The following is a 55,141-nucleotide window of genomic DNA, read 5'->3' as shown; positions in this document are numbered from 1 at the left end:
CGACCGACGCCCGTCTCCACGTGCGCGAGGAGCTGCCGTTCTACACGGGCCGCTCGATGTCGGTGGCCGAGCTGACCGAGCTCTGGCCCTGATCTGCCTCAGTCGGTGAGGACGGGCCGTGCTTCGCGGATGCGGTGGTGGCGGGTCCGGGTGCTGTGATGGTGGTGCCGAGGTTCTGCCAGGCGCCGCCGTCGACGCGGTAGGCGACCGCGTAGGTGACGTCGACGCGTGGTGCGACCTGTCCGGGTCGGCGGTAGCGGTGAATGACGTCGAGTGCGGGGTAGGGGCGGCCGGGCCTGGTGGTGGTCTGGGTGGTGTCGTCGCCGTGGTGCCAGGTGTAGGTGGCCGGGGTGGCGCGCAGGTCGACGGCGGATCCCAGGATCGGCACGCTGCGCTCGAACGGTGCAGCGGTGGTGTGGAAGATGGTCTCGAGGTTGACCAGGGTGGAGCCGGCGGGTTGCACCGCGACGTTCAACCTCGGTAGTCCGACGCGCCGGACTGCCTCGACGACGTCACCTGGTGTGACCTCGGGTTGGTCGGGGTCGGCCGTTTCGGCCGGCTCGCCCGGCTCCGGTGGCGGCAGGCACTCTTCCTGCGGGAACGGTGCCTCGGGTCGGCAGTAGAACGGCTCCGGCTCTGCGTCTGGGTTTGGGACCGGGCCGGTTACCTGGTCCTTGGCCCAATCCGGTGATGGTGACTTCGGTGAAGTCGTCGTTTCGTCCCAGATGATTACGTCACCTTGGTGGAACGGGTCCTCACCCACGTCTGGGTCGCTGAGGGTCAACGGTCCGAAGACCAGCATGGCTAGAGTGAGAAACCCTCGGATCATGTTGGGTCACCCTGGAAGATGCGGCTTATTCTGCGATCAGCTCCCGTGCCTTTCACCCCGAAGGTCAATCGCATCTCGGAAGCTGCGATGCGCACCTTTTCCGAGGCTGGTGTGGCTTGACGAGTTCCGGAGCCGATTTTCACGTTGATCGTGAGGAGGCTCTCGCCCCCTGAGCCCGAGTACCGGACTCTGGCGCCGGAGAAAGTGCGTGTGCCCCCGGTGATCGTTCCGCCGTCCTTCGCGAGCTCGTCGATGGCAGATACATACGACTGGCATGCACTGCAAGAGAGATCGGATAGGCGGCCAAGTTCTTCTGTATTCCCCGTGAGGTGCGCGTAGGAGAGGACCTTCAGGTAGTACGAGACGAAGTCGGTGACGCCCTGCGGGGAATCAGCCGTCATGCCGGCAGGCCGCGCGGGCGGTGGCGAGCTGGGTGGTCTCACCGTCGCTTCCGACGAGGCATCAGGTCGCTCGCGAGGTTCGTCCTCGCTGCATGCCGCGAGGCTCAACGCGAGCGACGCGACGACGGCAGTGGCCAGAGTCCGCATGTGTTCCCCCCCCAAGGCCCGGCGCTGGGACGCCGAGTTACGGGAACCCTAGCGAGCGCCTGACCGGCGGGGGAGTCTCGTCTCATGCCTGTGGAGAACGATGAGGCGGGTGTGTTCGCAGCGGCTGACGCGACCGGTCAGTCGGTGAGGACGGGCCGTGCTTCGCGGATGCGCAGCGTGGTGGCGGGTCCGGGTGCTGTGATGGTGGTGCCGAGGTTCTGCCAGGCGCCGCCGTCGACGCGGTAGGCGACCGCGTAGGTGACGTCGACGCGTGGTGCGACCTGTCCGGGTCGGCGGTAGCGGTGGATGACGTCGAGTGCGGGGTAGGGGCGGCCGGGCCTGGTGGTGGTCTGGGTGGTGTCGTCGCCGTGGTGCCAGGTGTAGGTGGCCGGGGTGGCGCGCAGGTCGACGGTGGATCCCAGGATCGGCACGCTGCGCTCGAACGGTGCAGCGGTGGTGTGGAAGATCGTCTCGAGGTTCACGAGGGTGGAGCCGGCGGGTTGCACCGCGACGTTCAACCTCGGTAGCCCGACGCGGCGGACTGCCTCGACGACGTCACCTGGTGTGACCTCGGGTTGGTCCGGATCGGCGGGCTCTGCCGGCTCGCCCGGTTCCGGGGGTGGCAGGCAGTCGTCCTGCGGGAAGGGTGCCTCGGGCCGGCAGTAGAACGGGTCCGGCTCTGTGATCGGTACCGCTCCGGGATCGCTCGGCTGGCCCGGGTTCCTGGTTCGAATCGGCTCGCCGCCTCGTGGAGGCTTCTCCACTGTTTTCTTGATCATCAGCTCGGGGTCGCGGGCGTCTTCCTCGACCCTCGTTTCGGAGCTCAGGGAGTGCGGCATGAAGGCAAGTACGGCGACGAGGAGAACCGCGACCTTCATCAGAGGTCGCCCTTCAGGATCTCTGCGATCTGTCGAGGATCGCTTGGCGTGACTTCAAACGTCAAGACCGATTCCTTTGCCCCGGTTTCAGTCTCCGGCGCGCCGTCAGTTAACTTCTGCTCGCCGGGTGCGATCCGGACGATTGCCGTCACGTAACCCGGTTCCTTGGCTGTGGTGAATCGCACCTTGGCGCCATCGAAGCTCCAGGCCCCTCCTCTGAAGTGACCCCCGTCTTCGTAGGTCTTTCTGAAGAGATCGATGTAGTTCATGCAGGATTCGCAGGCGGGGCCGGAAAGCGTCTCCATTTCTCGAACATCGCCAGTAAGCGCAGAGTAATTGAGCACGGCGACGTAATGGTGAACGAACTTGGTCACCCCGCCTGGCGTCGCGTCCCTCGCCCCTGCTGGCATGGGCGGCAGCGTGGCGTCCGGGTTCGCAGGAGTCGTCGCGGCGGAGGTGGGGTCGGCAGGGCGAGGGTCGTCCTCGCTGCAGGCGCCGAGGCTCAACGCGAGCGACGCGACGACGGCGGTGGCCAGAATCCGCATGTGTTCCCCCCAAGGCCCGGCGCTGGGACGCCGAGTTGCAGGAACCCTAGCGACCCGGGCGGATGACAGGGAGCCCTCGTCTCACAGCTGTGGACGAAGGCCGGTACAGATGCGTAGCGGTGAGCACCTTTCTCGCACGGAGAAGGTACTCACCGCTACACATCTCGCGCGCGGCGGCGCGAGACGGGGTCAGTCAGCCTGGAGGTCCAGGGCGATCCCGTTGATGCAGTAGCGCAGGTCGGTGGGGGTGGCGAAGCCCTCGCCCTGGAACACGTGCCCCAGGTGCGAGCCGCAGTTCGCGCAGCGCACCTCGGTGCGCTTCATCCCCAGGGCCGTGTCCTCGATGTACTCGACACGGTCCTCGGCCAGCGGGGAGTAGAACGACGGCCAGCCGCACTGGGCGTCGAACTTGGTCTCGCTGCGGAACAGCTCGGCGCCGCAGCCACGGCAGCGGTAGACGCCGACCGTCGGGTCGTGCTCGTAGTCGCTGCTGAAGGGTCGCTCCGTGCCGGCCTGGCGCAGGACGTGGTACTCCGCGGCGCTCAGCTCCTCGCGCCATTCGTCGTCGGGACGATCGACCGCGTAGGTCTTGTCAGTCTTGTCGCTCACATCTCCGCCTGTTCGTCGAAACTCAGGTGTTCCAACAGGTGCAACGTCGGGACGTCCAGTTTTCTTCTCGCCCGGGACGTCCAATCGAGGTGAAGGAACTCACGCACCACGTGCGACTCGGTCAAGATGATGACCTCGTCGCAGGACTGCTCCTTGACCAGGTCGGAGAGGGCGTCGATCGGGTCGTACTCCACGAGCTTGGTCGTGACCGTCTGGCCACGCTCGGTGAGCAGCGCCGCGGAGGCGTCCAGCTCCTCCTGGGCTTCCTGGCGCATCTCGTCCTCGATCCGGTCGTACGCGGCCGGCTCCTCCATCGGGACGAACTGCGCCCCGCCGAAGGCGGTCATCGAGATGCTGAGCGCCGCCGGCGAGCTGTCGACCGGCAGGATCATGTGATAGGTCACCTGGTCGTCCACCCCCTCGTGCAGGGCGAGGATCTGGTCGGCGTCGATGTCGATGAGCTTGCGTTCCACCAGCAGGGCCACGTTGTACATGAGCCCAGACTAGGCCGATCGGCGGTCGCGGACCCACCGCGTGAGCAGGACCCCGTCCTCGTCGATGGCGTGACCCAGCCGCATCGGGCGCTCGACGGCCTGTGCGCCCACCGTCATGCGCTTGGCCGGCCCGCCCACGAGGTGGGGCGAGATCGTCAGGCACGTCTCGTCCACGAGGTCGAGATCGACCAGGGTGCCGTTCAGGTCGGGGCCGCCCTCGCACAGGACGCGGTTGAGGCCGCGTGCGGCGAAGGCATCGAGCACGGCGGCCCAGTCGATCTCGGTCTCGCCCGCGACGACGACCTCGACCGTGCGCGAGAGCTCCTGGCGCCTCTCGACCGAGGACGAAGCCGGCGTGATGACCACGAGACCGGGGGCGACGACCTGCTCGGGCAGTACCAGGCTGCGGCTGATGACCGCCAGGACGGGGACGCGCGAGCGGCCCTCACGCAGCGACTCGTGGATGGAGTCGGCCGAGATCGGGTGGTAACCCTCGGCCCGGACGGTGCCGGCGCCGACCACGACCACGTCGCTCAGACTGCGCAGCACCTTGAAGAGCCTGGCATCCGGCTCGCCGCCGAGGTTGCCGGACAAGCCCTCGGGATTCTGGACGGCGCCGTCGACCGATGCGACGAAGTTGGTCCTCAGCCACGGCTTGTGGGATTCGGGGTAGGCGTACAGGTCAGCGAGTTCCTTCAGATCCGGCATGGAGCCACGGTAGGGGAACCTGGGGCATACTGCCGATCATGACGGATCTGCGATCCACGCTGGCGACCAGCGGCCCCATCGACCTCTCCACGCGAGCCTCGGACGAGACCCCGGGGTTCGAGGGAAAGAAGAAGGACGCGAAGCGAAGGCTGCCGCAGATCGGCGAGGAGTTGATGGACGCCCAGGAGCTGCTGTTCGCCAACGGCATCGCCGGCACGACCGACCGCAAGGTGCTGATCCTGCTGCAGGGGATGGACACGTCGGGCAAGGGCGGCACGCTGCGTCACGCCGCCGGCCTGGTCGATCCCCAGGGCTTGGCCATCACCGCGTTCAAGGCGCCCACCGACGAGGAGCGCGAGCACGACTTCCTGTGGCGGATCGAGAAACACCTGCCGGCGCCGGGCATGATCGGCGTCTTCGACCGGTCGCACTATGAGGACGTCCTCGTCGGGCGCGTCCGTGCGTTGGCGTCGGCCGAGGAGATCGAGCGGCGCTACGGCGCCATCAACGACTTCGAGGAGCGGTTCGTCGACGGCGGGGGCGTCCTGCTGAAGTGCTTCCTGCACATCAGCCCCGACGACCAGGAGGAGCGGCTCGCGGCCCGGCTCGACGACCCGACCAAGTACTGGAAGTACAACCCCGGCGACCTCGACGACCGTCAGCTGTGGCCGGAGTACCAGGCGGCGTACGAGACGGTGCTCGAGCGATGCTCGACCGACCACGCCCCGTGGCACGTCGTCCCGTCCGGTCGCAAGTGGTACCGCAACTGGGCGGTCGCCACCATGCTGGGCGAGACACTGACCGATCTGGGACTCGACTGGCCCCGCGCCGACTTCGACGTCGCGGAACAGAGGAGGCGCCTGGCCACGATGTGACCAGGCGCCTCGTCCGGTGGTCGACTCAGACGTCCGCGAAGAGCGCGTCCATCGGCACGAGGTCGACGGCGCCCACGGCGTAGCGGGCCAGGATGACCTCGGCCACCTCGTCGGCGACGCCCAGCGGCTCGGCGACCGCCACGGCGCCGGCCTCGAGAGCGAGCTCCGTGACCCGATCGGGCAGGACGCCCGGGGCCAGGAACAGCATGCCCACGGCGATGTGCCGGCGGCCGTCGGCGCGGTGCGCGCGCACGGCCTCGCTGGCCGCCGGGGGAGCGGTGGACGCGAACGCGGCGATCGTCGGCAGCTTGTGATGGGCACCCCAGGCGCGAGCGGCCCGGGCGATCATCGCATTGGCCAGCGAGTCCGACGAGCCGGCGCCCGCGAGCACCAGGGCGTCGAGCTCGCGCACCCGGTTCTTGGCCAGCGCCTCGCGCAGCCGGCGGTCCAGGACGTTGAGGAACGTACCCTCGATGCCCAGGACCTTCGTGACCTCGATGCGGACGTCGTGCGTCGCGGCGGCCGCCTGCGCGGCCTGCGGCACGTCGACCTTCGCGTGGTAGGCGTCGGTCAGCAGTAGCGGCACGACGACGATCTCGCCGAAGCCCTCGGCGGCGAGGCGCTCGACGACCTCGTCGAGGCTCGGGCCGCACAGGTCGAGGTAGGCGGTCTCGACACGCAGGTCGGGACGCATGCAGGCCACCACCTCCGTGAGGGCGTTGATCGTGTCGGCCGATCGCGGATCGCGGCTGCCATGAGCCAGGGCGATCAATGCGGGTGCGGTCATCGTGCGTTCCTCCCTTCCTGCGGTGCTGTGGTGGTGTCGGTGTGGCGGGCCAGATGGCCCAGGAACTTGAGGCGGAAGGCTCGCAGACAGCTGCGGCACTCCCACTCGCCGTGCGTCTCGCCGTGCGGACGGAGGTTCTCGTCGGCGCAGTACGGGCACGAGTAGGGGACCAGGCGCTCACTCATCGCAGCAGCTCCTCGTCGGCGCGGGCGACCCAGCGAGCGAAGGACTCGCCCTGGTCGCGGTTGGCCAGGTACGTGCGCGACAGCTTCTCGACGTAGTCCGGCAGCTGGTCGCCGGTGACCTTGTGGGCCCGGAGCTTGCGGCCGAAGCCGGCATCCATGCCCAGAGCGCCACCGAGGTGGACCTGGAACCCCTCGACCTGGCGGCCGTCGTCGTCCAGGACGAGCTGGCCCTTCAGTCCGATGTCGGCGGTCTGGATGCGCGCGCACGAGTTGGGGCAGCCGTTCACGTTCACCGTGATCGGCGTGTCCAGCTCGGGCACGCGCTGCTCGAGCTCGTCGATGAGCTGGGCCGCGCGGTCCTTGGTGTTGACGATCGCGAGCTTGCAGTACTCGATGCCGGTGCAGGCCATCGTGTGCTGGCGCCAGGCCGAGGGCCGCGCATGCAGGCCGAGGTCGGCCAGGGCGGCCACGAGCGACTCGACCTGGGCCTCCTCGACGTCGAGCACGATGATCTTCTGCATCGGTGTCAGCGCGATCCGGGCCGAGCCATGCGCCTCGACGACATCGGCGAGCTGCTGGAGCATCGGTCCGGAGATCCGGCCCACCGTGGTGGCCGCGCCGACGTAGTAACGGCCGTCGACCTGACGGTGCACACCCACGTGGTCGACGGGGGTGTCGGGAACCGGGGGAGCGTCGAGGTCGATGAGCGCGCGCTCGAGGTACTCGGTCTCGAGGACCTCGCGGAACTTCTCGATGCCCCAGTCCTGGACGAGGAACTTCAGGCGGGCACGCGACCGCAGGCGGCGGTAGCCGTAGTCGCGGAAGATGCTGATGATGCCCTCCCAGACGGCGGGCACCTCGTCGAGGGGGACCCAGGCGCCCAGCCGCTTGGCCAGGTGGGGGTTCGTCGAGAGGCCGCCCCCGACCCACACGTCGAAGCCGGCGCCGTGCTCGGGGTGGATCGCACCGATGAAGGCCACGTCGTTGATCTGCGGGACGACGTCATGCCCCGGGTGGCCGCTGATGGCCGACTTGAACTTGCGCGGCAGGTTCGAGAAGGCTTGGTCACCGATGTAGCGGCTCTCGATCGCGTCGATCGCGGGGCGCCCGTCGATGATCTCGTCGGTGGAGACACCGGCGACAGGGCTGCCCAGGATGACGCGCGGGCAATCGCCGCAAGCCTCCTGCGTGGACAGCCCGACCGACTCGAGGCGCTGCCAGATCGTCGGCACGTCGCGGACGTCGATCCAGTGGAACTGGATGTTCTGCCGGTCGGTGACGTCGGCGGTGCCGCGGCCGAAGTCGACGGAGACGTCGGCGATCGCGCGCAGCTGCTCCAGCGAGAGCTGTCCGCCGTCGATGCGCACGCGCATCATGAAGCGGTCGGCATCCAACTCTTCGGGCTCGAGCGTGGCGGTCCTGCCGCCGTCGATGCCGGCCTTGCGCTGGGTGTAGAGGCCCCACCAGCGGAACCGGCCGCGCAGGTCGCCGCCGTCGATGCTCTCGAAGCCGCGGTGCGCGTAGATGTTCTCGATGCGGGCGCGCACGTTGAGCGGGTTGTCGTCCTTCTTGGACTGCTCGTTGGCGTTGAGCGGCTCGCGGTAGCCCAGGGCCCACTGGCCCTCGCCCTTACGGCGGCGGGGACGAGCAGGTGCGGCTGAAGTGGAGGTCATGGTGCTCTCTGTCGCGTGGCTGGTGCGCGGGCGTTGTCGCCTCGGCGCGGGGACTGCGGGCAGGCAGGATCAACGACACATCATCGAGCGCGCACGACCGAGGTCGACGTGGAGTCGTTCCACGAGCCATACGGTCTGTGCGGCGAGCATGCAGACAGTCTGTCCACTGAGACGTCTGTCCACCAAGCGGACGTCTCGAATGCCGAGACAGTTGTCCGCACTGCAAGACGAACGGAGAGCTTCTCGCGGGATTCCAGCGAAAATTCACACGGCCGGTTGGGCCCTCTCGACGATCGCCTCCAGATCGAGTCCGCGGGGCAGGGTGCCGAAGGTGCCTGCCCACTGGCCGCCGAGCCGTGAGGCGCAGAACGCGTCGGCCGCCGCAGGGGTGGAGTAACGGATCATCAACGCCCCCTGCAAGATGGCTGCCATCCGCGACGCCAGCCAGCGCGCCGAGGCCGCGGCGTCGTGGGGGTCGGCGAGCCGCTGGAGGACCTCGGACGCGGCGGCGTCGAGCCGGGCGTCCTCGCCGCGGACCGTGCCGACCTCGGTGCGCCAGGCCTCGAGGGCGCCGTCCTCGCGCGAGAGCGCCCGCAGGACGTCGAGGGCGTTCACGTTGCCGCTGCCCTCCCAGATCGAGTTCAGGGGCGACTCGCGGAACAGCAGTGGCATGCCCGACTCCTCGGCATAGCCGTTGCCGCCGAGGCACTCCAGTGCCTCGCCGACCATCATCGGCGTGCGCTTGCAGACCCAGTACTTCTCCAGGGCCAGTCCGATGCGCCGCAGGTTGCGCTCGTGCTCGTCGTCGGGGCGGTCCATGGCGGCGGCGAGTCGCAGTCCCGCGAGCATGCCGGCCTCGGACTCGAGCGCCAGGTCGGCCAGCACGCCGACCATGGCGGGCTGGTCGATCAGGCGGGCGCCGAAGGCCGACCGGTGTCGAGCGTGCCAGGCCGCCTCGGCGAACGCCTTGCGCATGATCGAGGCCGATCCGAGGATGCAGTCCATCCGCGTGGCCGAGACCATCTCGAGGATCGTGCGGATCCCACGACCCTCCTCGCCCAGGCGCACGGCCCACGTGTCCTCGAACTCCAGCTCGCTGGAGGCGTTCGACTTGTTGCCCAGCTTGTCCTTGAGGCGCACGATCGTCAGCGGATTGCGCGAGCCGTCGGGCAGCACGCGCGGGACGACGAAGCACGTGGAGCCGGCGTCGGTCTGGGCCAGGACGAGGAACACGTCGTTCATCGCCGCCGAGGTGAACCACTTGTGGCCCGTGAGTCGGTACTCGCCCCGGACGTCCGTGGCCTTGGCCAGGGTGCTGTTGATGCGCAGGTCCGAGCCGCCCTGCTTCTCGGTCATGCCCATGCCGGCGAGGAGGCCCGCCTTGTCCTGCGGAGCGCGCAGGCCGAAGTCGTAGGTGGTGGAGGCCAGGCCGGGGGTCCACTGCGCCGCGAGCTCGGGGTCGGTGCGCAGGGCGGGGACGACCGCGTACGTCATCGTGATCGGGCACATGTGTCCCTGTTCGACCTGGCCCCAGGTGTAGAAGCCCGCAGCGCGGCGCAGGTGGGCTGCCGGCCGGTCGGACGTCCACGGCTCGGCGGTGAGGCCGAAGCCGACGCCGCGCTCCATCAGCCAGTGCCACGAGGGGTGGAAGCGGATCTCGTCGATCCGCCGGCCGAACCGGTCGACCGGCTCGTGGACCGGGGGATAGGCATTGGCCAGGTGCCAGTGTTCCCGTGCCTCGGCGGTGCCGGCCAGTGCGCCGATGGGCTCGAGGTAGGTACGGATCTGGCCCGCCTGGTCAGCGCCGAGGGCGCGAACCGCATCCATCAGGGGGAGGTCCGCCGTCGCGATGTTGACGTCGTCGAAGGGCACGGCCTGGTTCTCGGGGATGCGCTGCACGGGATCCATGGGCCCACCGTAGAACGTGATGCGGACAACAGGTCGACCATTGCACGCGTGCTATGGACATGCATAGCACGCATGCGATACCGTCCCGGCATGCGAGGACCGATCGAGCACGACCACTTCTACGAGGGCATCGCCCAGCAGGTGGTCGAGCAGCGCACGCTGCGTCGACTCTCGCAGCGTGAGCTGGCCGACCTGTGCGGCACGACCCAGTCGGCCATCGCCCGATTCGAGTCCGGCTCACGCCCGCCGAAACTCGACACCCTGCTGCGCATCGCCGCTGCACTCGACTGCGAGCTGAACGTGACGTTCCGCCCTCGCACCCGACCCGTGAAGGAGTCCTGATGAGCACCCGAGTCGACACCGAGGAGATCGCGACCACACGCAGCGAACGCGTGCTGGCGGTCGTCCTCGCGCTGTTCCTGTTGGTGGGAACCGTCTGGTTCTACGTCCAGGTGCCCGAGTGGGTCGACGACGCGCTGGGCGACACCTCCTCGCTGAACGCCGCGGAGTCGATCGAGAACGAGAAGGACGAGGCACGCTGGGCCGCCGAGTCGGCCCGGGACGACGCCCAGGCGGCGCTCAACCTGGAGCGTGAGGAGTACAAGGTGGCGCTGCAGGAGGGCAGCGGCGTCGCCGAGGCGCGAGCCGACTACGACGAGGCGAAGGTGGAGTACAACCGTCGTCAGGCCGAGCTGAAGCAGGCGAACGCCGAGTGGGACGCGGCGTCGCAGAAGGCGGATGAGGCGCGTGCGCACCAGGAGCGCGCGAGCCGCTCCGGGTCGAGCGCATGGCTGGTGGCCGGCATCCGGCTGGTCTTCATCGCCGGCTGGATGGTCGGTGCCTATCAGCTGCTCGCATGGTTGCGCCGGCGCGAATCGCGCTACGTCACGCTCGTGTACTCCGGTGCGATCGTCGGCGCGGTCATGGCGCTGGTCTTCGCCGTCGACTACATCACCGACTACATCGACCCGCTGGACCTCGGCCCGTTCGTGCTCTCGGCGATCGGCGTCGTCGCGACCGTCATCGCGTTCCGTGTCCTGCAGCGCTACCTGGCCGCGAGGTTGCCAGGACGCCGGGTGCGCAAGGGGGAGTGCCCGTTCTGTGGCTTCCCGCTGCGCGAGGCGGGGCTGGCGGACGGTCCTCACTGCGGCGGGTGTGGGCGCGACGTCGTGGCGCCGTGCTCGACGTGTCATGCGCCGCGACGCGTGGGCTCGTCGTTCTGCGCCCGCTGCGGCACGGCGTGACGGCCGTCAGGCGCGGGTGAAGCGCTCCGACAGGTCCGAGTTCTGCAGGACCTGGTCGCGCAGGAACCGGCTGCCCTCGTTGTTGGGGTGAATGCCGTCCGGGGCCTGCTCGAGGTTCAGCGGGCTGGTCTTCACCCACGTGAACCCGTACCGCTCGGCGGCGTCGCGCACGATCGGCCGGATGATGCGGCCCTTGCGTGCCTTGGACGTTCCCCAGGGGCTCATGACGTAGACGTCGGCGCGCGGGTGGTCCAGCTGGTCCCACACCTCGGCGAGATCGGCGAAGAATGCGTCGGCGGCCGACTCGATCTGCGTGCGGGTGGCCTCGACCAGGCGACCGTCGGCGGTGCAGCGGCGCCAGTCGTTGCGACCACCTTCGACCACCATGATGCGCGGACGGGCCGTGGCCACGGTGTCGAGCCGGGCGCGGTAGCGGGTGCGATCACAGGCGACGCCGCGGGACAGGAACCCGGTGCCCCCTTCGGCCACCACCTGCGGCTCGAGCCCGAGATCCTGGGCCACCATCGCCCACCAGCCGGGATAACGGCTGCGCCGGTCGCCGTAGTACGAGGAGTAGGAGTCGCCGACCACCAGCATCGTGGCCCGCTCGGCCGCGGCGGTCGGGGTGATCGTGGCCGGTGCAGCCGCCGGGGACCCGGGGGCCGCGGCGCCGGCGCTGGTGACCAGGGCCGCCAGGGTGGAGGCGATGCTGAGGACGACGAATCCGGCACGACGGCGGGGCCAGTGGGCACGGGACGTCACGCCAGATCCTCCAATGGGTTGTACCGATGAGTGGGGCGACGACAACGACCCGAGTCGCGGTCACCGGCGAGTCATGATCATACGCCGTGCCGCGCCGAGGTCCATGCAGGTGCATCCGTGAGGAGTGAGGTGCCCGAGGCCGCGCCTCGGCAGTCGGGGAATCATGCAAGAAGGCGCCGGAATCTGTGGATTCCGACGCCTTCGTCTTGTGGGCGATACTGGGTTTGAACCAGTGACCTCTTCCGTGTCAGGGAAGCGCGCTACCGCTGCGCCAATCGCCCGTGGTTATTCATTTTTTCCTGCGAGGTGGGTACGGGATTTGAACCCGTGTAAACGGATTTGCAGTCCGTTGCCTCGCCTCTCGGCCAACCCACCGATGGATCATGGGCCTGCCGAGACCCTCTCCGAGCGGATGACGGGATTCGAACCCGCGACCCTCACCTTGGCAAGGTGATGCTCTACCACTGAGCCACATCCGCGCTGGCCGTTTTACCGGCCGAGAGAAAACATTAACCGATGTCTTCCGAGCATCCAAAACCGGGTCGGCATATGGTCGATCCATGAAGGCTTGGGTGGATGGGCGCTTGCTGGAATCCCCGCGTGAACGAGCGATCAGCGTGCTCGATCACGGACTCGTCGTGGGCGACGGCGTGTTCGAGACGGCGGCGGTGATCGACGGCGAGCCGTTCGCCCTGACGCGTCATCTGGACCGGTTGGTGAGATCCGCCGAGGGCCTGGGGTTGGCCCGACCCGATGTCGACGCCGTGCGCGAGGGGGTCGCCGCGACGATGGCCGGTCAGGAGCTCCCGTTCGGCCGCATCCGCATCACGGTGACGTCCGGGCCCGGGCCCTTGGGGTCACCGCGGGGCGACGCAGGGCTGACGCACGTTGTGGTCACCGAGCCCGCCGAGCGGCCCGGACCGGTCAGCTCGATCGTCACGGTGCCGTGGACGCGCAACGAGCGTGGCGCACTGGCTGGCCTGAAGACGACCTCCTACGCCGAGAACGCCAAGATGGTCGAGTACGCCCACGCTCGAGGTGCCTCCGAGGCCGTCATGGCCAACACGCGCGGCCAGCTGTGCGAGGGGACCGGCTCGAACATCATGTACGTCCGCGACGGGCGACTCGTGACGCCGACGCTCGAGTCCGGCTGCCTGGCCGGCATCACGCGTGCACTGGCCATCGAGTGGCTGGCGGGCGAGATCGACGTCGTCGAGGAGGACGCCCCGTTGGAGGTGCTCTTCGAGGCCGAGGAGGTGATCCTCGTCGGGACCACGCGGACGGTCCAGGCGATCAGTCGTGTCGACGACCGCGAGCTGTCCGCGCCCGGCCCGATCACCCGGCGGGCCCAGGAGATCTGGCGGCTCAAGGAGGCCGAGTCGACCGACCCGTGACAGTGGCCCGCGTCGGTGTCAGACGTCGTCCCTAGTGTCGTGTCCATGACCTCGACGACCGCCCCGGGCGACACGGTGATCGCGCTGATGCGCGACGCCGCGCACGCCGTGCGGTCGGTCACCGCCACCAAGGCGGACGAGCTCCGGGCCTTGGTGGCGGCACGCGATGCGATCAATGCGGCGATCAGCGAGGGCCTGCTCGAGATGGATGAGACCGCGGCCCACCGCGACGAGGACGCCGCGACGATCCAGACCTGGGCACGGCGCGAACTGCGGTTCGACGGCGCCGAGACGCGCGCCCGGCTGCGCTCGGCCCGCACCATGCGCCGGCTCCCGGACGTGGCCGAGCACCACCGTCACGGCCGTGTCTCGGCTGCGCACGTCCGGGTGTTCGACTTCTCGGTTCGGCATGTGGGCGAGTCCGAGACGCGCGAGCTCGAAGGCGCGCTCCTCGAGGTCGCCCGCTCTGCTGAGCCTGCCGAGCTCAAGCAGGTGGTGCGCCGCTTCAAGGCCGTCGTCCATCCCGAGGCCTTGGACGACGCGTGGCTGCGCGGCATGGACCGGCGTGATCTGCAGGTGCACCAGGTCGAGGACGGGTGGCACGTCCACGGGTTCCTACCCATCCAGACCGGCGCGCGCCTCCACGCGGTCCTCGCCTCGGCGTCGGTGCCCACCGAGGCCTACGACGACCGCACGGCCGCCCAGCGCCGTGTGGACGCGCTCGACGACCTCCTGGCGCGCGTGCTGGCCGAGGGCCTGCCCACCGACGGCACCCTGACGCCGCAACTGCACGTCATCGTCGAGGCCGGCACGCTGCGCGAGGCGCTGGCGCCCGGTGCCCAGTCCTCGTTCGCGGCGGGGGAGCCGGCCACGCTCGTCGGCTTCGGCATGATCGGCGCGAACCTGCTGCGCCATCTGGCCTGCGGGGCGACCCTCACGCCGGTGCTCGTCGAGAAGATCGAACCGAACCTGCAGATCCTCGACATCGGCCGCGCCGAGCGGTTCGCGACCCGCCGCCAACGTCACGCGATCTGGCTCCGCCAGGGTGGCGAGTGCGCCACCGAGGGGTGCCGCAACTCGATCGACCACATCCACCACGAGATCCCCTGGTCCCTGGGAGGGCCGACCGATCTCGGCGCGATGACCGGCCGCTGCGCCGTGTGCCACACGCACGTCCACGCCCGCGACGGCACCATCCGACGCGTCGCCTGAGCGGCGGCCGGGATCGAAGTCATGCCCCCCATTCGTGTGGGGCGGGGGGAGTGCGTTAGGCTGGTCGTCGCACTCGGGCGATTGGCGCAGTGGTAGCGCGCTTCGTTCACACCGAAGAGGTCACTGGTTCGAACCCAGTATCGCCCACCCGAGAAAGCCCTGGAATCGCAACGGTTCCGGGGTTTTCGTCTTTGCGAGGGCTGTTCCGAAGCCGCCGGGACTCCGCGAGCCGCCCCGGGACGGTCGGAACCTATGATCATGGCGTGAGCGCGCATCTCGTGGCGAAGGACCTCGCGGGCGGGCACGCGCACCGTGTCCTGTTCGAATCCCTCGACCTGACCGTCGCCCCGGGCGACGTGGTGGGCGTGGTCGGTGTCAACGGTGCCGGCAAGACCACGCTGCTGCGGATCCTCGCCGGTGACCTGGATCCGATCGACGGCTCGGTGTCGACGGCACCCAGCGACGCCTTCGTCGGATGGCTGCCGCAAGAGCACGAGCGGATCGAGGGCGAGACCGTCGCCCAGTACGTGGCTCGCCGCACGGGTGCCGCCGCCGCCAGCGCCGCGATGGAGCGGGCGGCCGAGGCGTTCGGGGAGGACGACCCGGAGGGGCTCATCGGGGACGCCTACGCACGTAGCCTCGACCACTGGCTGGCCAGCGGCGCCCCGGACCTGGACGATCGACTGCCGCCGATGCTCGCCGATCTGGGTCTGGACGTGGGCCCTGACGCGCTGATGACCTCGCTGTCCGGTGGGCAGGCGGCCCGAGCCGCGCTGGCCGCGCTGCTGCTCAGCCGCTTCGACATCGTCCTGTTGGACGAGCCCACCAACGATCTCGACCTCGCAGGCCTGGAGCGACTCGAGGACTTCGTGCGAGGGGCCCGCGCCGGCATCGTGCTGGTCTCGCACGACCGCGAGTTCCTCTCCCGGGTGGTGACGCGCGTCGTCGAGCTCGACCTGGCCCAGCAGCAGGTGGCGGTCTACGACGGCGGCTACGACGCGTTCCTGGAGGAGAGGGCGATCGCACGTCGGCACGCCCGGGAGACGTACGAGGAGTTCGCCGACACGAAGGCCGACCTGGTCCGTCGCGCGCGCACCCAGCGCGAGTGGAGCTCGCAAGGGGTCCGCAACGCCATCAGGAAGGCGCCCGACAACGACAAGATCCGCCGCAAGGCCAGCGCCGAGTCCTCGGAGAAGCAGGCCCAGAAGGTCCGCCAGATGGAGTCGCGGATCGCGCGGTTGGACGAGGTGGCCGAGCCCCGGAAGGAGTGGCAGCTGCAGTTCTCGATCGGCAGCGCCCCACGTCCCAGCTCGGTGCTCGCGACCCTCGATGAGGCCAGCGCGACCCTCGGCCGGTTCACCTTCGGCCCGGCGTCACTCCAGGTCAATGCCGGGGACCGGATCGGTGTCACCGGTCCCAACGGCGCCGGCAAGACGACCCTGCTGCGGCTTCTCCTCGGCCGGATCGCGCCCACCAGCGGACGGGCGAGCCTGGGTGCCACGGTCGCCATCGGCGAGATCGATCAGGCCCGCACAGGACTGGCCGAGGACCTCCCGCTGGGCACCGCGTTCGAGACGGTCGTTCCACAGATGGCTCCCGCCGACGTCCGGACGCTGCTGGCGAAGTTCGGTCTGCGGGCCGAGCAGGTCACGAGCCTGATGGGCAGGCTCTCGCCGGGCGAGCGGACGCGGGCCGCGATGGCACTGCTCCAGGCGCGCGGCGTCAGCCTCCTCGTCCTCGACGAGCCCACCAACCACCTCGACCTCCCGGCGATCGAGCAGCTCGAGGAGGCCCTCGAGTCCTACGACGGCGCCCTGCTGCTCGTCTCGCACGACCGCCGGCTGCTGGACAACGTCCGGCTCGACCAGCGCTGGCACGTGGACCACGGCCGGGTCACCGTGGTCCACGCGGGCTGAGCCCTCGGGCCGCTCAGCCGAAGAGTGCCCGCTCGACGGTGCCGAGCCGCACACGCTGAGGGTGGTCGCCGACCGGCAGGTAGGCGATCTCCTTCTTCGTCTTCACGTCCAGGACGGCGACGGCGTCGGAGTCCGACAGCGAGATCCAGCACGTGTCGCCCAGGCCCTCGGTCGTCCAGTAGGGCTTCAGGTAGCTGTGCCCCGTGGTGGTGCTGTCGAAGAAGGTGGCCGCGCCGGTGGCCCGGTCGACGAGCGCGGCATAGTCGTCCATCGTGCCGGCGGCACACAGGGTCGTGCCGGAGTCGTCGATGGACAGGCCGTGGTGCGCGGAGTCGTTGACGTAGTCGGTGATGGGCATCTTGGGCACGCGGTTGGGCAGGGGGATCAGCCGCGTCACGGCGCCGGTGCGGGGCTCGGCGATCTTGCCGGTGGAGTAGTCGACCTTGCCGTTGACGTCCGCGGCCTGCGTGTCGAACTCGACGATCCCGTGGTACCAGGAGACCTGGAAGTAGATGAAGCGCTCACCAGGGGCGATCGCCATGGGGCGCACGGCCGAGCTCATCTTGGGGTGACCCGCCTCGGCGAGCTCCTTGCCCATGTCCCAGCGCTTGTCGATCCCGAAGTCGGCGTTGCGCACGATCTCGAACCAGCGGTCGCCCTTGGTCCAGTCGCCGCCGGGACCGTCGAAGGACGTGTAGGCCGAGCCGATCGACGCGTGGTAGATGCGCTGGCCGTCGTCGGAATAGTTGTTCTCGTGCGGGGTGTCGCCCGACTCGAAGGTGCGCAGGCGATCGCCCATCTTGACGGCCTTGCCGTCGGGCAGGGTCTGGTCGACCATGGCGAACTCGATGACCTGGCGCTCCACCGAGTCGCTCACCAGCAGTCGCTTGCCGTCGGGGGAGAGGCCCGCGTGATCGCTGCGATACCCGTCCATCGGCGTCTCGGCGACGATGGAGTTCGGGTCGCCGGCGACGGCCTTGGCGATGTCGATCCACACGACGTCGGCGAAGCTCGGGCGCGAGACGGCGAGGTACTTGCCGTCCTGGGTGCTGAACATGTCGTCGACGAACTGGTCGTGGCCCTGGCCCGGTCCCACCCGAACCGCGGTGAAGGTGATCAGGCGCAGCGGGTTCCGGGTGATGTCGCGCATCTCCTGGGCCTTGTCCGGGATCAGGTTGATGCCGGACTTGAGGATCTCGGGGTTGCGGGCGTCCACGATCGACGCGGTGCCGGCCCAGTTGTTGCCCACGAACATCACGTCGCGGAGCGAGTCGGGGGTCGCGGTGTCAGCGCTGTTGGCCGCCCCGGACGAGGTCAGAGCGGCGGCGGTGACGGCTGCGGTGAGCGTCGCGGCACCGCGAAGGATGCGTGATTTCAGGGGCATGGGTGGATCATGCACCCGATGTAACTCGCAGTGACACCCCCGATCTCACTCTGTGGTGATCTGGGTCACACATGGGGCGCCAGGGGTCGACTCTCAGACGTCGGCGGTGAAGCGGTACCCGATGCCCGGCTCGGTGACGAACAGCCGCGGATGGGCCGGATCGGACTCCAGCTTGCGGCGGATGCTCGCCAGGTGGACGCGCAGGTAGTTGGTCTGACGCTCGTAGCCCGGTCCCCAGACGGCCCTGAGCAACTCGCTCTGGCGGACCAGCCGGCCGTGCTTGCGGGCCAGTGCCGCGACGATCTTCCACTCGATGGGCGTCAGGTGGATCTCCTCTCCGGCGCGGGTGGCCCGGGAGTCCGCGACGTCGAGGCTCAGGTCGCCGACGCGCAGGGACAGGCCCGGCTGCTCGGCCCCGGAGCGGCGTGTCATGACGCGGATCCGCGCGAAGAGCTCCTCCAGCGAGAACGGCTTCGTGACGAAGTCGTCGGCCCCGAGGTCGAGCGCCTCGACCTTGTCGTCCGGCTCACTGCGCGCCGACACCACGATCACCGGCACGGCCGAGAACGCGCGCAGTTGGGTGAGCACGCCGATCCCGTCGATGTCGGGCAGTCCGAGGTCGAGCAACACGACGTCGGGCAGGCGCTCGTGAACGATCTGCAACGCCGAGCGCCCGTCCCCGGCCGTCTCGACCTCGTAGTCCCGCGCGCGCAGGTTGATCGCCAGGGTGCGGCAGATGGCGGGATCGTCGTCGACGACCAGCACGAAGGTCATGGCAGTTCCTGCGCTCGGGGGAGGTCGATCACGAAGGTGAGCCCGCCTCCTGGGGTGTCCTCGGTCCTGATGCTGCCACCCATGGCCTCGGTGAGGCCGCGCGCCACCGCCAGCCCCAGCCCGACGCCGTCCTGACCGGGGACGTCGCCGAGGCGTTGGAAGGGCACGAACAGGCGACCCTGGTCGTGATCGGCGATGCCCGGTCCGTGATCGGAGACCCGCACGAACACCCGGCCGTCCGCGGCCGTGCCGTCGACGCGGACTGCCGCCTCCGCAGGCGTGTACTTCAGAGCGTTCTCGCAGATGTTGGCCACGACGCGATCGAGCAGGCCCGGGTCTGCCAGCGCGAACAGGTCGGGGGCGAGGTCGACGGCGATGCGCTCGCTCCCGGGGAGGTGGACCAGGGCGTCGCGGACGGCGTGCTCGAGGTTGACCTCCGTCGGGTGGGCGGTCACGGCGCCGGTGTGGATGCGGCTCATGTCGAGCAGGTTGGTCACGAGAGCCGTCAACCGGTCCGTGGAGGTCTCGATGTTCTCGAGCAGCTCGGTCCGGTCCTCGGGCGAGAGGTCGAGGTCCGTGTTGCGCAACGTCGACACGGACGCCTTCGCGGCCGCCAGGGGCGAGCGCAGGTCGTGCGACACGGCGGCCAGCAGCGCCGTGCGGGTGCGGTCGGCCTCGCTCAGCCGCAATCGCTCGACGTCGGCCGCCCGGGCCCGGCGCCGCTCGGTCATGACCTTCGCGTAGGCGGCGTAGGCGTTGAGCAGGCTGCGCTCGGACGCCGTGTGGCGGCCGCCGCGCAGGACCAGCGTGGTCGCGTCGTCGATCGCGGTCGACATGTCCGCGGCGTCGACCGACCGGGGTGCGTCGCCGATGCTCGCGATGGTCTCGCACCGCCCGGCCTCGGTCCGCCGAACGATGGCCGCGCCGTCGGCCCCGAACAGCTCGCACGCCGAGCCCAGGAGCCCGGTGAGGTCGTCACTGGAGTTGAGCAGGCTGTGCGCCAGCACCGTCAGGGAGTCGGCCTCCGCACGTGCCCGGCGGGCCTCACTCGCGCGGCGTGCGGAGTGGTCGACGACGGTCGCCACGGCGATGCCGACGATCACGAACAGCACCAGGGCCAGGACATTCCCCGGCTCGGCGATGGTGAGCCGCAGCAACGGCGGCGTGAACAGCAGATTCAGCAGCAGGCCGGACAGCAGCGCCGCGAGGACGGCCGGGACGAGACCGCCGATCAGCGCCGTCGCCACCACGACCGCCAGCAACGCCATCGACTCGGAGGGCAGGCCGGACTCGTCGCCCATGAGCTTCAGCACCAGGCTCAGGAGCGTGGGGCCGACCAGCGCGAAGAGGTAGCCGGCGACACGACGGCGGGTGCTCAGCGTCGGCCCCGGTCTGGCCGGCCCGGCGCCGCGGCGTCGCGCGTAGTCGTGGGTCACGATGTGCACGTCGACGTCGCCCGACGTGGCGATGAGACGCTCGCCGAGACCGGGGCGCAGGAGGGTCGCGGTCCGGCTGCGACGGCTGGCGCCGATGAGGACCTGGTTCGCGTTCTCGGCCCGGGCGAACTCGAGGATGGCCTCGGCCGCATCGTCGCCGACGAGGGTGTGGAAGGTGCCGTCCAGCTCCTCGGCCTTCGTGCGCAGGGCTGCGAGCCGATCCGGTCCGACACCGCTGAGGCCGTCGTGGCGCGTGACGTACAGCGCGAGCCACTCTCCACCGGCCCTGCGGGACGCGATCCGGGCGGCGCGCCGCATGACGGTCAGCGACTCGGGCCCGCCGGAGACGGCCGCGACGATGCGCTCGCGCGTCGCCCACGTGCCGGTGATCTCGTGTTGGTCGCGGTAGCGCTCCATCCCGTCGTCCACCTGGTCGGCCAGCCACAGCAGGGCCAGCTCCCTCAGGGCCGTCAGGTTCCCCTCCCGGAAGTACTGCGACAGCGCCGCGTCGACCTTGTCGGCCGTGTAGACGTTGCCGTGCGCCATCCGCCGGCGGAGCGCCTGGGCGCTCATGTCGACGAGTTCGATCTGGTCGGCGCCCCGGACGACCTCGTCGGGGACGGTCTCGCGCTGGCGGACACCGGTGATCGACGCGGCGACGTCGTTCAGCGACTCCAGGTGCTGGACGTTGACCGTCGTGACGACCTCGATCCCCGCGTCCAGCAACGCCTCGACGTCCTGCCACCGCTTCGCGTGGCGGCTGCCCGGCACGTTCGTGTGCGCGAGCTCGTCGACGAGCACGACCCGCGGGGAGCGGGCCAGGATCGCGTCCAGGTCCATCTCCGTCTGCATCGTGCCGAGGTAGGGAACCTGCGCGCGCGGGACCATCTCCAGGTCTCCGACGAGCTCGGCCGTCCGGGGCCTGCCGTGAGTCTCGACGTACCCGATGACCACGTCGGTCCCGCGGTCACGGCGGCGGTGCCCCTCGTCGAGCATCCGGAAGGTCTTGCCGACGCCGGGCGCCGCGCCGAGGTACACCCTCAGCCGCCCCCGGTCCGCTGAACCTGTCACGGCCCCCAGTCTCCACCCTGGGCGACCATCACGGACGTTCCTGTGCGATCGCCAGGTTGAGCTCGAGCACATTCACGCCGGGCTCGCCGAGGAATCCCCAGGACCGGCCGCTCGTGGCCGACTCGATCAGCCGGGCGACCCGCTCGGGGGTCAGGTCGTTGGCGCGGGCGACGCGGTCGGCCTGCAGCCGTGCGTACTCCGGGCTGATGTGCGGATCGAGTCCCGAGCCGGAGGCGGTGAGCGCGTCCGCCGGCACCTGCTGCGGATCGACGCCCTCCGCCGCGGCGACGGTGTCGCGGCGCTCGGCGATGGTGGCCATCAGGTCCTCGTTCGAGGGGCCGAGGTTGCTCGGCGCGGAGGCCAGCGTGTCGTGGTCGTTGGGGGAGGGGCGCGAGTGGAACCATCGCTCGCCCTCGAACTGCTGTCCGAGCAGCGCCGATCCCACGACCTCCCCGTCCAGGCGGACCGGCTGTCCGGCGGCGTGGTCGCCCAGTGGTTGGGCCACGGCCCAGACGGCGGCGGGGTAGCCGACGCCCAGCAGGACGGTGAGGACGAGCAGCAGGCGCAGGCCGGCGGCGCTCTGGCGGACGAGGTCGGTCAGGAGGGAGTACATGAGCATGATCAGCCGATTCCGGGGATGGTCGAGACGAGCAGGTCGATGAGCTTGATGCCGATGAACGGGACGACGAGGCCGCCCAGTCCGAAGATGGTCAGATTGCGGCGCAGGACCGCCGGGGCCGACGCGGCGCGGAAGCGCACACCACGCAGGGCCAGGGGGATCAGCGCCACGATGATGAGCGCGTTGAAGATGACGGCCGAGAGGATCGCCGACTCCGCCGTCGCCAGCCCCATGACGTTGAGGGCCTCCAGTGACGGGTACGCGGCGACGAACATCGCGGGGATGATCGCGAAGTACTTGGCGACGTCGTTGGCGATCGAGAAGGTGGTCAGCGCACCACGCGTGATCAGCAGCTGCTTGCCGATCTCGACGACGTCGATCAGCTTCGTCGGGTCCGAGTCCAGGTCGACCATGTTGCCGGCCTCCTTGGCCGCGGCCGTCCCGCTGTTCATCGCCACGCCCACGTCCGCGGCCGCCAGGGCGGGCGCGTCGTTGGTGCCGTCGCCGGTCATCGCGACGAGGTGGCCCCCGCGTTGCTCCTTGCGGATGTAGGCCAGCTTGTCCTCGGGGGTCGCCTCGGCGAGGAAGTCGTCGACGCCGGCCTCCTTGGAGATCGCCCGGGCGGTCAGCTCGTTGTCGCCGGTGACCATCACGGTGCGGATGCCCATCGCCCGCAACTCGGCGAACCGGTCGGCCATGCCGGGCTTCACCACGTCCTTGAGCTGGACGACGCCCAGAACCGTTCCGTGACCGGCGGCGTCCTGCTCCGCGATCACCAGGGGCGTGCCACCGCCGCGTGCGATGGAGTTGATCGTGTCCGTGACGTCGTCCGAGGGGGTCTGACCGAGCCACGCGGAGACGGCCGAGCCGGCGCCCTTGCGGATCCGGGTCCCGTCGGCGAGATCGATGCCCGACATGCGCGTCTGCGCGGTGAACTCGATGAAGTCCGCGCCAGCGGGTAGGTCCGCGTCGCTCGCGCCGCGCTCGAGGGCCAGCTCGACGATCGACCGTCCCTCGGGGGTCTGGTCGGCCAGGCTGGAGAGCCGGGCGGCGTCACGCATCCGCTCGTCGTCCACGCCCGGAGCGGCGATGAACGCGGTCGCCTGCCGGTTGCCGTAGGTGATGGTGCCGGTCTTGTCGAGCAGCAAGGTGCTGACGTCTCCGGCGGCCTCGACCGCCCGGCCCGACATCGCGAGCACGTTGACGCGCACCAACCGGTCCATCCCGGCGATGCCGATGGCGCTGAGCAGCGCACCGATCGTGGTGGGGATCAGGCAGACCAGCAGCGCGACGAGCACGACGAGCTCCTGCGGGGCGCCGGCGTACGTCGCCATGGGCGCCAGGGTGGCCACGGCGATGAGGAAGACCAGCGTCAGGCTGACCAGCAGGATCGACAGGGCGATCTCGTTGGGGGTCTTGCGGCGCGACGTCCCCTCGACCAGCGCGATCATCTTGTCCAGGAAGGTCTCGCCCGAGGCCGCGGTGATCCGCACGACGATCCGGTCCGACAGCACCTTGGTGCCGCCCGTGACGGAGCTGCGGTCGCCGCCGGCCTCGCGGATCACGGGCGCGGACTCGCCGGTGATCGCCGACTCGTCGACCGAGGCGATGCCCTCGACGACGTCGCCGTCGCCGGGGATGACCTCGCCGGCCTCGACGACCACGCGGTCGCCCACGGCCAGTTGCGTCCCCGGCACCAGCGTCTCGGCGCCGTGCTCGTCCAGGAGCCGGGCTCGGGTGTCGGTGCGGGTGGCCCGCAGGGAGGCCGCCTGGGCCTTGCCGCGGCCCTCGGCGACCGCCTCGGCGAGGTTGCCGAAGATCACCGTCAGCCACAGCCAGACAGCCAGGCTGATCGTGAAGACGTCCGGGTCGGCCAGGGCGGCGATCGTCGTGACGACCGAGCCGAGCCAGACCAGGAACATCACGGGCGAGCGCACGACGTGACGAGGATCGAGCTTGCGGAGCGCTTCGGGCAGTTGGCGTGCCGCCTGCCTCAGCAGGGACGGGCCGCCGGGTGCGGTCCCGGCGCCGGTCTCGGTGTCGGGGGTGCTTTCGGTCAGTGTCGTGGTGCTCATGCGAGTGCCTCCGCAATCGGTCCGAGGGCGAGCGCGGGGAAGTAGGTCAGGCCGGTCATGATGACGACGACGCCGACCAGCATCCCCACGAACAGCGGGGTGTGGGTGGGAAGGGTTCCGCTCGTGACGGGGACCTTGCCCTGCCGGGCGAGGGAGCCGGCCAACAGCAGGACCAGCACGATCGGGATCAGGCGCCCCAGCAGCATTGCGAGGGCCAGGGTGATCTGGAAGAAGTCCGAGGTGACGGTGATGCCGCCGAACGCGCTGCCGTTGTTGTTGGCCGCGGACGTGTAGGCGTAGAGGACCTCGCTGAACCCGTGGCCGCCCGGATTGCCCATCGCGTCGGCGGTGCTGCCACGGCTGATGGCGATGCCCGAGCCGACCAGCACGAGCGCGGGCGTCGTCAGCGTGTACAGCGCCACGTAGGTCATCTGCCGTGCGCCGAGCTTCTTGCCGAGCAGCTCCGGCGTCCGGCCGACCATCAGGCCGGCGACGAACACCGCCAGGATCGCCATCACGAGGATCCCGTAGATGCCGGCGCCGACGCCGCCGGGGATCACCTCGCCGAGCATCATGTTGACCAGCACGGTTCCGCCGCCGGCAGGCGTGAGGGAGTCGTGGGAGGCGTTGACCGCGCCGGTCGACGTGCCCGTGGTGACCACGGCGAACAGCGCCGAGGCCCGCTCGCCGAACCGGGTCTCCTTGCCCTCCATGGCCGCGCCGGCCGCCTGGCCGGTCGCCGAGTGCGCCCCCACCTCGGCCCAGGTCGTCACGGCGAGCGAGACCGCCCACAGGGCGACCATCGCGCCCAGGACCGCCAGACCCTGGCGGCGGTTGCCGAGCATCGTGCCGAGCGTGCGGGTCAGGCTGACCGGCAACAGCAGCATCAGGAAGATCTCGAAGACGTTGGTGAAGGCGGTCGGGTTCTCGAACGGATGGGCCGAGTTCGCGTTGAAGAACCCGCCTCCGTTGTTGCCGAGCTCCTTGATGGCCTCCTGGCTCGCGACGGGCCCACCGGTCAGCACCTGGGAGTGGCCGGCCAGCGTGTTCATGGTGGAGTCGCTGAAGCTCTGGACCACGCCGCCGGCGACGAGGACGACCGCACCGACGAACGCGATCGGCAGCAGCAGGCGCAGCGTCCCACGGGTCAGGTCGACCCAGAAGTTGCCGACGGATCCGTCACGGACGCGGGCGAACCCGCGGATCAACGCGATCGCGACCGCGATCCCGACGGCCGCCGACAGGAAGTTCTGGACGGCCAGGCCGGCCATCTGGGCGGTGAAGCCCAGGGTGGACTCGCCCGCGTAGGACTGCCAGTTCGTGTTGGTGACGAAGGAGACCGCCGTGTTGAACGACATCCACAACGGCATCCCGGGCAGGTCCCGGCTCATCGGCAGGGCGGACTGACCCATCAGGATCGCCATCAGGACGACGATGCTCACCAGCGAGAACGCGACCACGCTCACGGCGTACGACACCGGGCTCTGCTCGGTCTCGGGATCGACCCCGACGATCCGGTAGAGCCGCCGCTCGACGCGCGAGTGGCGGGTGCCGGTGAACACGCGCGCCATGTAGTCGCCCACGGGCACGTAGGCGACGGCGAGCAGGGCCAGCAGGAATGCGATCGACAGCAGACCGCCCACGGTGTCGGACACTAGAAACGCTCCGGGAAGATCAGGGCCACCAGCAGGTAGGCCGCCACGGCGACGACGACGGCGATCAACAGACCGCTCTCAGGACTCATGAGCCCAGCGAAGACCCGTTCGACGGTCCAGGCGCCCGTCTTGACGCGATCTTGACGTCGGTTCGCGCTGATTTGGCGCCAAGGTCGCTCGGCGTTTCACGGCGCTGAGAGGATGACTGGCGTGTACGTGAAGATCTGCGGCCTGCGCACGGCCGAGCACGCCCGGGTCGCCGTCGAGGCCGGGGCCGGTGCCGTCGGCGTGGTGATGAACCGGACGAGCTCGCGGCGCGCGACCGCGGACGAGGCGCGCGAGGTCGTCGCGGCGGCCCGGGGGAGTGCGGACACCGTCCTGGTCGTCAACGACATGCCCGCGGGGCAGGCGGCGCAAACGGCTCGCGACCTCGGGTTCGACGTCCTGCAGCTGCACGGTCCGGCCTACGACGAGGCCGGCTTCCGCGAGGCGGCGGCGATCGTGCCGCGGGTCTGGCGGGCCACGTCGCTGGACCTCGATCCGCCGCTCGAGGTGGGGGCGTGGGGCGAGGAGCGCCTGCTGCTGGACGCGCCGAAGCCCGGGTCGGGCCAGACGTGGGACCTGTCCGACCTCGCCGATCGGGCTCCGGACGGCGAGTGGCTCCTCGCCGGCGGGCTGTCCGCGGCGAACGTCGCGGTGGCCGCCGTCACCGTCCGCCCGTGGGGCGTCGACGTCTCGAGCGGGGTCGAGGTCGCACCGGGCGAGAAGTCGGCCGAGCTGATCCGGTCGTTCGTCGCCGCGGCCCTGGCGCGCTGACGACTCGGCGCGCGGAGGCTGGGCGCTGCTGCCCGGATCGGCTACGGTGTTCATCGATGAACGTCGATGAATGGGAGGGCCCGTGAGCCCCCGACCTGCCGCACCCACCGCGCAGCCGGACGTCCTGCGCCGGCTCTCGCGGCTCGACCGCTTCCTGCCCGTCTGGATCCTGCTCGCGATGGCCGCCGGACTCGTGCTCGGCCGCACCGTCGACGGACTGGCCGCGGCACTCGACGCGGTGAAGATCGGCTCGGTGTCGTTGCCGATCGCCGTCGGACTGCTCGTGATGATGTACCCCGTGCTGGCCAAGGTCCGCTACGACGAGACGCGCCGGGTGACGGGCGACCGCAGGCTGATGGGCGCGTCCCTCGTCCTGAACTGGGTCGTCGGTCCGGCGCTGATGTTCGCGCTGGCGTGGCTGTTCCTGCCCGATCTGCCCGAGCTGCGCACCGGCCTGATCATCGTCGGCCTCGCGCGGTGCATCGCCATGGTCCTGATCTGGAACGACCTGGCCTGCGGCGACCGCGAGGCCGCCGCGGTCCTGGTGGCGATCAACTCCGTCTTCCAGGTGGTCGCGTTCGCGGGCCTGGGGTGGTTCTACCTGCAGGTCCTGCCCGGCTGGCTGGGCCTGGAGACGACCAGCGCCGAGTTCTCCGTCTGGACGATCACCGCCAGCGTGCTGGTGTTCCTCGGGATCCCGCTCGTGGCGGGCTTCCTGACCCGGACGCTGGGGGAGCGGGCTAGGGGCCGTGACTGGTACGAGGGGAGGTTCCTGCCCAGGCTCGGGCCGTGGGCCCTCTACGGCCTGCTGTTCACGATCGTCGTGATGTTCGCGCTCCAGGGCGACGCGATCGTCAGCCGGCCTTGGGACGTCGTCCGCGTGTCCCTGCCGCTGCTGGCGTACTTCACGATCACCTTCGGGCTGGGCCTGTGGCTCGGCCGTCGGCTGCGCCTGGGCTACGCCCGGACCGCGACCCTCGCGTTCACCGCGGCGGGCAACAACTTCGAGCTCGCGATCGCCGTGTCCATCGCGACGTTCGGTGTCACGTCCGGTCAGGCTCTCGCCGGGGTGATCGGGCCGCTGATCGAGGTGCCCGTGCTGGTCGCCCTGGTCTACGTGTCCTTGTGGGCACGCCGCTACTTCGCCCCGACCGAGGAGACCCCATGAGCACGATCCCCACCGTCCTGTTCGTCTGCGTGCACAACGCCGGCCGCTCCCAGATGGCTGCGGGGTACCTGCGCCACCTCGCCGGCGACCGGGTGGAGGTGCTGTCGGCGGGCTCCGCGCCCGGCGAGAGCATCAACCCGGTGGCGGTGGCGGCGATGGCCGAGGAGGGCATCGACATCGCCGGCCGGCAGCCCCGGAAGCTGACCGACGACACCGTCCGCGAGTCCGACGTCGTCATCACGATGGGCTGCGGCGACGCGTGCCCGTACTTCCCCGGCAAGCGGTACGAGGACTGGGTGCTCGACGATCCGGCCGGGCAGCCGATCGAGGCCGTCCGTCCGGTGCGTGACGAGATCCGCCGCAGGGTGGAGGACCTCCTCGTCTCGCTCGGCGTGCCGATCACCCGCGAGCTGACGCGTCCCGACGGGATGACGATCGCGTTCCACGAGTGGAACGGCGACGTCGAGACCCCTCCGATCGTGCTGCAGCACGGCTACGTCGCCTCGACCGAGACCAACTGGGTCGGCCCCGGCGTCGTCGACGCGCTGCTGGCTGCCGGCCACCGCGTGATCGGGGTCGACGCCCGCGGCCACGGCCGGTCGGGCCAGTCGGCCGACCGTGCGCTGTTCGGCGAGCCGACCATGGCGCGCGACCTGTCCGCCGTCATGGACGAGCTGGACGTGCGCGAGTACCAGCTGGTCGGGTACTCGATGGGCGCCGTCGTCTCGCTGCTCGTGGCCGCCGCCGACCCGCGGGTCACACGCCTGGTCGTCGGGGGAGTGGGTTCGGCGGTCGTCGAGCTCGGCGGTGTCGACACGCGGATGGTGGACGGTGATCTCCTGGTCGGAGCGCTGCTCGCGGAGGGCGATCTCTCGGAGTACCCCGCCGGTGCCAGGTTGTTCCGTCAGCTGGCCGACGTCATGGGATCGCACCGGCCGTCGCTCGCCGCGCAGGCGCAGGCGCTGCACGCCGGCCCCACCGATCTGGCCAGCGTCACCGTGCCGACCCTGGTGCTGGCCGGGCGCGACGACGTCCTGGCCGCGAAGCCCGAGGTTCTCGCGGACGCGCTTCCGGACGGGCGCCTGCGCGTCGTCGACGGGGACCACCTCGGCGCCGTCTCAGATCCGGAGTTCATCGAGGCGCTCACCACGTTTGTGGCGGGCTGAGTCCGGGCGCGCTGAGTCCTCGCCTCAGTGCGGGCGCCAGGCCTCGTCGTCCTCGGTGCGCTTGAGCACCGACGACGGCAGCTCGCCCTCGGCCAGCTGTGCGATGGTGACCGTCTCCAGAACCTCGCGCAGCGCGTCGCGGGCGGCGATCCACACGGGCTTGAGGACCTCGGCGCGGCCGTTGTAGGCGACCGACTCGGGCCGGACCCCGTAGACCGACACGAGCGGACCGTCGACGGCACGGATCACGTCGGCGATGGTCACGGCGTACGCCGGCCTGGCCATCCGCCAGCCGCCGGACTGGCCGCGCTGGGACAGCAGGATGCCCGCCTTGCGCAGGTCGCCGAGGATCGACTGGAGGAAGCCGTGGGGGATGCCCTGGCGCTTGCCCAGCTCGTCGGCGGTGATGGCTCGATCCTCCGGCTCGGCCGCCAGCTCGATCAGGGCACGCAGCGCATAGTCGGACTTCGTCGAGACTCTCACGGGGTCAGTCTCGCAAAGCCGAACCGTCAGGTCGCGACTATCCTCCCAGTGTGACGGTGCGCGACGCTTCCCCGACCGATGTCTCGACCGGGGCCTCGGCCCCGCTGGCGCACGTGGTGAGGGGTGACCTGGTCGAGTCGGTCCACCTGGGCCACCTCTCCGCGATCGATGCTGAGGGCGCGTCCGTGCTCGCGGTCGGGGACCCCGAGGTGACGATGTGGCCCCGCTCGAGTGTCAAGCCGCTCCAGGCCGTCGCCATGCTGCGCCACGGCCTGGACCTGCCGGATCGACTGCTCGCCCTGGCATCGGCCAGTCACAACGGCGAGCCGGACCACATCGCCGGGGCCCTGGAGATCCTCGCGCGCGCCGGCCAGACCGAGTCGGCGCTGCGGAACACTCCCGACCTGCCGTGGGGGAGCACCGCCATGCGCGACTGGCTGGCCGCAGGGCAGGGCGCCGAGCAGATCAGCCAGAACTGCTCGGGCAAGCACGCCGCCATGCTGCTGACGTGCGTCACGGCGGGATGGGACACGGCCACCTACCTGGCGCCGGACCACCCGCTGCAGGTGGCGATCCGCGAGACGATCGAGGAGTTCACGGGCGTCCCGATCGCCACGGAGACCGTCGACGGCTGCGGTGCGCCGCTGTTCGCGACCACGGTCACCGGACTGGCTCGTGCCTTCGCCCGGATCGCGTCCGCGCCGACCCGCGACCCCGAGTCCCCGGAGGCGCGCGTCGCGCGGGCGATGGCTGCCTTCCCGCAGATGGTGGCCGGCGGTCAGCGGCCCACGACGACGCTCATGCGGGCGGTGCCCGGCCTGGTCGCCAAGGATGGCGCGGACGGTGTCTTCGCGGCCGGCCTCCCCGACGGACGGGCCGCCGCGTTCAAGGTGCTCGACGGCGCGGAGCGGCCGTTGGCCCCGGTGCTGGTCGCGGCCCTGGACGCGCTCGGCGCCTTCACCGGCGACGACGTCGACCAGGCCGCGGTCGCTGCCCTGCGCGAGCGCGCCGTGCTGGGTGCCGGCGAGCCCGTCGGATCGGTCCGCCCCGCGTTCTGACTCAGGCGGTGCCGACGCTCTTCGCGATGAGCTCATCGAACGCGGCGACGTCCTCGGCGTCACCCTCCTCGACGGAGAACTCGCGCCACTCGCCCAGGGTCGCCGGGCCGACGATGTCGCTCAGCAGCCCGCCACGGTGACGCAGCTTCTTCGCCTTCTTCGCCGGAGCGTGCGGTGCAGGGGGTGCCTTCCAGGACACGGACAAGTCTGTCGATGGCACGCACCCTGCATGGGCCGAAGTGACAAGACTCCACCGCGACTTGTGCACCGATGACAAGGGCCGTGGCCCGGCGGTCCGTGTTTGTCCTCGATGCACAGTTTTCGGGCCAAGTTTCTGCCCCGGCGCAGGTGAAGTCCGTCACGAGGCTGCCCTAGCCTCCATCCATGTGGTCCACGTCACACCGACGAGACCGGGAGGACGCCTGATGACCCTGCCGTACCTGGCTCATGCGCTGGCCGAACGATTCGGTGCCGCACCGGCTGTCGCCGACGACCGAATGTCCCTGACCTTCAGCGAGCTCGACCGACGCGTCGACGCTGTGGCGAGCCGGCTGGCGCAGGAGGGCTTCGGGCGCGGCGACGTGCTCGCGATCATGCTGCCCAACCGGGTGGACCTGGTCGTGTGCCTGTTCGCCGCGTGGAGACTCGGAGGGGTCGCGACCCCGGTCAATCCGGCGTTCACCCAGGTCGAGGCCACCCACCAGGTGAGCGACTCCGGCGCTCGCTTGATCGTCGTGCAGAGCGACCAGTCACCGACCGGCGGCGCCCGGCCTCTCACCGTGGACTCCCTCTCCACGGTCATCCCCTCGGGCGCCGCCCCGGTCGAGGTCGCCCCGGACGACCTGGCGCTGCTGGTCTACACGAGCGGCTCCACCGGGCGCCCCAAGGGCGTCATGCTCAGCCACGCGAACGTCGACGCCATGTCGGACACGATGGCGCGCCACATGGAGCTGACCGCCGACGACCACTGCCTGCTGATCCTGCCGCTGTTCCACGTCAACGCCGTCATGGTCTCGCTGCTGGCGCCGCTGCGCGTCGGCGGTCGCCTCACCATCGTGGGCCGCTTCAGCCCGCAGACCTTCTTCGACGAGGTCGAGCGGATCCGGCCCACCTACTTCTCGGCGGTGCCGACCATCTACGCGCTGCTGGCATCGCTGCCCGAGCAGGTGCGCCCCGATACGTCGTCGCTGCGGTTCGTCGTGTGCGGGGCAGCAGCGGTGTCGCAGGAGCTGCTGACCGCGTGCGAGCGCCGCTTCGGCTTCATCATGGTCGAGGGTTACGGGCTGACCGAGGGCACGTGCGCCTCGGCGTGCAACCCCGTCCGGCCCGACGCGATCCGGAAGCTGGGCACCGTCGGCCCCGCGCTGCCGGGACAGCGGATCGCCATCGGCGGCCCGGACGGGGAGTACCTCGCGGCCGGTGAGGTCGGCGAGGTGCTGATCAGCGGGCCCACCGTGATGCAGGGCTACCTCAACCAGCCGCAGGCCACCGCCGACACGATCGTGGACGGCTGGCTGCACACCGGCGATGTCGGCGTCCTCGACGAGGACGGCTACCTGCGGCTCGTCGACCGCATCAAGGACATGATCATCCGCGGCGGCGAGAACCTGTACCCCAAGGAGATCGAGAACACGATCGCGCAGGTCGAGGGCGTGCTCGAGGTCGCGGTCGTCGGCCGTCCCGACGACGTCCTGGGCGAGGTGCCCGTCGCGTTCGTCGTCGCCTACCCCGGCGCGGTGCTGACTGAGGACGACGTCCTGGCGCACTGCCGTCGCACGCTGACCCGGGTGAAGGTGCCCGCCGCCGTCGACGTCATCGAGGCGTTGCCGAAGAACCCGGTCGGAAAGATCGACAAGCCCACCCTGCGCCGACTCGTGCGCAGCGCCTGATCACATCGAGGAAGGTCGAGGTTCATGGGATTCACGACAGCGGACATGCCACCGGTCGATCCGGAGCAGTTCGAGCAGATGCCGGTCATGGACCGGATGAAGATGCTCGCCCTGCACTGGGCGGACTACGGGTTCGGCGGCCCCAAGCAGATGCACGCGCTCTACCTGGTCAAGACCGTCGCCTTCATCGTCGGTGGCTGGCTCGTCGTCGGGCTCACCACCCCCGGGCTCGGCCTGTTCGATCTCGGCGGCTGGTGGGGCGAGCTGATCGTCTACCAGAAGCTGATGGTCTGGATCGTGCTGTGGGAGATCACCGGGCACGCCGCCTCGTGGGGCCCGTTGTCGTTCAAGTTCGGTCCCTTCACCGGTGGCTGGAAGTACTGGACGAAGGTCGGCACGCTGCGCTGCCCGCCCTACGGCGACAAGATCCCCGGTACCGCCGGCTCCGGCCGGACCGTCTTCGACGTGGCCCTCTACGTGACCCTCGTGGCGCTGCTGGTGATCGCGCTCGTCCTGCCGGGTGAGCAGACCGCGGCGGCCTACTCCGACGTGGGCCTCATCGCGACGTGGCCGCTCATCGCCTACGTGGTGGGACTGGTGGTCATGGCGTTCCGCGACAAGGTGGTCTTCCTGGCCTCGCGTCCAGAGCAGTACGCCCTGTGCCTGCTGGCGTTCGGGGTGCTGGCGTCCCACGTCGACATGATCCTGGTGGCCAAGATCGCCATGGTCACGATCTGGCTGGGAGCGGGCGTCTCCAAGTTCGGCCACCACCTCACGTTCGTGGTGCAGGCGATGATGAGCAACACCCCGTGGCTCACGTCGAAGAGGTTCAAGCGCTCGCTCTACCGCGACGTCGAGAACGGCGACCTGATGCCGACCAAGATGGCCTTCGCCTGGGCGCACATCGGCGGTACCGTCGTCGAGCTGGTGCTGCCCCTGGTGCTTCTGTTCTCCACGAACGCCACGGTCACGTGGCTCGCGATCGCCGGCATGATGGCGTTCCACCTGTTCATCTACTCCACCTATCCGCTGGCGGTGCCGCTGGAGTGGAACATCTTCTTCATCTTCGTCACGCCGTTCCTGTTCGGCGGGTTCTTCGCCGGCGACGGCTACGGCGTGGGCGACTTCACGAGCCCGTGGCTGCTGGCGGCCGTCCTGGTCGGCTTCCTGACCGGCCCGATCCTGGGCAACCTCAAGCCCGAGTGGGTGTCGTTCCTCATCTCCATGCGCCAGTACGCCGGCAACTGGGCGTCGGGCACGATGGCGTTCCGGATGAACGGCGCGGAGGAGAAGCTGGACGCGGGCCTGACGAAGGGCATGAAGATCCAGCGCGAGCAGCTCGCCGCCCTCTACGGCTACGACGTGGCCGAGGTCTTCCTGCAGAAGTGCGTCGCCTTCCGCAGCATGCACAGTCACGGCCGCGCGCAGCTGGCGCTCATGCAGCGCCACGTGGACGCCCTCGAGAACTACCGGCTGCGCGAGGGCGAGGTCGTCTGCACGGTCCTGCTGGGCTGGCAGTTCGGCGACGGCCATCTGTTCGACGAGCGCACGATCGCCGCGGTTCAGGAGCGATGCGGGTTCGAGCCGGGGGAGTGGGTCACCACCTTCACCGAGTCCCAGCCCATCCACACCACGAAGGTCCAGTACAAGGTGATCGACGCGGCCCTGGGTGTCGTCGAGCGCGGCTGGTACGACGTGCGCGATGCTGTGAGCGAGCAGCCCTGGGTCCCGAACGGCGTCAAGCACACGGTCACGTGGCAGGCGCCGGGCTACCGCCCCGCGGGCGACCTGTCCGGTGAGGAGAAGGTGACGACGTGACGACAGCGGTGGTGGTCGGCAGCGGACCCAACGGGCTGGCTGCCGCCCTCACCCTCGCGCGGGCCGGCGTCGAGGTCGAGGTGCTGGAGGCCGCCGCCGAGATCGGCGGCGGCACCCGCAGCGGCCACTACACGGTGGACGGGGTGCTGCACGACGAGTGCTCGGGTTTCCATCCACTGGCCGTCGACACCGCCTTCAGCCGGACCTTCGACCTGTCGCAGGACGGTCTCGCGTGGAAGTGGCCCGAGGTCCAGTACGCCCATCCCCTCGACGGCGGCGGGGGTGCGGCGGTCTGGCGCGACGTCGACCGCACGGCCCTGTCGCTGGGCGACGCCGGTCGCACCTACCGGCGCGTGTTCGGGCCGCTCTCGGCCCGCTTCGACAGGATCGCCACCGAGTTCCTCCAGCCGATGCTGCACGTGCCGCGGCACCCGATCGCGCTGGCGGGCTTCGGCGCGGCCAGCCTGCTGCCCGCCACCTGGCTGGGGCGGATGTTGGGGTCGCAGGAGTCGGCGGCGCTGTTCGCCGGCGTCGCGGCCCACGCCTTCCGGCCCTTGGGCGCGCCACTGTCCTCGGCGATCGGCGTCGCTCTGGGCACCGCCGCCCACCGCTACGGCTGGCCCGTGGCCCAGGGCGGGTCGGCGGCCATCACGCGCGCCATGGCGCAGCGACTCGCTGCGCTGGGCGGCACGGTCACCACGGGCGTTCGCGTCACCGGCAGCGAGCAGCTGGCGCACGCCGACATCGTCATGCTCGACACGAGTCCCGGCGCCGCCGCCGACATCCTCGGCGATGCGCTCCCGAGCCGGGTCGCGCGGGCCTACCGCTCGTACCGCTTCGGTCCAGGGGCCTTCCAGATCGCGCTCGCGGTGGAGGGCGGCGTGCCGTGGACCCATGAGCCCACCCGACAGGCGGGCACCGTCCACCTGGGCGGCACGATGGCCGAGATCGCCACCTCCGAGCGCGACGTGTGGCGCGGCCGGATGCCCGAGCGCCCCTTCGTCCTGCTGGGACAGCAGTCGCAGGCCGATCCGGGCCGGCGGGCCGGCGACGTCCACCCGATCGACGCCTACGCGCACGTCCCCTCCGGGTTCGCCGGGGATGCCACCGAGGCGATCCTGGGCCAGATCGAGCGGTTCGCCCCGGGGGTGCGCGACCGCATCGTCGCGATGTCGGTCCGCTCCACCGAGCAGATCGTGCGCGACAACGCCAACTACGTGGGCGGCGACATCGTCACCGGCGCCAACACGCCGCGGCAGCTGATCTTCCGCCCGCGCGTGGCCCTGGATCCGTACGCCACGGGCGTGCCGGGGACGTGGTTGTGCTCGGCCGCGACGCCCCCGGGTGCCGGCGCCCACGGGATGTGCGGTCATCTGGCCGCACGCAGGGCCTTGCGCAGCGCGGGGATCGCCGAGACCATCGGGCCATGACCCAGCCGCCCCCCGGAGCGGGTCCTGACTCCGCCGAGGTTCGCCGGCTCGTGGCGATCCTCGGGCAGCGCCTCTCCGAGCAGCAGCCCTACCTGACCCGGGTGCTGACCGACAAGATCCGCTCGATCGGCGACCTCGACCTGGACCAGCCGCTCATCGACCTGCTGGACGCCAGCGTCGACAGCAACATCAACACGATCGTCCACCTGCTCATCAACGCGATCCCGGTCGACCGCATCGCGGCGCCGACGGCGGCCGTCGAGTACGCCCTGCGGCTCGCGCAGCGCGGCGTGCCCTCGTACTCCCTCGTGCGGGCCTACCAGATGGGCCAGGAGTATCTGATGACCGTCGTGCTCGACGAGGCCGAGGCCATCGACGCCGACCGCACGCTGACCCTGCGGGCGGTGAGGGTGATCGCCGACGACGTGCACCGGTACATCGACTGGATCTGCCTGCACCTGCTCGACCGGTACGAGGACGAGCGCGGCCGCTGGGCCACCACGTCGGGCAACGTCGCCTCGGCGATGCTGCAAGGGCTGTTGCGCGGGGTGGACACCTCGGTGCACGACTTCGAGAGCGAGACGGGGTACCGCTTCGACCAGCACCACGTCGGCCTGGTGCTGTGGTCGCGCGACGAGGACGGCATCACCGACGCGCTCGTGGCGATGGAGCGGATCAGCCGTGAGCTCGAGGCGACCGTCGGCACGGGCACGGCCCCGCTGTTCTCGGCCGTCGACCGCACGACCGCCTGGCTGTGGATCGGACGAGGGCTGCGTGCCGAGCCGATCGTCCCCCAGGTGCGGGACGTGCTGGCGAAGCTCCCCGACGTGGGAGCGGCCGTGGGCCTGCCGGAGTCGGGCATCGACGGCTTCCGCCGCACCCACGCCCAGGCGCGTGACACCTTCGAGCTGGCCCTGGCGGCCGGCGACAGGATCGGGCAGGTGGTCGGCTACGACGGCCGGGGCATTGCCCTGATCTCGATGCTGCTGCAGCAGCCGGGCGGCCTGCGGCGCTGGGCGCGCGACGTGCTGGGACCCCTCGGCGAGGTTTCGCCGGCGGCTGCGCGAGCTCGTGAGACGCTGGGCGCGTGGCTGGACCACGAGCGCAGCTTCCAGGCCACGGCCGAGGCGCTGCAGGTCCACCGCAACACCGTCAAGTATCGCATCGAGCGGATCAGCGACGTGCTCGACGAGCGGCTCAGCGACCGCCGGGTCGACCTCGAGCTGGCGCTGCTGGCCTGCCGCCTGCTCGGCGATGACCTGCTGCGCGAGCCCGAGGCTCACCGCCGCCCCGGCCAGAGCTGAACCCAGCCCGCCCAGCGTGTGTGGACCGGGACGGTCCTCGTGGTGAACGACGACGTCGGTAGTGTGAGGCCAAGAGCGCTGCCCAGCCGTAGGGGCCGCCAGTCACCAAGGGGTTCGTATGAGTCTGTCCATCACCGTCGATGCAGCCGAGCAGCAGGTCGAACCCGGGACGCGGGCGTGGCAGCTGTTCGCCGACGATCCCCAGGTGATCGCGGCCCGCGTCAACGGCGCCCTCGTCGACCTGTCCCGTGAGCTGGCCGACGGCGACGCCGTCGAGCCCGTCGCGATGGAGTCGCCCGACGGCCTCGACATCCTGCGTCACTCGACGGCGCACGTCATGGCCCAGGCGGTCCAGGACCTGTTCCCCGACGCGAAGCTGGGCATCGGCCCGCCGATCGCCGACGGCTTCTACTACGACTTCGACGTCGAGGTGCCGTTCACTCCCGAGGACATCGAGAAGATCGAGTCCCGGATGAAGAAGATCGTCAAGGAGGGCCAGAAGTTCAGCCGCCGCGAGATCAGTGACGACGACGCGCGCGAGGAGCTGGCCGACGAGCCGTACAAGCTCGAGCTGATCGGCCTCAAGTCCACCGCAGGCGATGCCGCCGAGGGCGCCAGCGTCGAGGTCGGCGAGGGCGGCCTCAGCATCTACGACAACCTCAAGCGCGACGGCTCGTTGGCGTGGAAGGACCTGTGCCGCGGCCCGCACCTGCCCACCACCAAGCGCATCCCGGCCTTCAAGCTCATGCGGTCGGCCGCGGCCTACTGGCGCGGCGACGAGAAGAACAAGCAGCTGCAGCGCATCTACGGCACCGCGTGGCCCACGAAGGAGGACCTCGAGGCGCACCTGCACCGCATCGAGGAGGCTCAGCGTCGCGACCACCGCCGCCTGGGCGCCGAGCTGGACCTGTACAGCTTCCCCGACGAGATCGGCTCCGGCCTGCCGGTGTTCCACCCGCGCGGCGGTGTCATCAAGCGCGAGATGGAGGACTACGTCCGTCGCCGGCACATCGAGGAGGGCTTCGAGTACGTCGGCACGCCGCACATCGCCAAGGAGGGCCTGTTCCACACGTCGGGCCACCTGCCGTACTACGGCGAGGGGATGTTCCCGCCCATCGAGGTCGACGGCGGCGACTACCGCCTCAAGGCGATGAACTGCCCGATGCACAACCTCATCTACCGCTCACGCCAGCGCTCCTACCGCGAGCTGCCGCTGCGGCTGTTCGAGTTCGGCCACGTCTACCGCAACGAGAAGTCCGGCGTCATCCACGGCCTGACCCGCGTGCGCGGCTTCGCCCAGGACGACTCGCACTCCTACGTCACGCCCGAGCAGGCGCCGGCAGAGGTCGCCCACCTGCTCAACTTCATGCTGAGCCTGCTCGATGACTTCGGCATGGACGACTACTACCTCGAGCTCTCCACGCGCGACGCGTCGAAGGACAAGTTCATCGGCTCCGACGAGGACTGGGCGACCGCCACCAAGGTCCTCGAGGAGGTCGCCACCGCGACCGGCCTCGAGCTCGTGCCCGACCCCGGGGGAGCGGCCTACTACGGCCCCAAGATCTCGGTGCAGGCCCGCGACGCCATCGGCCGCACCTGGCAGATGGGCACGGTCCAGTACGACTTCAACCAGCCGTCGGCCGATCGGTTCAACCTGGAGTACGTGTCCGCCGACGGCACGCGCCAGCAGCCGGTGATGATCCACTCGGCGAAGTTCGGCTCGATCGAGCGCTTCATGGGCGTCCTGGTCGAGCACTACGCCGGCGCCTTCCCCCCGTGGCTCGCGCCCGTGCAGGCCGTCGGCATCCCGGTCGCCGAGCGTCACGTCGAGTACCTCGAGCGGCTCGCGGTCCGGTTGAAGGCCGAGGGCATCCGCTTCGAGGTCGACGACTCGGACGAGCGCATGCAGAAGAAGATCCGCAACGCCCAGACCCAGAAGGTGCCGTTCATGGTGCTGGTGGGGGACAAGGACGTCGAGGCCAACGCGGTGTCGTTCCGCTATCGCAACGGCGAGCAGGAGAACGGTGTCTCGCTCGACGACGCGATCGACAAGATCGTCGCGGCGGTGCGCGATCGGGTGCAGGTCTGATGGCCGACCCCGACGGACTCGAGCGGCTCTGGGCGCCCTATCGGATGGAGTACGTCCGCGAGAGCGCGAACGATCCGGGGTGCCCGTTCTGCGCGATCGTCGCCGGTGAGCGGCAGACCGATCTGCTCGTCGTCCGCGGCGAGCACTGCTTCGTGACGATGAACCTGTTCCCGTACAACCCGGGGCACCTCATGGTGCTGCCGAACCGGCACGTGGCGGATCTGACGGCCCTGTCCCTGGAGGAGTCCAGCGAGCTGACGGCGCTGACCCAGCACGCGATCCGCGCGACCCGGGCGATCAGCACCCCGCACGGCTTCAACGTGGGCCTCAACCTCGGCTCTGCGGCGGGCGGCTCGATCTCGCAGCACCTGCACCAGCACGTCGTGCCGCGCTGGGGCGGCGACGCCAACTTCATGACCATCGTGGGACACACCAAGACGCTCCCGCAGACGGTCGCCCAGTCCGCGGATCTGCTGCGGTCGGTGTGGGGGGAGGTGGCCTGATGCTGGAGCGCTTCCGGGCCTTTTGGAACAAGGTCTTCTCGCCCGTCGCGGACGGGCTCATCAAGATCGGCGTGACGCCGAACATGGTCACGTGGGTCGGCACCATCGGCGTCTCGTTCGGCGCGCTGTACTTCTTCCCGCAGGGCAACTTCTTCTGGGGGACGCTGTTCATCACGGCGTTCGTGTTCAGCGACATCATCGACGGCACGATGGCGCGCAAGCTCGGCCGCAGCTCGAAGTACGGCGCGTTCCTCGACTCCACCCTCGACCGGATGGGCGACGCGGCCGTGTTCGGCGGCATCGCGCTCTGGTACGCCTGGGACGGCGACTCGAGGGTCTACCTGTGCCTCGCCCTGGCCTGCCTGGTGCTGGGCAGCCTCACGTCCTACGCCCGTGCTCGCGCGGAGTCGCTCGGCATGGAGGCCAAGGGCGGCATCGCCGAGCGTTCCGACCGGCTCGTCGCCATCTTGGTGATGACGGGCCTGTCCGGGTTGTTCGACCTGCCGATCCTGCAGCACATCGCCCTGTGGGTGCTGGCCGTAGCGAGCCTGGTGACGGTCGGCCAGCGCATGGCGATGGTCAAGCGCCAGGCCGACGCGGCCTGATCTCGCGACCTCGCGCGTCTCAGTGGTGGCGGACCGGCAGGGCGCGCGCCGGTTCTCCTCGTAGACTGACGTGGTGAGCACCGAGAACCTCCCCACCGACCCGTCGACCAACACCGGCAGCGCGCGGGTCAAGCGCGGCATGGCCGAGATGCTGAAGGGCGGCGTCATCATGGACGTCGTCAACGCCGAGCAGGCCAAGATCGCCGAGGATGCCGGCGCCGTCGCCGTCATGGCGCTCGAGCGCGTCCCCGCCGACATCCGCTCCCAGGGCGGGGTCGCCCGGATGAGCGACCCGGACCTGATCGACGGCATCATCGAGGCCGTCTCGATCCCGGTCATGGCCAAGGCCCGCATCGGCCATTTCGTCGAGGCGCAGGTGCTGCAGAGCCTGGGCGTGGACTACATCGACGAGTCCGAGGTGCTGACCCCGGCCGACTACGAGAACCACATCGACAAGTGGGCCTTCACCGTCCCGTTCGTCTGTGGCGCGACCAACCTGGGCGAGGCGCTGCGCCGCATCACCGAGGGCGCGGCCATGATCCGCTCCAAGGGCGAGGCCGGCACCGGTGACGTCTCCAACGCCACGGGCCACATGCGCAAGATCCGCGCGGAGCTGCGCCGCTTGCAGGGCATGTCGAAGGACGAGCTGTTCGTCGCGGCCAAGGAGCTCCAGGCGCCGTACGAGCTGGTGGCCGAGGTCGCCGCGGCCGGCAAGCTGCCCGTCGTGCTGTTCACCGCCGGCGGCATCGCCACTCCGGCCGACGCCGCGATGATGATGCAGCTGGGCGCCGAGGGCGTCTTCGTCGGCTCGGGCATCTTCAAGTCCGGCAACCCGGCCGAGCGCGCCGCGGCCATCGTCAAGGCCACGACCTTCTTCGACGACCCCGACGTGATCGCGAAGGTCTCGCGCGGCCTGGGCGAGGCGATGGTCGGCATCAACGTCGACGAGATCCCCGAGCCGCACCGCCTCGAGACCCGCGGTTGGTGACTTGTACCACCCGCTTCGACGCAATACCCCCGGTTCCGACCGGGGGTATTCGTTTGTGTGGGGCCTTTAGTCACAAGTGACCATGACCTCTGGCCCGGATCGTTCGTGACGTCCGTCCCATCTTCTGCATTTCTTCACATTTGGCACCATCATGCCGTCATTTCGTCGCTACATTGTTACTGAAGTTAACGATGTTGATCGATGGTCGATCAGCCATTCATGAGGGAGAAGAAAATGAACAAGTCCACCAAGGGTGCTGTCGCCGCCGGAGCCGCCGCCGTCCTGCTGCTCGGTGGTGCGGGCTCGCTCGCGTACTGGAACGCCGAAGGTGACATCGCGGGCGGCACGATCACCGCCGGTGAGCTGAAGCTCACGGCGCCCACCACGAGCCAGTGGACCCTGAACGGCACCACGGTGGCGAACCCGGCCGCCGTGCTCATCGTTCCTGGCGACGAGCTCACGTACACGGGCAGCTGGACCGTCAAGGCCACCGGACAGAACATCAAGGCTCTGGTCGACTTCGACGGACTCGATGGGACCCCGAGCATCGCCGACAAGATCACGGTGACCGACACCTACACGTTGGGTACGACCGCGCTGGCCGAGGGCGACGAGCTCACGGTCGCGGACAACGGCAAGGTTCTCACCGCCACGGTCCTGGTCGACCTCCCGTTCGGCACGGTCGTCGACAACGCGTCGCAGGCCATGACCGTCAACCTGACCGCAGGCAAGGTCACGTTGACGCAGAAGGATGCCACGCCCGCCGCGGCGTGATCTCCGGCTGAGTTGAACCACCGACCATCGACTGAGGACCACGAGCATGACGACAACCACGACCGACCGCAGGCGCCCCACGGCGCTGTGGTGGGCAGGCCAGGCGCTCGCCTGGGTCGTCATCCTCGTGGCCGCCTCGGCCGTCACGGTCGGTGTGCTCATCCCCAGGATCGGGGGCGCGACGCCCTACACGATCCTGACCGGCTCCATGCAGCCGAAGTACCCGCCGGGCACGCTCGTCGTCGTCAAGCCGACGCCCGCCGAGGAGATCGGCATCGGCTCGGTGATCACCTACCAGTTGACGTCCGGTGAGCCGACCGTCGTGACGCACCGCGTGGTCGCGGTCGCCCTCGGCTCGGACGGGCAGCCGTCCTTCACCACGAGGGGCGATGCCAACAGCGCCGACGACCTCGCGCCGGTCCAACCGGTCCAGATCAGGGGAGTGGTCTGGTACTCGGTTCCCGGACTCGGATGGATGGGCAACGCGATCGGCCAGGAGCGGCGGAACACCGCGGTCTACGTGGTGGCCGGCGGCCTGGGTCTGTACGCCGCATGGATGTTCGGTGGCGCGCTGCGCGCCCGGGTCTCCCGGCGTCGCACGGAGTCGGACCGATGAGGCGCTTCGCGCCGGCCGCGGTCTCGGCCGCGCTGATCCTGTCCGCCGTCGCCCCGGCGGCGGCTGCAGACGAGATCGGTGTGAGTCGCGATGGGCGGCGTTGGTCCGCGACACTCACGGAGCCGCTCTTCGACCCCGGCACCCGCTGGGTGCCCGGAGACACGCGGACGGTCTCGTTCTACGTCCGTAACCAGGCTCTTACCCACGCCCGGCTCGTCGCCACGGTGCGCTCCGACGATGGTGACGACCTGTGGGCCGGTGGTGACGTGACGATGCGTGCGCGAGTCCAGGGGAAGTGGTTCACGCTGCGCAACGGTCGGCCGTCCGGCGAGCTGACGCAGGAGAGTCTGCGGCCCAGCTCCGCCGTCCGCGTCGACGTCCGGGCCAAGCTCGAACCCGCGTCCACGAACGTCTCGCAGGCGAGTCGGCTGAACCTGACGCTCGGCCTGCGCCTGACCGATGCCGACGAAGGCGTCGCGGGCGCCAGTGCCGAGGCCGGTGACGGCGGCGAATCCGGTCGGTCCGACGGCTGGTTGTCCCGAACGGGTGCCTCGACACCCGCCATACTGATCTGGCTGGCCGCTGCGGCCACTGCCGTCGGCGCGGCCTTCATGGCCGCCGGACGGCGCGAGGGAGATGACGAACATGCATGAATCCATGACGAAGGGCCGTGCCCGCCTGCGCACCGCGTGGCGCCGGATCGCCTCGGTGCAGGTGCGGATGCTGCTGTCGCTCGGGCTGGTCCTGGGCTTCGCCGCCGTCGGCACCACGGCGTACTGGGCCGACACCGCCACCTTCACGACCGGCAAGATCGAGGCCGGCAGCCTCGATCTGCAGCTGGGCGGCCGGCACCCGGTCACCGACGAGATCCAGTGGCAGGCGATCGGTCTGGATCAGCCGTGGAACTACTCGGTGCTCCAGCTCGACAACGTCTCGCCCGGGGAGTCCGTCGCGATGGAGTTGCACCTGCGCAACGTCGGCACGACCCCGCTGACGTTCACCGGAGTGGGCACCTCCGCCTCGAACGACCTGGGCACGCACCTCAAGGCGTCCACCTGGCTCGGCGCCGCGGCCCGGAACGACGGCACCCGCGAGGCCGTGAACCGTAAGGGCCACTGCGACAACGGCACCGAGGCGTGGTGGGCCGGCCACGCGTTGTCCACGACGCCGGCGCACGTGACGCCCAACAACCGAGCCGTCAGCCTGGTCCCCGGCGCGTCCATCCAGGTCTGCATACTGGCCGGCCTGGCCGCCGAGGCGCCCAACAGCATCCAGGGCAAGTCCACGACGATCAAGGTCGTCCTCACCGGCAAGCAGGTCGGGACGACGTGATGGAGCCTCGTCTGCAAAGAGCCGCGGCTCGTGTCGGTAATGCCGTGCTCTGGGTGGCGGCGGTCCTCGGTGTGATCTCCCTGGTGCTCGGTCTCGCGACGGTGGTCGCCGGCGTCCAGCCGTTGATCTTCCGCTCCAGTTCGATGTCGCCGGCCATCGACGCCGGCGCGCTCGCACTGGCCAGGAGCGTCGAGGCGAAGGACCTCGCGACCGGTGACATCGTCTCGGTCATCGGTTCCGACGGCGTCCGCGTGACGCACCGCGTCGTGAAGGTCGATCGGGGAGCGGACGATCAGGTCAGCCTCGTCCTGCAGGGCGACGCCAACCAGAGCCCGGACGAGGAGCCGTACGTCGTCACCGAGGTCGACCGGGTGTTCTTCGACGTGCCCTACCTGGGCTACCTCGCGAACTGGTTGGCGAGCCCGTGGGCGATGTTCGTCGCGGGCATCCTGGTCGCGCTGCTCATCGGAAGCTTCTTCCGCCGCCCCGGAACGGGACAGCAGCGCCCGGGGGTCGGGGCCGGGATCGCCGTCGTCGTGGCGGCCGTGGGCCTGGGTGCCGGCACGCTCAGCCCGCCCCCGACAACGGAGGCGTACTTCGTCGACAACTCGACCTTCGAGGCGGGCACGATCCAGGCACACCAGGTGCGCATCTTCGACTGGGACACGTCCCCGTGCACGAACAACGCCGACGGATCGGTCACCCTGCGCTACAAGCTCACGTCGGCGCGGTACGACATGGTCTGGTACCGCGGACCGAAGGGAGGTGCGATCTCCACCCGTGCGTTCCTGACGGTCGCGCCGAGCAACCCCACGGTCGGCTCGGTGGTCACCACCAAGATCACGCGTGCGACGCTGGCGAACGGCGAATCGCTCGCCGCCGGAACGTACATGATCTCGGGACGGTCCAAGCTCAAGGGCTCGGCCACCAGTGCCTGGTTGTCGACCTCGGACCGCCAGACCGAGGTGACCGTCGACGCGACGACAGTGCGCTGCGGCGACATCAACCTGCCGCCGACGTTGACGATCGCGGCGCCGCTGGAAGGCTTCACCTATCCGTCGACGAAGGCCGTCGACGTCGCGGTCGGTCTAGCGTGCCTCAGCCTCCCCGCGCCGTGCGGCACGGCTGCCGACCCCAACGGCATCTCCACCGTGGAGTACCGCCTGCAGCGTGCGAACTGGCTCGGCACCCAGTGCTGGGACCCGAAGATCGGCACCGCTCTGCCGCCGGGCTTCTACCTCGCGGGCTGCGGCACGTGGCGCACGCCGACGACTAGTCCGGACGTGCCGAACACCTCCGGCTCGACGGTCACGTGGCGCGTGCCGCTCGGCTCGGGTGGCCCCCGGACGACGTTCAACCAGTCCGGTGACTACACCCTCTACCTGCGGATCACCGACAACGCCTCGCCCACCCGGGCGACAACCGAGCGCACGATCCGCTTCACGGTCGACTGACGGCAGGGTCGACGCGGTGACTACACTCGCCGCGTGAACGCTGCTCCCACCGTCGGTGTCTTCGCCCTGCAGGGTGACGTGCGCGAGCACCTCGCCGCGTTGGACCGTGCGGGCGTCGACGCGCTGCCCGTGCGTCGGCCCGAGGAGCTGGCCCGCTGTCACGCCCTCGTGCTGCCCGGGGGCGAGTCGACCACCATGGGCAAGCTGGCGCGCATCTTCGACCTCTTCGAGCCGCTGGCTGAGCGCATCCGCGGCGGCATGCCCACCTTCGGCACCTGCGCCGGGATGATCATGCTCGCCGAGAAGATCGAGGACGGCACGGACGGGCAGGAGACCTTCGGCGGCCTCGACATCGTGGTCCGCCGCAACGCCTTCGGACGCCAGGTCGACTCCTTCGAGACCGAGCTGGAGTTCAGCGGCATGGACGAGCTCGTGCACGCGGTGTTCATCCGCGCGCCGTGGGTCGAGTCGGCCGGATCGGGCGTCGAGGTCCTCGCGCGCGTTCGCGGGGGCGAGGCCGACGGTAAGATCGTGGCCGTTCGACAGCGCAACATCATGGCAACGTCGTTCCACCCGGAGATGGCGGGCGACGATCGCGTCCACCGCAGCTTCGTCGAGTTCATCGCCCAGTCGTGACTCACCGGTCGTGACGGGGCGCCACCAGGAAGAAGGAGAACGCCATGTCCGGCCACTCCAAGTGGGCGACCACCAAGCACAAGAAGGCCGCGATCGACGCCAAGCGCGGCAAGCTCTTCGCCAAGCTCATCAAGAACATCGAGGTGGCGGCGCGTACCGGTGGACCTGACCCCGACGGCAATCCGACGCTGTACGACGCCATCCAGAAGGCGAAGAAGCAGTCGGTCCCCAACGACAACATCGACCGCGCGGTCAAGCGTGGCGGTGGCGCCGACGGCGGGGGAGTCGACTACACGACGATCATGTACGAGGGCTACGGCCCGAACGGTGTCGCCTTCTTGATCGAGTGCCTCACCGACAACAAGAACCGGGCCGCCATGGAGGTCCGCACCGCGATGACCCGCAACGGCGGCACGATGGCCGATCCCGGATCGGTCTCGTACATGTTCAACCGCAAGGGCATCATCATCGTCCCGGCCGAGCAGGAGGGCGGGCCGACCAACGAGGACGACGTCCTGATGGCCGTGCTCGACGCGGGGGCCGAGGAGGTCAACGACCACGACGGCAGCTTCGAGGTGCTGTGCGAGCCCGGTGACCTGGTCGCCGTCCGCACCGCGCTGCAGGACGCCGGACTGGACTACGACTCCGCGGACGCCTCGTTCGTGCCCAGTGTCACCGTCGAGGTCGACGCCGAGGGAGCCGGCAAGGTGGTCCGGCTGATCGACGCGCTCGAGGACAGCGACGACGTGCAGAACGTCTACGCCAACTTCGACGCGCCGGACGAGGTCATGGCCGACCTCTGATCCCGGCTCGGCCATGATGTGGCCATGGATCGTCACGTGCGCACCCCCGACGGCGTCGGGTGGACCGTGCGCGTGGCGCGTCCGGGCCTGCGGGGGCGCGACGGCGACCTCGTCGTCGGTGGCGGCACCGACGACGGGAGCGGGTTCGGACCGCTGCTGGTCATCGTCGGACTGTTGCTGCTCGGCATGCTCAGCCCGGTCCTGGTCAAGAGCGACCGGGCGTGGGTCCTGCTGCTCGTGCCGGCCCTGGTGTTCGCCGGTTGGGTCCTGTTCGCCCGGTACCCGGTCGAGCTGCTGCGCGACGGTTCGCCCGAGCCCCGGTATCGCACCCTCGTCGCCGGGCGGGCCGCCGCCCGCCGCGTCGCCGACGAGCTCGCCGAGGAGATCTCGCGCACACCCGACGCCCAGCTCACCGGCTGAAGTCCCCGTCCGCCCCGAGATTTGCTCCCATTTCCACCTCTCAGAGGGTCTGAAAAGTCAGTTTGGGAGCAAATCTCGGGACCGGCGTGGCACCCGAGCGGGACTGGGACGAGCGCATAGGGTGTCGAACATGCGTTCCCTTCGTGTGCTCGGTGTCGACCCCGGCCTGACCCGGTGCGGCATCGGCGTCGTCGAGGGCAGCGTGGGCCGTCCGCTCGACCTCGTCGACGTCGGTGTCGTGCGCACGCCCGCCGATCTCGACCTCGCCAAGCGACTGCTGCGTCTCGAGCGCGCGCTGGACGAACTCGTCGTCCGGCTGCGGCCCGACGTCGTCGCCGTCGAGCGGGTCTTCAGCCAGCACAACGTCAGCACCGTCATGGGCACCGCCCAGGCCAGCGCCGTCGCGATGCTCGTCGCGGCGCGCCACGGTGTCCCCGTGCAGCTGCACACGCCGTCCGAGGTCAAGGCCGCCGTCACCGGCAGCGGTCGCGCCGACAAGGCCCAGGTGGCCGCCATGGTCGCGCGCCTGCTGCGTCTCGACGCTCCGCCCAAGCCGGCCGATGCGGCCGACGCGCTCGCGCTGGCGATCTGCCACCTGTGGCGCGGTGGGGCCCAGAGCCGTCTGGCCGCGGCCGTCGCGGCGGCGGGGACGGCACGATGATCGCGCACGTGCGGGGGACCGTCGCCACGGTCTCGCTCAACTCGGCCGTCCTCGATCTGGGCGGCGTCGGCTACCACGTCATGTGCACGCCCTCGACGATCGCCGACCTGAGGATCGGGCAGGAGGCCACGCTGTGGACCTCGATGGTCGTGCGCGAGGACTCGATGACGCTCTACGGCTTCGCCGACGCGCAGGAGCGCGACATGTTCGAGCTCGTCCAGACCGCCAGCGGCGTCGGGCCGAAGGTCGCCCAGGCCATGCTCGCCGTCCTGCCGCCGGAGCGGCTGCGCACCGCGATCGCGTCGTCGGACCACGCCACCTTGACCAAGGTGCCCGGCATCGGGCGCAAGGGCGCCGAGCGGATCGTCGTCGAGCTCAAGGACCGGGTCGGCGCCGTCGCCTCCAGCACGTCCGCGCCCGCCGTCTCCGGCTGGCGCGACCAGGTCCACGAGGCGCTCGTCGGGCTCGGCTGGTCGGCCAAGGACGCCGACGCGGCCATCGACCGGGTGGCCGACGGCGTCGGTGACGAGCCGGACGTCTCCACGATCCTGCGCGACGCCCTGCGATCGATGGACCGAGGCCGGTGAGCATGGACATGGAGGGATCGGACTTCGAGTCGATCGTCGCCGAGGCGGCCGGGCCGCAGGACAGCGCGTTCGAGCAGGCGCTGCGCCCCCGCACGCTCGACGAGCTGATCGGTCAGGAGCGGGTGCGCGAGCAGCTGGCCCTGGTGCTCGACGCGGCGGTCGCGCGCGACCGCACGCCCGATCACGTGCTGCTGTCCGGTCCGCCCGGCCTGGGCAAGACCACGATCGCGATGATCATCGCCAACCAGCTCTCCGCGCCCTTGCGGCTCACGAGCGGCCCCGCGATCCAGCACGCCGGCGACCTCGCCGCGATCCTCTCGGGGATCAACGAGGGCGACGTGCTCTTCATCGACGAGATCCACCGCATGTCCCGGCCCGCCGAGGAGCTGCTCTACATGGCGATGGAGGACTTCCGCGTCGACGTCATCGTCGGCAAGGGCCCCGGCGCCACCGCGATCCCGCTGCAGATCCCGCCCTTCACCGTCGTGGGCGCCACGACACGGGCCGGCCTGCTGCCGGGGCCGCTGCGCGACCGGTTCGGGTTCACGGCCCAGCTGGACTACTACGAGGCGGCCGATCTCGACCGCATCGTGCGCCGCTCGGCCGACCTTCTCGGCCTGCAGATCAGCGAGGACGCCTCGGCCGAGATCGGCTCGCGGTCGCGGGGGACACCCCGGATCGCCAACCGGCTGCTGCGGCGCGTGCGCGACTACGCCGAGGTGCGCGCCGACGGCGTGGTCGACCACCGGGTCGCCCGGGCCGCGCTCGACCTCTACGAGGTCGACGAGCTGGGCCTGGACCGCCTCGACCGAGCGGTGCTCGACGCACTGTGCCGCAACTTCGGCGGGGGACCGGTGGGCATCACCACGCTCGCCGTCGCGGTCGCCGAGGAGCGCGAGACCGTCGAGGAGCTGGCCGAGCCGTTCCTGGTCCGGCTGGGCTTCCTCGCGCGGACCCCGCGCGGCCGGGTCGCCACGGCGGCGGCATGGCGCCACCTCGGCCTCACGGCACCGCCTGAGGCGGGCGCCGGGCAACTGCCGTTCGACGCGGCCGACTAGAGTTCATGCGGTGACTGCCGCTGACTTCATCCCCTTGGCCCTACTGGCCCTCGTCTTCTTCCTGCTCATCATCCGCCCCATGCGTGAGCGTCAGAAGCAGTTCACCGCCCTGCGGCAGATGCAGGACGCCCTCCAGCCCGGCGTTCGGGTCATGATCAGCAGCGGCATCCACGGCACCGTCCGCAGCTTGGACGACGACACCATCGGCCTCGAGATCGCCCCGGGCGTCGTCGTCACCGTCGCGCGCGCCGCGGTCGCCGAGGTCGCGCAGCCGAACGAGCCGACGGAGCCGACGGAGCCGACGGAATGACCGACTTCCAGCAGGTGGCATCGCGTCTGATCCGCGCGATCGAGGACTGGCCCGAGGACGGTGTCACGTTCCGCGACATCACCCCGCTGCTGGCCGATCCCGCAGGACTCGCCGCGACGGTGGAGGCCCTCGTGGACGCCGCTCGCGCCCTCGGCCCGATCGACGTCGTCGCGGGCGTCGAGGCGCGCGGCTTCCTGCTCGCGCCGTTGATCGCCGAAGCGCTCGGCACCGGCCTCGTGCCGGTCCGCAAGGCCGGCAAACTGCCGGCCGCGCGGCTCACCGAGGCATATGCGCTCGAGTACGCCGAGGCCGTCATCGAGATCCACGCCGACGCCGTGACCGAGGGTGCCCGGGTGCTCATCGTCGACGACGTCCTGGCCACCGGCGGCACCCTGGCCGCCGCCGTCCGGCTTTTCGAGCGCGCGGGGGCCGAGGTCGCCGGCGCGCTCGTCCTGATCGAGTTGCCCGCCCTGGGAGGCCGCGACGTGCTCGCCGGTGTTCCCCTGACCGCCCTGTTGGAGTACTGATGAGTCAGCGCACCGTCCGGATCGTCGCCATCATCGCCATCGCCGCGCTCCTGCTGGGCGTGCTGGCGACGGTGATCACCGGCGCCATGTGACGCCGCCTCCGTAGAATGGACTGAAGGAGGCATGCGTGGCTGACCGCACCGAGGGCGCGCCGATCAAGGCGACCGAGTCCAAGAATCCCGACTCGGCGCGCACGTCCGCGCGCGTGCGCAGCCGGCTCGCCCGTATCGGCGGCAAGTCCACCGGCGGAGGCAACCCGGTCCTCGACCCGCTGATCAAGATCTACCGCGACACCCATCCCAAGGGTGACGTCACGTCGATCCAGAAGGCCTACGAGGTCGCCGCGGCGATGCACGAGGGCCAGAAGCGCAAGAGCGGCGACCCGTACATCACGCACCCGCTCGCCGTGGCCACCATCCTCGCCGAGCTCGGCATGACGGCGCCCACGCTGTGCGCCGCGCTTCTGCACGACACGGTCGAGGACACCCCCTACACGATCGAGCAGCTGCGCAAGGACTTCGGCGACGAGGTCGTCCACCTGGTCGACGGCGTCACCAAGCTCGACAAGGTCAAGTACGGCGACTCGGCCCAGTCCGAGACCATCCGCAAGATGGTCGTCGCCATGGCGCGCGACATCCGCGTCCTGGTCATCAAGCTGGCCGACCGCCTGCACAACATGCGCACGCTGCGCTACCTGCGTCAGGACAAGCAGGAGCGCATCGCGCGCGAGACGATCGAGATCTTCGCCCCGCTGGCGCACCGGCTGGGCATGAACATGATCAAGTGGGAGCTCGAGGACCTCGCGTTCGCGACGCTGCACCCCAAGGTCTACGACGAGATCGTGCGACTCGTCGCCGAGCGCGCGCCGTCGCGTGAGGCGTTCCTCGAGCGCGTCATCCGCGACGTCAACTCCGACCTGGGTCACGCCAAGATCAAGGCCCGCGTCACCGGCCGGCCCAAGCACTACTTCTCGATCTACCAGAAGATGTTGGTCCGCGGCCGCGAGTTCTCGGACATCTTCGACCTCGTCGGCGTGCGCATCCTCGTCGAGGACGTCGCCGACTGCTACGCCGTGCTGGGCGTCCTGCACGCCCGCTGGAACCCGATCCCGGGCCGCTTCAAGGACTACATCAGTGTCCCGAAGTTCAACATGTACCAGTCGCTGCACACGACGGTGATCGGCCCGCAGGGCAAGCCCGTCGAGCTGCAGATCCGCACCTACGCGATGCACCGCCGCGCCGAGTTCGGTGTCGCCGCGCACTGGAAGTACAAGGCCGAGTCGCTGGCCGCCGTCGGCGGCAAGGCCGGCAAGGACGGCCCCAGCGGCAACGAGATGGTGTGGCTGCGCGAGCTCGTCGACTGGCAGTCCGAGACCGAGGACTCCACCGACTTCCTGGACTCCCTGCGCTTCGAGATGCAGAACGCGGGCGTCTACGCCTACACGCCGCGCGGCGACCTGATCCAGCTTCCGGCCGGGGCCACTCCGGTCGACTTCGCGTACGCCGTTCACACCGAGGTGGGGCACACGTGCGTCGGAGCCCGCGTCAACGGCCGGCTCGTGTCGCTGGAGTCCGAGCTGCAGAGCGGCGACGTCGTCGAGATCTTCACGTCCAAGTCGCCCACCGCCGGGCCGAGCCGTGACTGGCTCGACTTCGTCAAGAGCCCGCGGGCGCGCAACAAGATCCGCCAGTGGTTCACGAAGGAGCGCCGCGAGGAGGCCATCGACCACGGCAAGGACCTCATCGCCAAGCAGATGCGCAAGGAGGGTCTGCCGATGCATCGCCTGTTCCGGCAGGCGAACCTCGACACGGTGGCCAAGGAGATGGGCTACGCCGACGTCTCCACCCTGTTCGCGGCGGTCGGCGAGAGCAACGTCGGTGCCCAGAACGTCGTCGACCGGGTCATCGACCTGGCCGGCGGCCGCGAGGGAGCCGAGGAGGAGGCCGCCGAGGCCACCGCGATGCCCGTGCGCTCCAGCCGCCCGTCCTCGAGGATGCGCGGCGACGCCGGCGTCGAGGTCGTGGGCGTCTCGGGCGACATGCTGGTCAAGCTGGCGCGCTGCTGCACGCCGGTCCCGGGCGACGACATCCGCGGATTCGTCACGCGCGGCTCCGGCATCTCGGTGCACCGCACCGACTGCGCCAACTTCAAGGGCCTCGCGGCGCAGACCGAGCGCGTCGTGGACGTGCGTTGGGTCGCGAACACCAAGACGACGTTCCTCGTCGCGATGCAGGTCGAGGCCCTCGACCGGCCGCACCTGCTGTCCGACATCACCAAGGTGATCTCGGACCAGCACGTCAACATCTTGTCGGCGACGCTCAGCACCGGCCGCGACCGCGTGGCCAAGAGCCGCTTCACGTTCGAGATGGGCGACGCCAAGCACCTGGGATCGGTGCTCAAGGCCGTCAACAACGTGCCGGGCGTCTTCGACGCCTACCGCGTCACTCAGTAGCTCGCCGGACCAATCTCGCTACACGGTCTCGCTGCGCTCGCCCGCACTCGATCAGCGGAGCAGCGGCACAGGTGATCGAGTAGCAGGGCGAGGAACGAGCCCGCGTATCGGGATCAGCGGGGCGGGGCAGCGACGTCAGCTGAAGTCGGACGCGGTGCGCTTGGCGATGTCGAGGAAGGCCTGACGCGACTCGAGGTTCTCGCGCAGGTCCTTGATCTTCTTCTGGTCGCCGGCCGCCTCGGCCTTCGCCAGGTCGGCCTCGATCGCGGCGATGGCGTCCTCGAGCTTGGTGATCATGTCGTCCGCGCGGGCCGACTTCTCGGGGTCGGTGCGCTTCCACTCCTGGTCGCCGGCGTCGCGGATCGCCTTCTCGACGACGCGGATGCGGCCCTCGAGCTCCTTGATCTGGTCGCGCGGGACCTTGCCGGCGGCCTCCCAGCGGTCGGCGATGTCGTGCCAGGCACGACGAGCCGAGTCGAGGTCCTTGATCGGCAGCAGTGCCTCGGCCTCGACGAGGATCTCGCGCTTGGCGACCGCGTTCTCGGCGAACTCGGCCTCCTCGGCGGCGTTGGCGGCCTCGCGGGCCGAGAAGAAGACGTCCTGGGCGCTGCGGAAGCGCTTCCAGAGCTTGTCCTCGACGTTGCGGGGAGCCGAGCCGGCGGCCTTCCAGCGCTGCATGAGGTCGCGGTAGGCGCTCGAGGTCGCGCCCCACTCGGTGGAGTTCGAGAGGGCCTCGGCCTCCTCGATCAGCTTCTCCTTGATCTTCTGGGCCTTCTCGCGGCGCTCGCTCTGCTCGCCGAAGTGGGCCTTGCGCTTCTTCGTGTACGCGGTGCGCGCGGTCGAGAAGCGGTGCCACAGCTCGTCGTCGGCGGACTTGCTGAGGCGAGGGAGCGCCTTCCACTCGTCGAGGAGCGCACGCAGCCGGTCGGCGCCGTTGCGCCAGTCCTGGCCGGCGCCGATCTTCTCGGCCTCGTCGACGATGCGGGTCTTGGCCTCGGTGGCCTCGGCGGTGCGCTGCTCGCGCTCGGCCTTGCGCTTGGCACGCAGCTCACCGAGGGAGGGCTCGAGGGCGTCGAGGCGCGTCGACAGCGAGGCGAGGTCACCGACCGCCTGGGCGTCGACGAGCTGCTCGCGGATCGTCGCGATCGCCTTCGTGGCGTCGTCGGGCGACACCGTGCCGGCCTCGATGCGCTTCTCCAGCAGGTTCACCTCGGTCTCGAGGTTCTCGAACCGTCGCGTGTAGAACGCGAGCGCCTCGTCGGCGTCTCCGCCGGTCACCCATTGTCCGATCAGCCGCTCGCCGTCACCCTCCTTGACGTAGACGTTTCCATCTGCGTCCACACGGCCCCAGTCGCTCATGGCGGTCAGTCTAGGAGGTTCGCGGCACGGTGGCGTCCTCGCGTACCCTGACAGGCGTGCTTCTCACCGCCTTCCCCGCCGGACCACTGCAGGCGAACTGCTATTTCGTCGCCTCGGGACCGGGCCAACCGTGCGCCATCGTCGACCCGGGCCAGCAGTCCGCCGAGGGGGTGCGCGCGGTCGTCGCCGAGCATGAACTGCGACCCGCCGCCGTCCTCGTGACGCACGGACACTTCGACCACATGTGGGACGCCAAGCAGGTCGCCGACGAGTTCGGCTGCCCGCTGTGGATCCACCCGACCGACCGCCACCTGCTCGCCGACCCGATGGCCGCGATCTCGAACGAGTCCGCCGCGATGCTGCGCGAGCAGATCGGCGACATCGACCCGTCGCAGTTCGGCGAGCCGGCCGACGTCCGCGACGCCGTCGACGGCGCCACGATCGAGGTGGGCGACCTGACGATCACCGTCGACCACTGCCCGGGACACACGCCGGGCACCGTCGCGTACCGCGTCGACTACACCGGCCCCGAGCCCGTCTCGCAGATCATGTTCTCGGGCGACTTCCTGTTCTTCGGCTCCATCGGCCGCACCGACCTGGTCGGTGGCGACCACGCCGAGATGCTGCGCAGCCTGCAGAGCAAGATCCTCACGCTGCCCGACGACGTCGTGGTGCTGCCCGGCCACGGCCAGCAGTCGTCGATCGGTCGCGAGAAGCAGACCAACCCCTTCCTGCTGGAGCTGATGGCATGAGCAAGCTGTCCGGCTTTCCCGAGTTCCTCCCCGCCGAGCGCAACGTCGAGCGCGCCGTGCTCGACCACCTGAGCCGCGTCTTCGAGCTGCACGGCTTCGCCAACATCGAGACCCGCGCGGTCGAGCCCCTCGAGACGCTGCTGCGCAAGGGCGAGATCGACAAGGAGGTCTACGCCGTCCGGCGCCTGCACGCCGACGAGTCCGAGGCCTCCGAGCTGGCGCTGCACTTCGACCTCACGGTGCCGTTCGCGCGCTACGTCGTCGAGAACGCCGGTCACCTGCAGTTCCCGTTCCGCCGCTACCAGATCCAGAAGGTCTGGCGCGGCGAGCGCCCGCAGGCCGGCCGCTTCCGCGAGTTCACCCAGGCCGACATCGACATCGTCGGCGACGGCACGCTGCCGTTCCACTTCGACGTCGAGGTCGCCCGCGTCATGGCCGAGGCGTTGGCGGGTCTGCCGATCCCCGGCCTGTCGATGACGCTGCAGGTCAGCAACCGCAAGGT

The 55,141-nt window shown here is 70.0% G+C and carries 57 protein-coding genes, 4 tRNA genes and 1 pseudogene (2 of these 62 running past the window's edge); 37 read left to right on the top strand and 25 right to left on the bottom strand.

Annotated features, from left to right (window positions below; translation table 11 throughout):
- On the top strand, nt 1-92 hold the 3' end of the coding sequence (gene hemQ / locus GL325_RS03345) for a hydrogen peroxide-dependent heme synthase (RefSeq protein ID WP_187768602.1). It extends 601 nt beyond the left edge of the window; the window shows 92 of its 693 coding nt (coding positions 602-693); its start codon lies off the left edge, out of view; its stop codon occupies nt 90-92.
- Here the strand turns inward: hemQ and GL325_RS03340 are convergent.
- The 7 genes from GL325_RS03340 to GL325_RS03310 form a co-directional block, all read right to left on the bottom strand.
- Complete coding sequence (locus tag GL325_RS03340) at nt 41-802, bottom strand: hypothetical protein (RefSeq protein ID WP_187768601.1); 762 nt, start codon at nt 800-802, stop codon at nt 41-43. The genes hemQ and GL325_RS03340 overlap by 52 nt on opposite strands.
- A 23-nt stretch (nt 803-825) precedes the next feature.
- Nucleotides 826-1,377, bottom strand: a complete 552-nt coding sequence (locus GL325_RS03335) for a DUF6318 family protein (protein ID WP_187768600.1) — start codon at nt 1,375-1,377, stop codon at nt 826-828.
- A gap of 137 nt (nt 1,378-1,514) precedes the next feature.
- The gene (locus tag GL325_RS03330) at nt 1,515-2,255 is read right to left on the bottom strand and encodes a PKD domain-containing protein (protein WP_187768599.1); all 741 of its coding nucleotides are present in this window, start codon (nt 2,253-2,255) and stop codon (nt 1,515-1,517) included.
- Complete coding sequence (locus tag GL325_RS03325; RefSeq protein WP_187768598.1) at nt 2,255-2,800, bottom strand: DUF6318 family protein; 546 nt, start codon at nt 2,798-2,800, stop codon at nt 2,255-2,257. The genes GL325_RS03330 and GL325_RS03325 overlap by 1 nt, the downstream gene beginning before the upstream one ends.
- Before the next feature lie 189 nt (nt 2,801-2,989).
- Nucleotides 2,990-3,409: a peptide-methionine (R)-S-oxide reductase MsrB gene (msrB, locus tag GL325_RS03320; RefSeq protein WP_187768597.1), complete on the bottom strand. Its 420-nt coding sequence runs from the start codon at nt 3,407-3,409 to the stop codon at nt 2,990-2,992.
- Nucleotides 3,406-3,903 (bottom strand): universal stress protein, encoded by a 498-nt coding sequence (locus GL325_RS03315; protein WP_154595195.1) that lies wholly within the window; start codon nt 3,901-3,903, stop codon nt 3,406-3,408. Before GL325_RS03315 ends, msrB begins: the two co-directional genes overlap by 4 nt.
- Nucleotides 3,904-3,912: 9 nt before the next feature.
- On the bottom strand, nt 3,913-4,611 hold the full coding sequence (locus GL325_RS03310) for a pyrimidine reductase family protein (RefSeq protein ID WP_187768596.1): 699 nt from the start codon (nt 4,609-4,611) through the stop codon (nt 3,913-3,915).
- 38 nt (nt 4,612-4,649) lie between these two features.
- Here GL325_RS03310 and GL325_RS03305 point away from each other — a divergent pair, with 38 nt between their 5' ends.
- The gene (locus tag GL325_RS03305; protein ID WP_154595193.1) at nt 4,650-5,486 is read left to right on the top strand and encodes a PPK2 family polyphosphate kinase; all 837 of its coding nucleotides are present in this window, start codon (nt 4,650-4,652) and stop codon (nt 5,484-5,486) included.
- A gap of 25 nt (nt 5,487-5,511) precedes the next feature.
- On the opposite strand, the gene GL325_RS03300 is transcribed toward GL325_RS03305, so the two are convergent.
- From GL325_RS03300 to GL325_RS03285, 4 genes are all read right to left on the bottom strand, one after another.
- Nucleotides 5,512-6,273 (bottom strand): sirohydrochlorin chelatase, encoded by a 762-nt coding sequence (locus GL325_RS03300; protein ID WP_154595192.1) that lies wholly within the window; start codon nt 6,271-6,273, stop codon nt 5,512-5,514.
- Nucleotides 6,270-6,458: a hypothetical protein gene (locus tag GL325_RS03295; RefSeq protein ID WP_154595191.1), complete on the bottom strand. Its 189-nt coding sequence runs from the start codon at nt 6,456-6,458 to the stop codon at nt 6,270-6,272. Before GL325_RS03295 ends, GL325_RS03300 begins: the two co-directional genes overlap by 4 nt.
- On the bottom strand, nt 6,455-8,131 hold the full coding sequence (locus tag GL325_RS03290) for a nitrite/sulfite reductase (RefSeq protein WP_154595190.1): 1,677 nt from the start codon (nt 8,129-8,131) through the stop codon (nt 6,455-6,457). The genes GL325_RS03295 and GL325_RS03290 overlap by 4 nt, the downstream gene beginning before the upstream one ends.
- Before the next feature lie 264 nt (nt 8,132-8,395).
- The gene (locus GL325_RS03285; RefSeq protein WP_187768595.1) at nt 8,396-10,039 is read right to left on the bottom strand and encodes an acyl-CoA dehydrogenase family protein; all 1,644 of its coding nucleotides are present in this window, start codon (nt 10,037-10,039) and stop codon (nt 8,396-8,398) included.
- Nucleotides 10,040-10,129: 90 nt separating this feature from the next.
- Here GL325_RS03285 and GL325_RS03280 point away from each other — a divergent pair, with 90 nt between their 5' ends.
- Both GL325_RS03280 and GL325_RS03275 read left to right on the top strand, forming a co-directional pair.
- Complete coding sequence (locus tag GL325_RS03280; RefSeq protein ID WP_154595189.1) at nt 10,130-10,381, top strand: helix-turn-helix domain-containing protein; 252 nt, start codon at nt 10,130-10,132, stop codon at nt 10,379-10,381.
- Entirely contained in the window at nt 10,381-11,283 is a 903-nt protein-coding gene (locus tag GL325_RS03275) for a hypothetical protein (RefSeq protein ID WP_187768594.1), read from the top strand. Before GL325_RS03280 ends, GL325_RS03275 begins: the two co-directional genes overlap by 1 nt.
- A gap of 6 nt (nt 11,284-11,289) precedes the next feature.
- Here GL325_RS03275 and GL325_RS03270 read toward each other — a convergent pair whose 3' ends face one another.
- The 4 genes from GL325_RS03270 to GL325_RS03255 form a co-directional block, all read right to left on the bottom strand.
- Nucleotides 11,290-12,045, bottom strand: a complete 756-nt coding sequence (locus tag GL325_RS03270) for an SGNH/GDSL hydrolase family protein (RefSeq protein WP_187768593.1) — start codon at nt 12,043-12,045, stop codon at nt 11,290-11,292.
- A 209-nt stretch (nt 12,046-12,254) separates the two neighbouring features.
- Nucleotides 12,255-12,326: transfer RNA gene (locus GL325_RS03265), tRNA-Val, on the bottom strand.
- A 23-nt stretch (nt 12,327-12,349) separates the two neighbouring features.
- Nucleotides 12,350-12,420, bottom strand: a tRNA-Cys gene (locus GL325_RS03260).
- Nucleotides 12,421-12,452: 32 nt separating this feature from the next.
- Nucleotides 12,453-12,524, bottom strand: a tRNA-Gly gene (locus GL325_RS03255).
- Nucleotides 12,525-12,605: 81 nt separating this feature from the next.
- Between GL325_RS03255 and GL325_RS03250 the strand changes: the two genes are divergently transcribed.
- The 4 genes from GL325_RS03250 (at nt 12,606) to GL325_RS03235 (ending at nt 16,567) form a co-directional block, all read left to right on the top strand.
- Nucleotides 12,606-13,439, top strand: a complete 834-nt coding sequence (locus tag GL325_RS03250) for an aminotransferase class IV (RefSeq protein ID WP_187768592.1) — start codon at nt 12,606-12,608, stop codon at nt 13,437-13,439.
- Between the two features lie 45 nt (nt 13,440-13,484).
- Nucleotides 13,485-14,651 carry an HNH endonuclease gene (locus tag GL325_RS03245; RefSeq protein ID WP_187768591.1) on the top strand — a complete coding sequence of 389 codons (1,167 nt, stop codon included), beginning with the start codon at nt 13,485-13,487 and terminating at the stop codon, nt 14,649-14,651.
- A gap of 75 nt (nt 14,652-14,726) precedes the next feature.
- Nucleotides 14,727-14,798 (top strand) — tRNA-Val (locus tag GL325_RS03240).
- A 116-nt stretch (nt 14,799-14,914) separates the two neighbouring features.
- Complete coding sequence (locus tag GL325_RS03235; RefSeq protein ID WP_187411870.1) at nt 14,915-16,567, top strand: ATP-binding cassette domain-containing protein; 1,653 nt, start codon at nt 14,915-14,917, stop codon at nt 16,565-16,567.
- Nucleotides 16,568-16,580: 13 nt separating this feature from the next.
- Here GL325_RS03235 and GL325_RS03230 read toward each other — a convergent pair whose 3' ends face one another.
- From GL325_RS03230 to kdpF, 7 genes are all read right to left on the bottom strand, one after another.
- On the bottom strand, nt 16,581-17,951 hold the full coding sequence (locus tag GL325_RS03230; RefSeq protein WP_230081287.1) for a serine/threonine protein kinase: 1,371 nt from the start codon (nt 17,949-17,951) through the stop codon (nt 16,581-16,583).
- 93 nt (nt 17,952-18,044) lie between these two features.
- Nucleotides 18,045-18,725, bottom strand: coding sequence for a response regulator (locus tag GL325_RS03225; protein ID WP_154595184.1), 681 nt, complete (start codon nt 18,723-18,725; stop codon nt 18,045-18,047).
- A complete protein-coding gene (locus GL325_RS03220; protein WP_255955469.1) occupies nt 18,722-21,232 on the bottom strand; it encodes an ATP-binding protein in 2,511 nt (836 codons plus the stop codon). The genes GL325_RS03225 and GL325_RS03220 overlap by 4 nt, the downstream gene beginning before the upstream one ends.
- A 28-nt stretch (nt 21,233-21,260) precedes the next feature.
- Nucleotides 21,261-21,845: a potassium-transporting ATPase subunit KdpC gene (gene kdpC / locus GL325_RS03215; protein WP_187768589.1), complete on the bottom strand. Its 585-nt coding sequence runs from the start codon at nt 21,843-21,845 to the stop codon at nt 21,261-21,263.
- An 8-nt stretch (nt 21,846-21,853) separates the two neighbouring features.
- Entirely contained in the window at nt 21,854-23,926 is a 2,073-nt protein-coding gene (gene kdpB, locus GL325_RS03210; protein ID WP_187768588.1) for a potassium-transporting ATPase subunit KdpB, read from the bottom strand.
- Nucleotides 23,923-25,581, bottom strand: a complete 1,659-nt coding sequence (kdpA, locus tag GL325_RS03205; protein ID WP_187768587.1) for a potassium-transporting ATPase subunit KdpA — start codon at nt 25,579-25,581, stop codon at nt 23,923-23,925. The genes kdpB and kdpA overlap by 4 nt, the downstream gene beginning before the upstream one ends.
- Nucleotides 25,581-25,670, bottom strand: coding sequence for a K(+)-transporting ATPase subunit F (gene kdpF, locus GL325_RS03200; RefSeq protein WP_154595180.1), 90 nt, complete (start codon nt 25,668-25,670; stop codon nt 25,581-25,583). The genes kdpA and kdpF overlap by 1 nt, the downstream gene beginning before the upstream one ends.
- 121 nt (nt 25,671-25,791) lie before the next feature.
- Between kdpF and GL325_RS03195 the strand changes: the two genes are divergently transcribed.
- The 4 genes and pseudogenes from GL325_RS03195 to GL325_RS03180 all read left to right on the top strand — a co-directional run bounded on the left by GL325_RS03195 (nt 25,792) and on the right by GL325_RS03180 (nt 28,731).
- The gene (locus GL325_RS03195) at nt 25,792-26,397 is read left to right on the top strand and encodes a phosphoribosylanthranilate isomerase (protein ID WP_187768586.1); all 606 of its coding nucleotides are present in this window, start codon (nt 25,792-25,794) and stop codon (nt 26,395-26,397) included.
- 82 nt (nt 26,398-26,479) lie between these two features.
- Nucleotides 26,480-27,565, top strand: coding sequence for an ACR3 family arsenite efflux transporter (arsB, locus tag GL325_RS03190; RefSeq protein ID WP_255955465.1), 1,086 nt, complete (start codon nt 26,480-26,482; stop codon nt 27,563-27,565).
- Nucleotides 27,562-27,954: pseudogene (locus GL325_RS03185) on the top strand (arsenate reductase ArsC); the annotation flags it as partial. The gene arsB and the pseudogene GL325_RS03185, both read left to right, overlap by 4 nt.
- 39 nt (nt 27,955-27,993) lie before the next feature.
- Nucleotides 27,994-28,731: an alpha/beta fold hydrolase gene (locus GL325_RS03180; protein ID WP_187769011.1), complete on the top strand. Its 738-nt coding sequence runs from the start codon at nt 27,994-27,996 to the stop codon at nt 28,729-28,731.
- Between the two features lie 24 nt (nt 28,732-28,755).
- Here the strand turns inward: GL325_RS03180 and GL325_RS03175 are convergent, their stop codons facing one another.
- Complete coding sequence (locus GL325_RS03175; protein ID WP_187768585.1) at nt 28,756-29,214, bottom strand: Rrf2 family transcriptional regulator; 459 nt, start codon at nt 29,212-29,214, stop codon at nt 28,756-28,758.
- 50 nt (nt 29,215-29,264) lie between these two features.
- Here GL325_RS03175 and GL325_RS03170 point away from each other — a divergent pair, with 50 nt between their 5' ends.
- A complete protein-coding gene (locus GL325_RS03170; RefSeq protein WP_222865868.1) occupies nt 29,265-30,272 on the top strand; it encodes an asparaginase in 1,008 nt (335 codons plus the stop codon).
- Nucleotide 30,273: 1 nt separating this feature from the next.
- Here the strand turns inward: GL325_RS03170 and GL325_RS03165 are convergent, their stop codons facing one another.
- Nucleotides 30,274-30,471 (bottom strand): hypothetical protein, encoded by a 198-nt coding sequence (locus tag GL325_RS03165; RefSeq protein WP_187768584.1) that lies wholly within the window; start codon nt 30,469-30,471, stop codon nt 30,274-30,276.
- A 226-nt stretch (nt 30,472-30,697) separates the two neighbouring features.
- On the opposite strand from GL325_RS03165, the gene GL325_RS03160 reads away from it, so the two are divergent.
- The 22 genes from GL325_RS03160 (at nt 30,698) to GL325_RS03055 (ending at nt 52,528) form a co-directional block, all read left to right on the top strand.
- Nucleotides 30,698-32,161 (top strand): class I adenylate-forming enzyme family protein, encoded by a 1,464-nt coding sequence (locus GL325_RS03160; RefSeq protein WP_187768583.1) that lies wholly within the window; start codon nt 30,698-30,700, stop codon nt 32,159-32,161.
- Nucleotides 32,162-32,185: 24 nt separating this feature from the next.
- Nucleotides 32,186-33,979 carry a DUF3556 domain-containing protein gene (locus GL325_RS03155; protein WP_187768582.1) on the top strand — a complete coding sequence of 598 codons (1,794 nt, stop codon included), beginning with the start codon at nt 32,186-32,188 and terminating at the stop codon, nt 33,977-33,979.
- Nucleotides 33,976-35,409 (top strand): NAD(P)/FAD-dependent oxidoreductase, encoded by a 1,434-nt coding sequence (locus GL325_RS03150; RefSeq protein ID WP_187768581.1) that lies wholly within the window; start codon nt 33,976-33,978, stop codon nt 35,407-35,409. The genes GL325_RS03155 and GL325_RS03150 overlap by 4 nt, the downstream gene beginning before the upstream one ends.
- Nucleotides 35,406-36,713 carry a CdaR family transcriptional regulator gene (locus GL325_RS03145; protein ID WP_187768580.1) on the top strand — a complete coding sequence of 436 codons (1,308 nt, stop codon included), beginning with the start codon at nt 35,406-35,408 and terminating at the stop codon, nt 36,711-36,713. The genes GL325_RS03150 and GL325_RS03145 overlap by 4 nt, the downstream gene beginning before the upstream one ends.
- Before the next feature lie 118 nt (nt 36,714-36,831).
- Nucleotides 36,832-38,802: a threonine--tRNA ligase gene (thrS, locus tag GL325_RS03140; protein ID WP_154595174.1), complete on the top strand. Its 1,971-nt coding sequence runs from the start codon at nt 36,832-36,834 to the stop codon at nt 38,800-38,802.
- Nucleotides 38,802-39,305 (top strand): HIT domain-containing protein, encoded by a 504-nt coding sequence (locus GL325_RS03135; protein WP_154595173.1) that lies wholly within the window; start codon nt 38,802-38,804, stop codon nt 39,303-39,305. Before thrS ends, GL325_RS03135 begins: the two co-directional genes overlap by 1 nt.
- Complete coding sequence (pgsA, locus tag GL325_RS03130; protein ID WP_187768579.1) at nt 39,305-39,910, top strand: phosphatidylinositol phosphate synthase; 606 nt, start codon at nt 39,305-39,307, stop codon at nt 39,908-39,910. The genes GL325_RS03135 and pgsA overlap by 1 nt, the downstream gene beginning before the upstream one ends.
- Before the next feature lie 73 nt (nt 39,911-39,983).
- Nucleotides 39,984-40,898, top strand: coding sequence for a pyridoxal 5'-phosphate synthase lyase subunit PdxS (gene pdxS, locus GL325_RS03125; RefSeq protein WP_187411874.1), 915 nt, complete (start codon nt 39,984-39,986; stop codon nt 40,896-40,898).
- A gap of 234 nt (nt 40,899-41,132) precedes the next feature.
- Nucleotides 41,133-41,672: an alternate-type signal peptide domain-containing protein gene (locus tag GL325_RS03120; RefSeq protein ID WP_187768578.1), complete on the top strand. Its 540-nt coding sequence runs from the start codon at nt 41,133-41,135 to the stop codon at nt 41,670-41,672.
- A gap of 46 nt (nt 41,673-41,718) precedes the next feature.
- Nucleotides 41,719-42,288 (top strand): signal peptidase I, encoded by a 570-nt coding sequence (locus tag GL325_RS03115; RefSeq protein ID WP_187768577.1) that lies wholly within the window; start codon nt 41,719-41,721, stop codon nt 42,286-42,288.
- Complete coding sequence (locus GL325_RS03110) at nt 42,285-42,941, top strand: hypothetical protein (RefSeq protein ID WP_187768576.1); 657 nt, start codon at nt 42,285-42,287, stop codon at nt 42,939-42,941. Before GL325_RS03115 ends, GL325_RS03110 begins: the two co-directional genes overlap by 4 nt.
- On the top strand, nt 42,934-43,620 hold the full coding sequence (locus GL325_RS03105; protein ID WP_187411876.1) for a SipW-dependent-type signal peptide-containing protein: 687 nt from the start codon (nt 42,934-42,936) through the stop codon (nt 43,618-43,620). The genes GL325_RS03110 and GL325_RS03105 overlap by 8 nt, the downstream gene beginning before the upstream one ends.
- Nucleotides 43,620-45,074 (top strand): signal peptidase I, encoded by a 1,455-nt coding sequence (locus GL325_RS03100; RefSeq protein ID WP_255499330.1) that lies wholly within the window; start codon nt 43,620-43,622, stop codon nt 45,072-45,074. The genes GL325_RS03105 and GL325_RS03100 overlap by 1 nt, the downstream gene beginning before the upstream one ends.
- 33 nt (nt 45,075-45,107) lie before the next feature.
- Nucleotides 45,108-45,710: a pyridoxal 5'-phosphate synthase glutaminase subunit PdxT gene (gene pdxT, locus GL325_RS03095; RefSeq protein WP_187768574.1), complete on the top strand. Its 603-nt coding sequence runs from the start codon at nt 45,108-45,110 to the stop codon at nt 45,708-45,710.
- 44 nt (nt 45,711-45,754) lie between these two features.
- The gene (locus GL325_RS03090; protein WP_154595166.1) at nt 45,755-46,513 is read left to right on the top strand and encodes a YebC/PmpR family DNA-binding transcriptional regulator; all 759 of its coding nucleotides are present in this window, start codon (nt 45,755-45,757) and stop codon (nt 46,511-46,513) included.
- A gap of 24 nt (nt 46,514-46,537) precedes the next feature.
- A complete protein-coding gene (locus GL325_RS03085; RefSeq protein WP_187768573.1) occupies nt 46,538-46,933 on the top strand; it encodes a hypothetical protein in 396 nt (131 codons plus the stop codon).
- 130 nt (nt 46,934-47,063) lie between these two features.
- Entirely contained in the window at nt 47,064-47,594 is a 531-nt protein-coding gene (gene ruvC / locus GL325_RS03080; RefSeq protein WP_154595164.1) for a crossover junction endodeoxyribonuclease RuvC, read from the top strand.
- Nucleotides 47,591-48,181, top strand: a complete 591-nt coding sequence (gene ruvA / locus GL325_RS03075) for a Holliday junction branch migration protein RuvA (RefSeq protein WP_187768572.1) — start codon at nt 47,591-47,593, stop codon at nt 48,179-48,181. Before ruvC ends, ruvA begins: the two co-directional genes overlap by 4 nt.
- Before the next feature lie 8 nt (nt 48,182-48,189).
- Entirely contained in the window at nt 48,190-49,239 is a 1,050-nt protein-coding gene (gene ruvB / locus GL325_RS03070) for a Holliday junction branch migration DNA helicase RuvB (protein ID WP_154596207.1), read from the top strand.
- A 10-nt stretch (nt 49,240-49,249) separates the two neighbouring features.
- On the top strand, nt 49,250-49,549 hold the full coding sequence (gene yajC / locus GL325_RS03065) for a preprotein translocase subunit YajC (protein ID WP_187768571.1): 300 nt from the start codon (nt 49,250-49,252) through the stop codon (nt 49,547-49,549).
- Nucleotides 49,546-50,076, top strand: coding sequence for an adenine phosphoribosyltransferase (locus GL325_RS03060; RefSeq protein WP_154595162.1), 531 nt, complete (start codon nt 49,546-49,548; stop codon nt 50,074-50,076). The genes yajC and GL325_RS03060 overlap by 4 nt, the downstream gene beginning before the upstream one ends.
- Before the next feature lie 127 nt (nt 50,077-50,203).
- Nucleotides 50,204-52,528 carry a bifunctional (p)ppGpp synthetase/guanosine-3',5'-bis(diphosphate) 3'-pyrophosphohydrolase gene (locus GL325_RS03055; RefSeq protein WP_255955456.1) on the top strand — a complete coding sequence of 775 codons (2,325 nt, stop codon included), beginning with the start codon at nt 50,204-50,206 and terminating at the stop codon, nt 52,526-52,528.
- A gap of 135 nt (nt 52,529-52,663) precedes the next feature.
- On the opposite strand, the gene GL325_RS03050 is transcribed toward GL325_RS03055, so the two are convergent.
- Nucleotides 52,664-53,887, bottom strand: a complete 1,224-nt coding sequence (locus GL325_RS03050) for a DUF349 domain-containing protein (RefSeq protein WP_154595160.1) — start codon at nt 53,885-53,887, stop codon at nt 52,664-52,666.
- Nucleotides 53,888-53,943: 56 nt separating this feature from the next.
- Here GL325_RS03050 and GL325_RS03045 point away from each other — a divergent pair, with 56 nt between their 5' ends.
- Both GL325_RS03045 and hisS read left to right on the top strand, forming a co-directional pair.
- On the top strand, nt 53,944-54,639 hold the full coding sequence (locus GL325_RS03045; RefSeq protein ID WP_187768570.1) for an MBL fold metallo-hydrolase: 696 nt from the start codon (nt 53,944-53,946) through the stop codon (nt 54,637-54,639).
- Nucleotides 54,636-55,141: the start of a histidine--tRNA ligase gene (hisS, locus tag GL325_RS03040; RefSeq protein ID WP_187768569.1), read on the top strand. It continues 817 nt past the right edge of the window; only the first 506 of its 1,323 coding nucleotides appear in the window; the start codon lies at nt 54,636-54,638; its stop codon lies off the right edge, out of view. The genes GL325_RS03045 and hisS overlap by 4 nt, the downstream gene beginning before the upstream one ends.

Origin of the sequence: Aeromicrobium sp. 636 (assembly GCF_024433585.1) — a bacterium.
In the GTDB taxonomy this organism is placed as follows: Bacteria; Actinomycetota; Actinomycetes; order Propionibacteriales; family Nocardioidaceae; genus Aeromicrobium; species Aeromicrobium senzhongii.
The sequence above is the reverse complement of the archived record's forward strand: the minus strand, read 5'-3'. Positions and strand labels throughout refer to the sequence as shown.

Excerpts from the sequence above, each read along its gene's own strand:
- thrS (WP_154595174.1), top strand. The coding sequence starts at position 36,832 with ATGAGTCTGTCCATCACCGTCGATGCAGCCGAGCAGCAGGTCGAACCC.
- GL325_RS03285 (WP_187768595.1), bottom strand. The coding sequence starts at position 10,039 with ATGGATCCCGTGCAGCGCATCCCCGAGAACCAGGCCGTGCCCTTCGAC.
- GL325_RS03275 (WP_187768594.1), top strand. The coding sequence starts at position 10,381 with ATGAGCACCCGAGTCGACACCGAGGAGATCGCGACCACACGCAGCGAA.
- GL325_RS03100 (WP_255499330.1), top strand. The coding sequence starts at position 43,620 with ATGGAGCCTCGTCTGCAAAGAGCCGCGGCTCGTGTCGGTAATGCCGTG.
- GL325_RS03340 (WP_187768601.1), bottom strand. The coding sequence starts at position 802 with ATGCTGGTCTTCGGACCGTTGACCCTCAGCGACCCAGACGTGGGTGAG.
- GL325_RS03280 (WP_154595189.1), top strand. The coding sequence starts at position 10,130 with ATGCGAGGACCGATCGAGCACGACCACTTCTACGAGGGCATCGCCCAG.
- GL325_RS03155 (WP_187768582.1), top strand. The coding sequence starts at position 32,186 with ATGGGATTCACGACAGCGGACATGCCACCGGTCGATCCGGAGCAGTTC.
- GL325_RS03180 (WP_187769011.1), top strand. The coding sequence starts at position 27,994 with ATGACGATCGCGTTCCACGAGTGGAACGGCGACGTCGAGACCCCTCCG.
- GL325_RS03245 (WP_187768591.1), top strand. The coding sequence starts at position 13,485 with ATGACCTCGACGACCGCCCCGGGCGACACGGTGATCGCGCTGATGCGC.
- kdpC (WP_187768589.1), bottom strand. The coding sequence starts at position 21,845 with ATGTACTCCCTCCTGACCGACCTCGTCCGCCAGAGCGCCGCCGGCCTG.
- kdpB (WP_187768588.1), bottom strand. The coding sequence starts at position 23,926 with ATGAGCACCACGACACTGACCGAAAGCACCCCCGACACCGAGACCGGC.
- GL325_RS03305 (WP_154595193.1), top strand. The coding sequence starts at position 4,650 with ATGACGGATCTGCGATCCACGCTGGCGACCAGCGGCCCCATCGACCTC.
- kdpF (WP_154595180.1), bottom strand. The coding sequence starts at position 25,670 with ATGAGTCCTGAGAGCGGTCTGTTGATCGCCGTCGTCGTCGCCGTGGCG.
- GL325_RS03225 (WP_154595184.1), bottom strand. The coding sequence starts at position 18,725 with ATGACCTTCGTGCTGGTCGTCGACGACGATCCCGCCATCTGCCGCACC.
- GL325_RS03330 (WP_187768599.1), bottom strand. The coding sequence starts at position 2,255 with ATGAAGGTCGCGGTTCTCCTCGTCGCCGTACTTGCCTTCATGCCGCAC.
- GL325_RS03090 (WP_154595166.1), top strand. The coding sequence starts at position 45,755 with ATGTCCGGCCACTCCAAGTGGGCGACCACCAAGCACAAGAAGGCCGCG.
- GL325_RS03105 (WP_187411876.1), top strand. The coding sequence starts at position 42,934 with ATGCATGAATCCATGACGAAGGGCCGTGCCCGCCTGCGCACCGCGTGG.
- GL325_RS03120 (WP_187768578.1), top strand. The coding sequence starts at position 41,133 with ATGAACAAGTCCACCAAGGGTGCTGTCGCCGCCGGAGCCGCCGCCGTC.
- GL325_RS03085 (WP_187768573.1), top strand. The coding sequence starts at position 46,538 with ATGGATCGTCACGTGCGCACCCCCGACGGCGTCGGGTGGACCGTGCGC.
- GL325_RS03300 (WP_154595192.1), bottom strand. The coding sequence starts at position 6,273 with ATGACCGCACCCGCATTGATCGCCCTGGCTCATGGCAGCCGCGATCCG.
- ruvC (WP_154595164.1), top strand. The coding sequence starts at position 47,064 with ATGCGTTCCCTTCGTGTGCTCGGTGTCGACCCCGGCCTGACCCGGTGC.
- ruvB (WP_154596207.1), top strand. The coding sequence starts at position 48,190 with ATGGAGGGATCGGACTTCGAGTCGATCGTCGCCGAGGCGGCCGGGCCG.
- ruvA (WP_187768572.1), top strand. The coding sequence starts at position 47,591 with ATGATCGCGCACGTGCGGGGGACCGTCGCCACGGTCTCGCTCAACTCG.
- GL325_RS03145 (WP_187768580.1), top strand. The coding sequence starts at position 35,406 with ATGACCCAGCCGCCCCCCGGAGCGGGTCCTGACTCCGCCGAGGTTCGC.
- GL325_RS03315 (WP_154595195.1), bottom strand. The coding sequence starts at position 3,903 with ATGTACAACGTGGCCCTGCTGGTGGAACGCAAGCTCATCGACATCGAC.
- GL325_RS03290 (WP_154595190.1), bottom strand. The coding sequence starts at position 8,131 with ATGACCTCCACTTCAGCCGCACCTGCTCGTCCCCGCCGCCGTAAGGGC.
- GL325_RS03160 (WP_187768583.1), top strand. The coding sequence starts at position 30,698 with ATGACCCTGCCGTACCTGGCTCATGCGCTGGCCGAACGATTCGGTGCC.
- GL325_RS03310 (WP_187768596.1), bottom strand. The coding sequence starts at position 4,611 with ATGCCGGATCTGAAGGAACTCGCTGACCTGTACGCCTACCCCGAATCC.
- GL325_RS03230 (WP_230081287.1), bottom strand. The coding sequence starts at position 17,951 with ATGCCCCTGAAATCACGCATCCTTCGCGGTGCCGCGACGCTCACCGCA.
- GL325_RS03325 (WP_187768598.1), bottom strand. The coding sequence starts at position 2,800 with ATGCGGATTCTGGCCACCGCCGTCGTCGCGTCGCTCGCGTTGAGCCTC.
- GL325_RS03250 (WP_187768592.1), top strand. The coding sequence starts at position 12,606 with ATGAAGGCTTGGGTGGATGGGCGCTTGCTGGAATCCCCGCGTGAACGA.
- GL325_RS03050 (WP_154595160.1), bottom strand. The coding sequence starts at position 53,887 with ATGAGCGACTGGGGCCGTGTGGACGCAGATGGAAACGTCTACGTCAAG.
- GL325_RS03135 (WP_154595173.1), top strand. The coding sequence starts at position 38,802 with ATGGCCGACCCCGACGGACTCGAGCGGCTCTGGGCGCCCTATCGGATG.
- GL325_RS03295 (WP_154595191.1), bottom strand. The coding sequence starts at position 6,458 with ATGAGTGAGCGCCTGGTCCCCTACTCGTGCCCGTACTGCGCCGACGAG.
- GL325_RS03060 (WP_154595162.1), top strand. The coding sequence starts at position 49,546 with ATGACCGACTTCCAGCAGGTGGCATCGCGTCTGATCCGCGCGATCGAG.
- GL325_RS03115 (WP_187768577.1), top strand. The coding sequence starts at position 41,719 with ATGACGACAACCACGACCGACCGCAGGCGCCCCACGGCGCTGTGGTGG.
- GL325_RS03335 (WP_187768600.1), bottom strand. The coding sequence starts at position 1,377 with ATGCGGACTCTGGCCACTGCCGTCGTCGCGTCGCTCGCGTTGAGCCTC.
- GL325_RS03110 (WP_187768576.1), top strand. The coding sequence starts at position 42,285 with ATGAGGCGCTTCGCGCCGGCCGCGGTCTCGGCCGCGCTGATCCTGTCC.
- pgsA (WP_187768579.1), top strand. The coding sequence starts at position 39,305 with ATGCTGGAGCGCTTCCGGGCCTTTTGGAACAAGGTCTTCTCGCCCGTC.